Annotated in this window: 49 protein-coding genes and 2 pseudogenes (1 of these 51 running past the window's edge); 31 read left to right on the forward strand and 20 right to left on the reverse strand. The window is 62.8% G+C overall.

The window, feature by feature from the left end:
* Nucleotides 1-702: 702 nt before the first annotated feature.
* The gene (locus F758_RS0126500; RefSeq protein ID WP_024510712.1) at nucleotides 703-1,767 is read right to left on the reverse strand and encodes a tyrosine-type recombinase/integrase; all 1,065 of its coding nucleotides are present in this window, start codon (nucleotides 1,765-1,767) and stop codon (nucleotides 703-705) included.
* 124 nt (nucleotides 1,768-1,891) lie between these two features.
* Here F758_RS0126500 and dusA point away from each other — a divergent pair, with 124 nt between their 5' ends.
* On the forward strand, nucleotides 1,892-2,890 hold the full coding sequence (gene dusA / locus F758_RS0126505; protein WP_024510713.1) for a tRNA dihydrouridine(20/20a) synthase DusA: 999 nt from the start codon (nucleotides 1,892-1,894) through the stop codon (nucleotides 2,888-2,890).
* A 66-nt stretch (nucleotides 2,891-2,956) separates the two neighbouring features.
* On the opposite strand, the gene F758_RS0126510 is transcribed toward dusA, so the two are convergent.
* The 4 genes from F758_RS0126510 to F758_RS0126525 form a co-directional block, all read right to left on the reverse strand.
* Nucleotides 2,957-3,460 (reverse strand): TIGR02281 family clan AA aspartic protease, encoded by a 504-nt coding sequence (locus tag F758_RS0126510; protein WP_157450177.1) that lies wholly within the window; start codon nucleotides 3,458-3,460, stop codon nucleotides 2,957-2,959.
* A gap of 34 nt (nucleotides 3,461-3,494) precedes the next feature.
* Nucleotides 3,495-3,698, reverse strand: coding sequence for a DUF1289 domain-containing protein (locus F758_RS0126515; protein ID WP_024510715.1), 204 nt, complete (start codon nucleotides 3,696-3,698; stop codon nucleotides 3,495-3,497).
* 164 nt (nucleotides 3,699-3,862) lie between these two features.
* The gene (locus F758_RS0126520; protein WP_024510716.1) at nucleotides 3,863-5,479 is read right to left on the reverse strand and encodes a sensor histidine kinase; all 1,617 of its coding nucleotides are present in this window, start codon (nucleotides 5,477-5,479) and stop codon (nucleotides 3,863-3,865) included.
* A gap of 348 nt (nucleotides 5,480-5,827) precedes the next feature.
* Nucleotides 5,828-6,697, reverse strand: a complete 870-nt coding sequence (locus F758_RS0126525) for an NAD(P)-dependent oxidoreductase (protein ID WP_024510717.1) — start codon at nucleotides 6,695-6,697, stop codon at nucleotides 5,828-5,830.
* A gap of 272 nt (nucleotides 6,698-6,969) precedes the next feature.
* On the opposite strand from F758_RS0126525, the gene F758_RS0126530 reads away from it, so the two are divergent.
* The 4 genes from F758_RS0126530 to F758_RS0126545 all read left to right on the forward strand — a co-directional run bounded on the left by F758_RS0126530 (nucleotide 6,970) and on the right by F758_RS0126545 (nucleotide 11,287).
* Nucleotides 6,970-7,413, forward strand: a complete 444-nt coding sequence (locus F758_RS0126530) for a VOC family protein (RefSeq protein WP_024510718.1) — start codon at nucleotides 6,970-6,972, stop codon at nucleotides 7,411-7,413.
* Between the two features lie 241 nt (nucleotides 7,414-7,654).
* A complete protein-coding gene (gene apbC / locus F758_RS0126535; RefSeq protein WP_024510719.1) occupies nucleotides 7,655-8,779 on the forward strand; it encodes an iron-sulfur cluster carrier protein ApbC in 1,125 nt (374 codons plus the stop codon).
* Between the two features lie 188 nt (nucleotides 8,780-8,967).
* Nucleotides 8,968-10,056 (forward strand): TRAP transporter substrate-binding protein, encoded by a 1,089-nt coding sequence (locus tag F758_RS0126540; RefSeq protein WP_024510720.1) that lies wholly within the window; start codon nucleotides 8,968-8,970, stop codon nucleotides 10,054-10,056.
* A 142-nt stretch (nucleotides 10,057-10,198) separates the two neighbouring features.
* Entirely contained in the window at nucleotides 10,199-11,287 is a 1,089-nt protein-coding gene (locus F758_RS0126545) for a TRAP transporter substrate-binding protein (protein WP_024510721.1), read from the forward strand.
* Between the two features lie 131 nt (nucleotides 11,288-11,418).
* On the opposite strand, the gene F758_RS0126550 is transcribed toward F758_RS0126545, so the two are convergent.
* The 5 genes from F758_RS0126550 to F758_RS0126570 form a co-directional block, all read right to left on the reverse strand.
* Nucleotides 11,419-13,020, reverse strand: coding sequence for a TRAP transporter large permease (locus tag F758_RS0126550; protein WP_024510722.1), 1,602 nt, complete (start codon nucleotides 13,018-13,020; stop codon nucleotides 11,419-11,421).
* Entirely contained in the window at nucleotides 13,017-13,556 is a 540-nt protein-coding gene (locus F758_RS0126555; RefSeq protein ID WP_024510723.1) for a TRAP transporter small permease subunit, read from the reverse strand. The genes F758_RS0126550 and F758_RS0126555 overlap by 4 nt, the downstream gene beginning before the upstream one ends.
* A gap of 464 nt (nucleotides 13,557-14,020) precedes the next feature.
* Nucleotides 14,021-15,055, reverse strand: coding sequence for a GTP 3',8-cyclase MoaA (gene moaA / locus F758_RS0126560; protein ID WP_024510724.1), 1,035 nt, complete (start codon nucleotides 15,053-15,055; stop codon nucleotides 14,021-14,023).
* A gap of 143 nt (nucleotides 15,056-15,198) precedes the next feature.
* The gene (locus F758_RS0126565) at nucleotides 15,199-15,663 is read right to left on the reverse strand and encodes a hypothetical protein (protein WP_024510725.1); all 465 of its coding nucleotides are present in this window, start codon (nucleotides 15,661-15,663) and stop codon (nucleotides 15,199-15,201) included.
* A 144-nt stretch (nucleotides 15,664-15,807) separates the two neighbouring features.
* Complete coding sequence (locus F758_RS0126570) at nucleotides 15,808-16,503, reverse strand: HAD family hydrolase (protein ID WP_024510726.1); 696 nt, start codon at nucleotides 16,501-16,503, stop codon at nucleotides 15,808-15,810.
* 205 nt (nucleotides 16,504-16,708) lie between these two features.
* Here F758_RS0126570 and rpiA point away from each other — a divergent pair, with 205 nt between their 5' ends.
* The 5 genes and pseudogenes from rpiA to F758_RS0126600 all read left to right on the forward strand — a co-directional run bounded on the left by rpiA (nucleotide 16,709) and on the right by F758_RS0126600 (nucleotide 21,349).
* Nucleotides 16,709-17,407, forward strand: coding sequence for a ribose-5-phosphate isomerase RpiA (gene rpiA, locus F758_RS0126575; protein WP_024510727.1), 699 nt, complete (start codon nucleotides 16,709-16,711; stop codon nucleotides 17,405-17,407).
* 27 nt (nucleotides 17,408-17,434) lie between these two features.
* Nucleotides 17,435-17,968 (forward strand): DUF2059 domain-containing protein, encoded by a 534-nt coding sequence (locus F758_RS0126580; protein ID WP_024510728.1) that lies wholly within the window; start codon nucleotides 17,435-17,437, stop codon nucleotides 17,966-17,968.
* 29 nt (nucleotides 17,969-17,997) lie between these two features.
* Nucleotides 17,998-19,383: a glutathione-disulfide reductase gene (gene gor / locus F758_RS0126585; protein ID WP_024510729.1), complete on the forward strand. Its 1,386-nt coding sequence runs from the start codon at nucleotides 17,998-18,000 to the stop codon at nucleotides 19,381-19,383.
* Nucleotides 19,384-19,543: 160 nt separating this feature from the next.
* Nucleotides 19,544-20,232: pseudogene (locus F758_RS44620) on the forward strand (amidase family protein); the annotation flags it as partial.
* Between the two features lie 184 nt (nucleotides 20,233-20,416).
* Nucleotides 20,417-21,349 carry a hypothetical protein gene (locus tag F758_RS0126600; RefSeq protein WP_024510732.1) on the forward strand — a complete coding sequence of 311 codons (933 nt, stop codon included), beginning with the start codon at nucleotides 20,417-20,419 and terminating at the stop codon, nucleotides 21,347-21,349.
* 269 nt (nucleotides 21,350-21,618) lie between these two features.
* Here F758_RS0126600 and F758_RS0126605 read toward each other — a convergent pair whose 3' ends face one another.
* Entirely contained in the window at nucleotides 21,619-22,797 is a 1,179-nt protein-coding gene (locus F758_RS0126605; protein ID WP_024510733.1) for a serine hydrolase domain-containing protein, read from the reverse strand.
* 121 nt (nucleotides 22,798-22,918) lie between these two features.
* Between F758_RS0126605 and F758_RS0126610 the strand changes: the two genes are divergently transcribed.
* Both F758_RS0126610 and F758_RS0126615 read left to right on the forward strand, forming a co-directional pair.
* Nucleotides 22,919-23,698, forward strand: coding sequence for an alpha/beta fold hydrolase (locus tag F758_RS0126610; RefSeq protein WP_024510734.1), 780 nt, complete (start codon nucleotides 22,919-22,921; stop codon nucleotides 23,696-23,698).
* A 26-nt stretch (nucleotides 23,699-23,724) separates the two neighbouring features.
* On the forward strand, nucleotides 23,725-24,150 hold the full coding sequence (locus F758_RS0126615; RefSeq protein ID WP_024510735.1) for an OsmC family protein: 426 nt from the start codon (nucleotides 23,725-23,727) through the stop codon (nucleotides 24,148-24,150).
* A 264-nt stretch (nucleotides 24,151-24,414) separates the two neighbouring features.
* Here F758_RS0126615 and F758_RS0126620 read toward each other — a convergent pair whose 3' ends face one another.
* Nucleotides 24,415-25,089 carry a hypothetical protein gene (locus tag F758_RS0126620; protein ID WP_157450175.1) on the reverse strand — a complete coding sequence of 225 codons (675 nt, stop codon included), beginning with the start codon at nucleotides 25,087-25,089 and terminating at the stop codon, nucleotides 24,415-24,417.
* A 1,244-nt stretch (nucleotides 25,090-26,333) separates the two neighbouring features.
* Here F758_RS0126620 and F758_RS0126630 point away from each other — a divergent pair.
* The 3 genes from F758_RS0126630 to F758_RS0126640 are packed head-to-tail and all read left to right on the forward strand — an operon-like array spanning nucleotide 26,334 to nucleotide 29,881.
* A complete protein-coding gene (locus F758_RS0126630; protein ID WP_024510737.1) occupies nucleotides 26,334-27,722 on the forward strand; it encodes a class II 3-deoxy-7-phosphoheptulonate synthase in 1,389 nt (462 codons plus the stop codon).
* A gap of 4 nt (nucleotides 27,723-27,726) precedes the next feature.
* Nucleotides 27,727-28,080 (forward strand): diacylglycerol kinase, encoded by a 354-nt coding sequence (locus F758_RS0126635; RefSeq protein ID WP_024510738.1) that lies wholly within the window; start codon nucleotides 27,727-27,729, stop codon nucleotides 28,078-28,080.
* 43 nt (nucleotides 28,081-28,123) lie between these two features.
* Nucleotides 28,124-29,881 (forward strand): NAD+ synthase, encoded by a 1,758-nt coding sequence (locus F758_RS0126640; protein WP_024510739.1) that lies wholly within the window; start codon nucleotides 28,124-28,126, stop codon nucleotides 29,879-29,881.
* Between the two features lie 18 nt (nucleotides 29,882-29,899).
* Here the strand turns inward: F758_RS0126640 and F758_RS44625 are convergent, their stop codons facing one another.
* Complete coding sequence (locus F758_RS44625; RefSeq protein ID WP_035723156.1) at nucleotides 29,900-31,096, reverse strand: DUF2865 domain-containing protein; 1,197 nt, start codon at nucleotides 31,094-31,096, stop codon at nucleotides 29,900-29,902.
* 149 nt (nucleotides 31,097-31,245) lie between these two features.
* The gene (locus F758_RS0126650; protein ID WP_024510740.1) at nucleotides 31,246-31,551 is read right to left on the reverse strand and encodes a hypothetical protein; all 306 of its coding nucleotides are present in this window, start codon (nucleotides 31,549-31,551) and stop codon (nucleotides 31,246-31,248) included.
* Nucleotides 31,552-31,827: 276 nt separating this feature from the next.
* Between F758_RS0126650 and cysS the strand changes: the two genes are divergently transcribed.
* The 4 genes from cysS to F758_RS0126670 all read left to right on the forward strand — a co-directional run bounded on the left by cysS (nucleotide 31,828) and on the right by F758_RS0126670 (nucleotide 35,839).
* On the forward strand, nucleotides 31,828-33,243 hold the full coding sequence (gene cysS, locus F758_RS0126655; RefSeq protein WP_024510741.1) for a cysteine--tRNA ligase: 1,416 nt from the start codon (nucleotides 31,828-31,830) through the stop codon (nucleotides 33,241-33,243).
* The gene (locus F758_RS0126660) at nucleotides 33,240-33,752 is read left to right on the forward strand and encodes a GNAT family N-acetyltransferase (protein WP_024510742.1); all 513 of its coding nucleotides are present in this window, start codon (nucleotides 33,240-33,242) and stop codon (nucleotides 33,750-33,752) included. The genes cysS and F758_RS0126660 overlap by 4 nt, the downstream gene beginning before the upstream one ends.
* Nucleotides 33,749-35,347 (forward strand): citramalate synthase, encoded by a 1,599-nt coding sequence (gene cimA / locus F758_RS0126665; protein WP_024510743.1) that lies wholly within the window; start codon nucleotides 33,749-33,751, stop codon nucleotides 35,345-35,347. The genes F758_RS0126660 and cimA overlap by 4 nt, the downstream gene beginning before the upstream one ends.
* Nucleotides 35,348-35,461: 114 nt before the next feature.
* Nucleotides 35,462-35,839 (forward strand): VOC family protein, encoded by a 378-nt coding sequence (locus F758_RS0126670; protein ID WP_024510744.1) that lies wholly within the window; start codon nucleotides 35,462-35,464, stop codon nucleotides 35,837-35,839.
* A gap of 2 nt (nucleotides 35,840-35,841) precedes the next feature.
* On the opposite strand, the gene F758_RS0126675 is transcribed toward F758_RS0126670, so the two are convergent.
* Entirely contained in the window at nucleotides 35,842-36,447 is a 606-nt protein-coding gene (locus F758_RS0126675; RefSeq protein ID WP_024510745.1) for an LOG family protein, read from the reverse strand.
* A 206-nt stretch (nucleotides 36,448-36,653) separates the two neighbouring features.
* Here F758_RS0126675 and F758_RS0126680 point away from each other — a divergent pair, with 206 nt between their 5' ends.
* From F758_RS0126680 to F758_RS0126700, 5 genes are all read left to right on the forward strand, one after another.
* Entirely contained in the window at nucleotides 36,654-38,606 is a 1,953-nt protein-coding gene (locus tag F758_RS0126680; protein ID WP_024510746.1) for an ABCB family ABC transporter ATP-binding protein/permease, read from the forward strand.
* Complete coding sequence (locus tag F758_RS0126685; RefSeq protein WP_283805879.1) at nucleotides 38,603-39,334, forward strand: phosphatidylserine decarboxylase; 732 nt, start codon at nucleotides 38,603-38,605, stop codon at nucleotides 39,332-39,334. Before F758_RS0126680 ends, F758_RS0126685 begins: the two co-directional genes overlap by 4 nt.
* Nucleotides 39,335-39,488: 154 nt before the next feature.
* Complete coding sequence (locus F758_RS0126690) at nucleotides 39,489-40,361, forward strand: CDP-alcohol phosphatidyltransferase family protein (RefSeq protein ID WP_024510748.1); 873 nt, start codon at nucleotides 39,489-39,491, stop codon at nucleotides 40,359-40,361.
* A gap of 134 nt (nucleotides 40,362-40,495) precedes the next feature.
* Nucleotides 40,496-41,215, forward strand: coding sequence for an RraA family protein (locus F758_RS0126695; protein ID WP_024510749.1), 720 nt, complete (start codon nucleotides 40,496-40,498; stop codon nucleotides 41,213-41,215).
* An 18-nt stretch (nucleotides 41,216-41,233) separates the two neighbouring features.
* A complete protein-coding gene (locus F758_RS0126700) occupies nucleotides 41,234-42,058 on the forward strand; it encodes an SDR family NAD(P)-dependent oxidoreductase (RefSeq protein ID WP_024510750.1) in 825 nt (274 codons plus the stop codon).
* An 83-nt stretch (nucleotides 42,059-42,141) separates the two neighbouring features.
* Here the strand turns inward: F758_RS0126700 and lon are convergent, their stop codons facing one another.
* Both lon and F758_RS0126710 read right to left on the reverse strand, forming a co-directional pair.
* Complete coding sequence (lon, locus tag F758_RS0126705) at nucleotides 42,142-44,535, reverse strand: endopeptidase La (protein WP_024510751.1); 2,394 nt, start codon at nucleotides 44,533-44,535, stop codon at nucleotides 42,142-42,144.
* 9 nt (nucleotides 44,536-44,544) lie between these two features.
* On the reverse strand, nucleotides 44,545-44,946 hold the full coding sequence (locus tag F758_RS0126710; RefSeq protein ID WP_024510752.1) for an Hsp20/alpha crystallin family protein: 402 nt from the start codon (nucleotides 44,944-44,946) through the stop codon (nucleotides 44,545-44,547).
* Between the two features lie 300 nt (nucleotides 44,947-45,246).
* On the opposite strand from F758_RS0126710, the gene F758_RS0126715 reads away from it, so the two are divergent.
* The 7 genes and pseudogenes from F758_RS0126715 to F758_RS0126745 all read left to right on the forward strand — a co-directional run bounded on the left by F758_RS0126715 (nucleotide 45,247) and on the right by F758_RS0126745 (nucleotide 53,738).
* Entirely contained in the window at nucleotides 45,247-46,020 is a 774-nt protein-coding gene (locus F758_RS0126715; RefSeq protein WP_024510753.1) for a motility protein A, read from the forward strand.
* Between the two features lie 36 nt (nucleotides 46,021-46,056).
* Nucleotides 46,057-46,884, forward strand: coding sequence for an OmpA/MotB family protein (locus F758_RS0126720; protein ID WP_024510754.1), 828 nt, complete (start codon nucleotides 46,057-46,059; stop codon nucleotides 46,882-46,884).
* A 159-nt stretch (nucleotides 46,885-47,043) separates the two neighbouring features.
* A pseudogene (locus F758_RS44630) lies at nucleotides 47,044-48,941 on the forward strand (potassium transporter Kup).
* Between the two features lie 132 nt (nucleotides 48,942-49,073).
* A complete protein-coding gene (locus F758_RS0126730) occupies nucleotides 49,074-50,996 on the forward strand; it encodes a potassium transporter Kup (RefSeq protein ID WP_024510755.1) in 1,923 nt (640 codons plus the stop codon).
* A 164-nt stretch (nucleotides 50,997-51,160) separates the two neighbouring features.
* The gene (locus tag F758_RS0126735) at nucleotides 51,161-51,439 is read left to right on the forward strand and encodes a rhodanese-like domain-containing protein (protein ID WP_051387053.1); all 279 of its coding nucleotides are present in this window, start codon (nucleotides 51,161-51,163) and stop codon (nucleotides 51,437-51,439) included.
* An 8-nt stretch (nucleotides 51,440-51,447) separates the two neighbouring features.
* Nucleotides 51,448-52,626: an aminotransferase gene (locus F758_RS0126740; protein ID WP_024510757.1), complete on the forward strand. Its 1,179-nt coding sequence runs from the start codon at nucleotides 51,448-51,450 to the stop codon at nucleotides 52,624-52,626.
* Nucleotides 52,626-53,738 (forward strand): polyamine ABC transporter substrate-binding protein, encoded by a 1,113-nt coding sequence (locus F758_RS0126745; protein WP_035723181.1) that lies wholly within the window; start codon nucleotides 52,626-52,628, stop codon nucleotides 53,736-53,738. Before F758_RS0126740 ends, F758_RS0126745 begins: the two co-directional genes overlap by 1 nt.
* A 98-nt stretch (nucleotides 53,739-53,836) precedes the next feature.
* Here the strand turns inward: F758_RS0126745 and F758_RS0126750 are convergent, their stop codons facing one another.
* From F758_RS0126750 to F758_RS0126760, 3 genes are all read right to left on the reverse strand, one after another.
* Nucleotides 53,837-54,769, reverse strand: a complete 933-nt coding sequence (locus tag F758_RS0126750; protein WP_024510759.1) for a lipid A biosynthesis lauroyl acyltransferase — start codon at nucleotides 54,767-54,769, stop codon at nucleotides 53,837-53,839.
* A 10-nt stretch (nucleotides 54,770-54,779) separates the two neighbouring features.
* Nucleotides 54,780-56,057 carry a beta-ketoacyl-ACP synthase gene (locus F758_RS0126755; protein WP_024510760.1) on the reverse strand — a complete coding sequence of 426 codons (1,278 nt, stop codon included), beginning with the start codon at nucleotides 56,055-56,057 and terminating at the stop codon, nucleotides 54,780-54,782.
* Nucleotides 56,058-56,125: 68 nt separating this feature from the next.
* Nucleotides 56,126-56,738, reverse strand: the 3' portion of a protein-coding gene (locus F758_RS0126760; protein ID WP_024510761.1) for a beta-ketoacyl-ACP synthase. 596 nt of this gene lie beyond the right edge of the window; only the last 613 of its 1,209 coding nucleotides appear in the window; its start codon lies off the right edge, out of view; its stop codon occupies nucleotides 56,126-56,128.

Below are 56,738 nucleotides of genomic sequence, written 5' to 3' on the forward strand. Positions count from 1 at the left end.
GGCGCGCCGATAACTCCGCCTCCGCAGATCGCAACGCGCATGATGTCTCCTGAGGACTTCAGAACGAATGCAGAAAGCTCGTGTTGCGTCCGTGTTGCGCGGACCAGTCGGTACGAGATGGGAATGCCTGAAATTAAAGGGTTTTTAGAAGTACAGAGCGCAACACGCTCTGCTCAGACGAAAATCGCGTAACTGCTTGAAATTATTGGCGATCCCAGCAGGACTCGAACCTGCAACCCGCGGAGTAGAAATCCGCTACTCGAATCTTGTTCAAGATTCCGCGACCGATGGTCCCAACGACTTTGCGTGGATTGGGAGTCAGATCCGGCGCNNTGGTGACAATCGCCTGAATGCCCGGATTCTCGTCGTAGGAGAGGATGGCCACAGGACGTTAGGCGTCAGGCAGCGCCAGCACATCTCGGCCTCACGACGCAGCTTGAGCCGGCCGCCGCGGTCATGCGAAGCGTTACAGATTCAGCAGCTCCATCGACCAAAATCCGGGATACAAACTGAGATGCGAACTGGGATACGTTGACTTCATCGAAGCCAGAAAAGATGAGTAATTTTAACGTCATGGGGAGTGGTTGTTGGCGCTCCGAGGTACCCAAATTCTGCTGAATGTTTAGGAACGCTGCGATGTTAACCTCGACTCGTTGTTAAGTGTTTTCGGTACACACAGGTGGTTGGAGGTGAACCAGATGTTCATGTGATCTCCTCGAGCCACTTCCAGCCCGCGTACTTGTCGCCGGTCTGCCGGAGGTGGGTGTAGCGTTTCAGCGATTGCCAGGAGCGGTGGCCGGAGACCGCGGACACCTTGGGGATGTTCCAGCCCATCTCAAAGAGGCGGGAGATGCCGTCATGCCGAAGGTCATGGAAATGAAGGTCCTCGATATTCAGAAACTGGCAGGCGCGTGTGAAGGATGCCGAGACAGCATCGCTCGTCACCGGAAAGATCTCCGGCGCCACTTTCGGCATCGAGGCGATCACCTTCTCGGCCTCTGGCACGAGGTCGCACCATGTGTCGTTGCCAACCTTGTCGCCCGGATGCTTCATGTCTCTTACCAAGACCCGGCCGGGTTCAAGGTCGCTCCATAGGATGCGGGTGATCTCCTCTTGCCGGCGGGTAGAGAAGATGGCGAAGGCGACGATCTTCTGCATCGGCACGGTTCCGATCCGCCTGGCCTCGACGACACCGAAACGCGTGAGGATCTTGTCGAGTTCGTCCAGGGTCGGCCGGCGATCCCGCATCTTCGATTTGCTCGTAATCCCAAGCCGGCGGCAGACCGCGTGGGCGCCCTTGATCGCATTAAGATCAAGCTCCATGCCCCAGGCCGGCTTTGCGACCGCGAACACCGCCTGAAGATGCGACATGTAGTTGGCGACCGTCTGCGGCTGCCGGCTCTTCAAAAGATCCTCGGCTAGTTCGATCAGCATCTCACTAGTGATGATGCGGCATTGCTTCTCGGCGATGTCCATACCCTTGATCGCCTCGAGGACGTGCGCCTTGGTCTTGCCGATCTTCTTGCGGCTGGTGGCGACGTATTTGTCGATCGCGTCTCCGAGCGTCTCCTTGCCGGTCTTGGCGGCCTCCAAACCGCCGGGCTTGTCGAGCTCCCGCTCGCGCCGCTCGATCCAGCTCTTGGCCATAGCGCGGTCGTTGAAGGTGCGGGATTCCCGGTGGACAATCTGCCCGGAGCGCATCAATAGGATCTGGGCAGAATAGGCTATGGTGCCGTCCTTGCGACGGCGTGCGTTGATCGTTCCCACTACGACTTGCCCTTTCGATTTACGACTCTGTCGTAAATTAGCACCAAAATGGTGTGAAAAGGCAGGCAAAGAGGTGAAATCAGACGGTAGATTGTTCGGTATAAGTCATTGATAAGACTGAAGCATGAGTGATTCCAATAAATTCAAGTTCTGCGTGGCGCCCATGCTCGACTGGACCGACCGGCATTGCCGCGTCTTCCATCGTTTGCTGACGCGGCGGGCGCGGCTTTACACGGAGATGCTGACGAGCGCCGCCATCGTCCATGGCGACCGCGCGCGGCTGCTGTCCTTTGATGCGAGCGAGCATCCGGTCGCGCTTCAGCTCGGCGGGTCGGATCCGCGTGAGCTCGCCGCGGCGTCGAAGATCGGCGCGGACTTTGGCTACGACGAGATCAATCTCAATGTCGGCTGCCCGTCGGACCGGGTGAAGGAGGGCCGCTTCGGCGCCTGCCTGATGGCCGAGCCCGAGCTGGTGGCCGCCTGTGTGGATGCGATGAAGCGCGCGGTCGACGTTCCGGTGACGGTGAAATGCCGGATCGGCATCGACGATCAGGACCCGGAACAAGCGCTGGATCGGCTGGCGCACGGCGTCGTTGCCGCAGGGGCCGACGCATTGATCGTACATGCGCGCAAGGCCTGGCTGCAGGGACTGTCGCCAAAGGAAAACCGCGATATTCCGCCGCTCGACTATCAGCGGGTGTACCGTCTGAAAGCAGAGATGCCCCACGTGCCCATCATCATCAATGGCGGCATCGCGAGCCTGGCCGAAGCAAAGGCGCATCTTGCCCATGTCGATGGCGTGATGCTGGGGCGCGCCGCCTATCAGGAGCCCTGGCGTCTGCTCGAAGTCGATCCCGAACTGTTCGGCGAGGCGGCGCCGCACACGACGATGAAGGACACGTTCGAGGCAATGATGCCTTACATCGCGCGCGAGCTTGCCAGGGGCACGCGGCTGCACGCCATCACGCGGCATTTCGTCGGTGCCTATCATGGGGTGCCGGGCGCACGCGCGTTCCGCCGTTACCTCGCCGAGCACGGCGTCAAGCCGGATGCCGGACTCGATGTCGTGCGTGAAGCGATTGCGCAGGTCGAAGAGCGCAAAGCTGCGGCGATGGCCGCTTGATCTCTCATCTCTTTGTTTGAGCATGATCTTTTCGGCAAACCGGTTTCCACTTTTCCGGATCGTGCTCTAGGGATATCCGCGCAGCATCAGGTGGTCCGAGCGCACCTCCCAGCTTTCCAGCCGGTCGAGAAAGCTCATCCCGAGCAGGTTGGTCTTCATCTGTCCATGCTGCACCACCAGCGCCGGGACCGAGCGCTCGACCAGCCTGCCGATCGCGAGCCGGTCCAGCGTGAGCCGCGCCGCCTTGGTGTGGCCGCCTGCCGTTTCGACGTCGACGTTATAGTCCAACAGCTCCAGAGGCAGCCCGGCGGCTTTGGCGGTCTCATAGGTCAGCACCACCGAGGTCGCGCCGGTGTCGACCACCATCGGCGCGGTGACGCCGTTGATCTTGGCGCGCAGTGCGAACTCGCCGTTGCGGCCGCGCGGGATCTGCACGGCACGGGGTGAGGAGGCAAGCGCGCGTTCGCGCATGAACTCCGAGACGGTATCGCTGGCGCGCGCGACCGCTTCGGGATCCTTGTAGGCGACGAAGCCCGCGGTCGCCGCCAGCACCAGCGCAGCGAACAGCATCCGGCTCACGGGACGGCTCCCGTGTGCCGATGATTCACACCGAGGGCGGCTGGCTGCCCGGCGGCGCGAGGCCGGCATCCGCCATGCGCTGCGGAAGCCGCGCCATCAGTGTCCGACGTTCGGCGCTGTCCAGGCGATGCCAGCTCGCGATTTCCGGCAGCGTCCGGCCGCAGCCAAGACAGAGGCGGGTCGTGGGGTCGATCATGCAAACTGCGATGCACGGCGTTTCTTTGCTCATCTAATACACAATGAAAGGCATTCCAGTGCCGGCGCAAGCGCTAAAGCGCGATGGGACGGTTGAAACGGCATCGCGCTTTAGCTCCTTCGGTTGAGCATGATCTCCGCGCAAACGCCTGCGTCTGTCGCGAGGAAAAACCGCTGCACACTTTTCCGGATCATGCTCTAAAGCCCGGTGCCGGCGCTCATGATCGGCTTCTGTCGCACCCGCCATCGCTGGTCCGTCACCCCCGTGCTGGGAGTCTCCGGCTGCAGCGGCGGCGCCTCATCTGCGATGGATTCCTCGGCCATCGGCGCAAGCGCCGACATCACCCGCTCCGGCGGGAAGGTGACGATCACTTCCGTGCCGATGCGCAGCTTGGATTTCAGCGTGAACGTGCCGCCGTGCATGTCGACCAGGCTCTTGGCGATCGGCAGCCCCAGGCCGGCGCCCTGTTCGGCGGACTTGATCGAATTGGAGCCCTGGCCGAACGAGGCCAGCACGATCGGGATCTCGTCTTCAGGGATGCCGGAGCCGGTGTCTTTGACGCTCAGATATTGCCCGCCGGAGGCTGTCCAGCCGACCTTCAGCCAGATCTCGCCGCCTTGCGGGGTGAACTTGATCGCGTTGGACAGCAGATTGAGCACGATCTGCCGGATCGCGCGCTCGTCGCCCCAGATCTTCGGCATGCCCTGCTCGAATACCTCGTGAATGCTGATGCCGCGGCTCGAGGCACGCAGCTTCAACAGGTGGTGACAGTCGGCGACGACATTGACCAGCGCCACCGCTTCCTCGTTGAGCTCGTAGCGGCCGGCTTCGATGCGCGAGAGGTCGAGGATCTCGTTGATCAGGTTGAGCAGATGCACGCCGGAATTGTGAATGTCCGCCGAATATTCCTTATACACCGCCACGGCGTGAGCGCCGAAGATCTCGCTCTTCATCACTTCCGAAAAGCCAAGGATGGCATTGAGCGGTGTTCTCAGCTCGTGGCTCATCTGCGCGAGAAAGCGCGATTTCGCGACATTGGCGGCCTCCGCGCGGTAGCGCGCCTCGTCCGAGATCGCCTTGGCCTGTTCGAGCTCGCCGATCAGCGCGTCCTTCTCCGCGCGCGCTTCCAACGTCGCGAGCGTCGTCGAATGCAGGCGATAGGCGAGCAGGGCAAAATAGCCTTCCGCGGCAAGCGAGAGCGCGGCGAGGACATATTTGTCGAACGTGCCGCTGAGCGCGAAATCGAGCGCGATCGTGATCGTCACCGGCACGGTGGCCGCGAGCGCCGCGATCGGCAGGTTGGCGGCGAGCATGCTGGAGACCGCCACGACCAGCAGCATCAGGAACATCATCACCGTGTCGGAGACCGCGTCGAGCGCCGGATGGACCAGGATCGCCATCCAGCACAGCCCGTAGAGCAGGTCGAGCAGCACGAAGCGCGTGCGCCAGCGGCGCGTTGCCCCCGGCGATGACGGCTCGGCGAGGAAAACGAAACAGTTGCGCATGATCGCGGCATGGACACAGAGAATGCCGCAGGTCCAGGCCGCCGCCGAAATCGGCGGCATCCAGATGCCGAACAGAAGGCCCGTCGCGACCACCAGCAGCATCACCACATAGGATGCCGATATCCGGGTCTGCGCGTATTGCCGCAGCAGTTCCTGGTCGAAGGCGGGGCGTGTGCCGCTGGTCGACGTTAACCTATCGCGCGCCTCGCGAACACGCTGTTGAGCGGCCCGCCGGTTGCTGACGGGAGCCGCCGCATGCGGCTCAGCCGGAAGCTGCACGACTTCGGGCTTATCGGCGGGAACGCTCATGAAACAACACAAATCCTGCCCACGAACTGCGCGGGCTTTTTGCATTGTCTATCTCTCGCTCCAAATCATTAAGAGCTGGCTTAAGAAGCTAAAAATTCTCCTTAACGGAAGGTTAAATTAACTCTTTGAAGCATGATCCCGATGGGAGCGGATCATCCTCCATGTCCGTCACCCCTGCGCAAACGGCGTTGCCGTTTGTCGCTGGAGGCGCCGTCGCGAAGCGGCGGCCTCGAAGGGCGACGGCCCGGCTCTCGCAGCGAGGCCGCTCATCCTTCGAGGCGCGCAGGAGCGCGCACCTCGGAATGACGGGTCGAGATGGGGCTGCTCTGACACGCGGCAATGGCGCGTTTACTTCTCCAGCCGCGCGAGGAGGCTTGACGTGTCCCAGCGCTTGCCGCCCAGCTTCTCGACTTCCGCATAGAACTGATCGACCAGCGCGGTCACCGGCAACGTCGCACCGTTGCGGCGGGCTTCGGCGATGCAGATCGACAGGTCCTTGCGCATCCATTCCACGGCAAAGCCGAAATCGTATTTGCCCTCGTTCATGGTCTTGTAGCGGTTTTCCATCTGCCATGACTGGGCGGCGCCCTTGGAGATCGTGTCGATCACGGCATGGACATCGAGCCCGGACTTCTTGGCGAAGTGAATGCCCTCGGAGAGCCCCTGGACCAGGCCCGCGATGCAGATCTGATTGACCATCTTGGTGAGCTGGCCGGAGCCGGCGGGCCCTAACAGCTTGCACATCCGCGCGTAGGCGGAAATGATCGGCTCGGCGCCGGCATAGGCGGCTCCATCGCCGCCGCACATCACCGTCAGCACGCCGTTCTCCGCGCCGGCCTGGCCGCCCGAGACGGGCGCGTCGACGAAGTTGAAGCCGCGCTTCTTGGCTTCCGCGTCGAGCTCGCGAGCAACCTCGGCGGACGCCGTGGTGTGGTCGACGAATGTCGCGCCTTTCTTGATCCCGGAAAAGGCACCATCGGGGCCGATGGTGACCGCGCGCAGGTCGTTGTCGTTGCCGACGCAGCACATCACGAAATCCTGGCCTTCGGCAGCGGCCTTGGGTGTCGGCGCGGTGCGCCCGCCGAACTTCTCCGCCCATTGCTGGGCTTTGGCAGATGTCCGGTTGTAGACCGTCACCTCGTGACCGCCCTTTTTCACGAGGTGTCCTGCCATCGGAAATCCCATGATGCCGAGACCGATAAAAGCGACTTTAGCCATATGTGCTACCTTGGGTTCTTGCCGGCGATTGACCTCGCCGGACGGGCTATCGAGCATGATCCGGAAAAGTGGGTACCGGTTTTCCGAATAGATCATGCTCAATCGAAAACCTGGAGCGCGACGGCGGTCAACTCGATCCCGGTCGCGCTCCAGGAAGAGGGGGCAACATAACCCCTGGCGCGTCAAGGGCAACGGCTTCGTGTGCTGCGGAGAGCCGGTTTTGTGTTAGGATCGACCGTCAACGAGCTTCACAAAAAAGGGAGTGTTTCGCTATGGGCGTGAGCGTGGGCGTGCTCGATCATTTCAATATCCGGACCCGGAAACTCGCCGATACGGTCCGCTTCTATGAGGATGTCCTGGGGCTGGAAAAGGGCGCCCGCCCGAATTTCGCCTTTCCAGGCGCCTGGATGTACAGCGAAGGCAAACCCGTGGTTCACCTCGTCGATATTTCGCCGACGGACGAGGCACAAAAGCCCGATTCCGGCTGCGTCCATCACGTCGCTTTTGTCAGCCGGGGCTTTGAGGCCATGAAGCAGCGCCTGCAGTCCAAAGGCATGCGGTTCGAGGCCCGCCAGGTTCCCGGGGGCGATCTCTGGCAGATCTTCGTCCATGATCCCAACGGCGTCATGATCGAGCTCAACTACGAGGCCGCTAAGGAAAGCGCCATATCCGCACCGGCGGAGGCCACCGACGACATCGGGACGAAGGTGGTGTGATGATGCGCGAGGCGCATTAGCGCACAGGTCCCGCCGTAGCTCGGAGCGCGAAGGCGGAAGCGCAATGCGCCGCCCGCAAAGAACGGCGGGTTACGCCTTCGGCTAGCCCGGCCTGCGCTGGCGGCCGATCACGCAAACGCTCTATTGGTTGCTCCGGCGCAAATCGGGCCCCGGAACCGCTGTTCTTTTCCGCCGATACGTCCTATCTGTCGCGTGAGGCTAGATCGGCAGGAGAAGCGCTTTGAGCGTGACGCAGCAACAGGTTCTCGATGCACTCGCCAGGGTCAAGACGCCGCGCGGGGTCGCCTTGACCAACGCGAACGTGCTGTCGCCGGTCGCAGTCAATGATGGCAAGGTGTTCTTCTCCATCAATGTCGATGCGGCGGAGGCGCGTGCCTGGGAGAGCGTGCGCGCGCAGGCCGAAAGCGCGGTGCGTGCGATCCCCGGCGTTGCCACTGCGATGATCGCGCTCACCGCCGAGCGCAAGCCGGGCTCCGCACCGGCCTCGCGTGGTGCGCCCGGCGTCGCGCCGGTTTCCTCACACCGGCCGCCGCACAGCCCCGCCGGCTCGCCGATGGCGCGGCAGGCGGAGATTCCGGGCATTGCCGCCATCATCGCGGTCGCCTCGGGCAAGGGCGGCGTCGGCAAGTCGACCACCGCGCTCAACCTCGCGCTGGGACTGCGCGATTTGGGCCTGCGCGTCGGGCTGCTTGATGCCGACATCTATGGCCCCTCGGTGCCGCGGCTGACGGGCATTCGCGAAAAGCCCGAACTCAATGACGAGCGGAAGATGATTCCGATCGAGCGTTTCGGGCTTGCCATCATGTCCATCGGCTTTCTGGTCGAGGAGGACACCGCGATGATCTGGCGCGGTCCGATGGTGATGTCGGCGATCACGCAGATGCTGCGCGATGTCGCCTGGGGCACGCTGGACGTGCTGGTGGTCGACATGCCGCCGGGCACCGGCGACGCGCAGCTCACGCTCGCGCAGAATGTGCCGCTGAAAGGTGCCATCATCATCTCGACGCCGCAGGACCTTTCGCTGATCGACGCGCGGCGGGGCCTTGCGATGTTCAAGAAGGTGAACGTCCCTGTGCTCGGCATCGTCGAGAACATGAGCTATTTCCAATGCCCGCATTGCGGCACGCGCTCGGATATTTTCGGCCATGGCGGCGCGCACCATGAGGCGGAGCGGCTGGGGGTGCCATTCCTGGGCGAGATTCCGCTGCATATTGCGATTCGCGAGACGTCGGATGCCGGCAATCCCGTGGTCGTCAGCGACCCCAATGGGCCGCATGCGGCGATCTATCGCGCCATCGCCGGCGAAATCCGCGAGCAGCTCAAGGGTGTGATTGCGGCGGCCTGAACGGGGCTTCGGCCCTCTATGCGACTTTCGTTTAATCGCCGCAGTCATGCGATTGTCGCGTTTTCGTGGGCCCGGTTTCCGTGTAAAAGGCGCCCCCGGAAGCGCTTCGGTTTGACCGCAAGCCATCGTGTCACCGGAAGATTGCTGCAGGAATTGGGAAAACGCGCCAACAAGGAGAAGGCCTTAAAATGAAGCGTCGTGATTTTTTGAAGGTTTCGGCGACCGGGGCGGCGGTCGCGGCGGTTGCATCGCCCGCGATCGCGCAGTCCTCGCCCGAAATCAAGTGGCGCCTGACCTCGAGCTTTCCGAAGTCGCTTGACACGATCTATGGCGGCGCGACGGAGTTCGCCAAATACGTCGCGGAGATGACCGACAACAAGTTTCAGATCCAGGTCTTCTCTGCTGGCGAGATCGTGCCGGGCCTGCAGGCCCTGGACGCGACGTCCAACGGCACCGTGGAGATGAGCCACACCGTCTCGTATTACTACGTCGGCAAGGACCCGACCTTTGCGATCTATGCTTCGGTGCCGTTCGGGCTGAACGCGCGCATGCAGAACTCCTGGTGGTACCAGGGCGGTGGACAGGAGCTCGGCAACGAGTTCTTCAAGAAGTTCGGCGTGATCGCGTTCCCGTGCGGCAATACCGGCACCCAGATGGGCGGCTGGTTCCGCAAGGAGATCAAGACGGTCGCCGATCTCTCGGGGCTGAAATTCCGCATCGGTGGCATCGCAGGACAGGTGCTGCAGAAGGTCGGCGTCGTGCCGCAGCAGCTTGCCGGCGGCGACATCTATCCCGCGCTGGAAAAGGGCACGATCGACGCCGCCGAATGGGTCGGGCCTTATGACGACGAGAAGCTCGGCTTCCAGAAGGTGGCGAAGTACTACTATTATCCGGGTTTCTGGGAGGGCGGACCGACCGTCCACGCCTTCTGCAATCTCGACAAATGGAATTCGCTGCCGAAGAGCTACCAGGTCGTTCTCACCAACGCGGCGGCCAACGCCAATAGCTGGATGGCCGCGCGCTACGACATGCAGAACCCGGCTGCGTTGAAGCGGCTGGTGGCCGGCGGCACCCAGCTCCGTCCCTTCACCAACGAAGTGCTGGAAGCCTGCCTCAAGGCCACTAACGAATTGTGGTCGGAAATCTCCGCCAAGAATCCCGACTTCAAGAAATCCATCGAGGCGATGCAGGCCTATCGCTCCGATCAATATCTCTGGTGGCAGGTTGCCGAATACACCTTCGACAGCTTCATGATCCGCTCGCGCACCCGCGGCTGATCCTATCCTTAAGTCTTAGACGACACAGCCCGGCCTCGGCATGAGGCCGGGCTTTTTTGCGTGGCAACAGGCCAGGCGATGTTCCATGCTTGCTCCCAAGCCTCGGCAAGAAGGCTCCACAAGCACACCAGAGGGAGAGAACATGAAACGTCGAGACTTTATCAAGGTCACCGGCTTGGGCGTCGCAGGCGCCGCAACCGTGGCGGCTCCGGCGATCGCGCAAGGCATGCCGGAGATCAAGTGGCGCATGACCACGAGTTGGCCGAAATCGCTCGACACGCTGCACGGCGGCGCCGAGATGATGGCCAAGTTGGTCGGCGAGGCCACCGACAACAAATTCCAGATCCAGACCTTTGCCGCCGGCGAGATCGTGCCCGGCCTGCAGGTGCTCGACGCGGTGCAAAGCGCCACCGTCGAGATGGGGCACACCGCGTCCTATTACTATTTCGGCAAGGACCCGACCTTCACCTTCGGCTCGTCCGTGCCGTTCGGCCCCGACATGCGCATCAACCAAGCCTGGTACATGCTGGGCGGGGGCAGGGAGGTTCTGAACAACTTCTACAAAAACTACAACGTGATCTCATTGCTCGCGGGCAACACCGGCTGTCAGATGGGCGGCTGGTTCCGCAAGGAGATCAACACGGTCGATGACCTGAAGGGCCTCAAATTCCGCATAGGCGGGTTCGCCGGCCGCGTCATGCAGAAGCTCGGCTGCGTGCCGCAGCAGCTTGCCGGCGGCGACATCTATCCGGCGCTGGAAAAAGGCACGATCGATGCGGCCGAGTGGGTCGGCCCCTATGATGACGAGAAGCTCGGCCTCTACAAGATCGCGCCCCACTACTACTATCCCGGCTGGTGGGAGGGCGGCCCGATGCTGCTTGCATTCATCAATCTCGATAAGTGGAACGCGCTGCCGAAATTCTATCAGGGCGTTCTCGAGCTGGCCGGTCACTACGCCAACAACTGGATGATGGCGAAATACGACTCGACCAATCCAATGGCGCTGCGCAAGCTGCTCGCCGGCGGCGCCAAGCTGCATGCGTTCTCGCCGGCCATCATGGAGGCCTCGTTCAAGGCAGCGAAAGAGCTGCACAACGAGGTGTCGGCGACGAACGCGAACTTCAAGAAGGTCTATGAATCGCTGACCAACTATTCCAACAACAGCTACGCCTGGTTCCAGGTCGCCGAAGTCGGCTACGACAATTTCATGGCCCGGCATTCGCAGAGCTGACGAGGGCGTGTCATTGCGGAAACAAAGACCCCGGAGCGAAAGCTCCGGGGTTTTGTTTGCACACTGAAAGCGGACTCCAATCTATAACCGCTACCCTGAGGTGCCAGATTGGAGTCCGTGAGATCACCCCACTACTTGCTCGGCGGCCCCAGATCCAGCGGCGGCAGATCGATCTGCGGCACCTCGATCTTGATTTTGTTGAGGTCGACATCGGTCGGCTTGTCGAGCAGGCCCGTCACCGTCACCGGGAACGCGATCACCAGCGCCACCATCAGGGCCTGCAGCCCGATCCAGGGCATGGCGCCCCAATAGATGTCGGAGCTCTTGACCTCCTTCGGCGCGACGCCGCGCAGGTAGAACAGGGCGAAGCCGAATGGTGGATGCAGGAACGAGGTCTGCATGTTCACGCAAAGCATCACGCCGAACCAGATCAGCGCCGCGTCGGCCCCAACGACGGGGGCGAGAACCTTCTGTGCGATCGGCGCGATCATCGGCAAGATGATGAAGGCGATCTCGAAGAAGTCGAGGAAGAACGCCAGGAAGAAAATGAAGATGTTGATGAAGGCGAGGAAGCCCCAGGCGCCGCCGGGCAGCGAGGTCAGCATATGCTCGAGCCACTCGCCTCCGGACACGCCGAGGAACACCACCGAGAAGCAGGTCGAGCCGATCAGGATGAAGGTGACCATGCAGGTGATGCGCATGGTGGTCTGATAGCCCTGCTTGATCAGGTCGCGCAGCTCGGGGATGCGCGCGGCCTCGATGCAGATCCAGGCCACGGCGAAATAGGTGATCGCAAAGGCGATCTTGAAGACGATGTTCTCGGTGTAGAACATCGCGATGATCGTGCCGACGCCGGCCGCGATCACGCCGACGATCAGGATCTTGCTGCCGATCCGGCTGAAATCCTTGTGGTGGATCGCGGCCAGCACGATAGCGCCGACCGCGCCCATGGCGCCGGCTTCCGTCGGCGTCGCAAGACCCATCATCATGGTGCCGAGCACGACGAAGATCAGCACCGCGGAAGGGATGATGCCGAGCAGGCATTTCTTCCACAGGGCCCAGCCGGTCAGCGTGCGCGCTTCCTTCGGCACCGCCGGCACGTGATGCGGCTTGAAGATGCCGAGCAGGAAGGTGTAGCCGGCGAACAGCACGATCTGGAAGATCGACGGTCCCCAGGCGCCGAGATACATGTCGCCGACCGATTTGCCGAGCTGGTCGGCGAGTACGATCAATACCAGCGAGGGCGGCACAAGCTGCGTAATGGTGCCGGAGGCCGCGAGCACACCGGTGATGTAGCGCATGTTGTAGCCGTAGCGGATCATCACCGGCATCGAGATCAGCGCCATGGCGATGACCTGCGCCGCGACCGTGCCGGTGATGGCGCCAAGGATGAAGCCGACGATGATGACGGAGTAGCCGAGACCGCCGCGGATCGGGCCAAACAACTGGCCCATCGAATCCAGCATGTCCTCGGCGAGCCCGCACCGCTCGAGCACTGCGCCCATGAAGGTGAAGAAGGGGATCGCGAGCAGAAGCTCGTTGGACAGCACGCTGCCGAATATGCGGCCGGGAATCGCCTGCAGGAAGTTCAGGTCGAAGAAGCCTTGATGAATGGCGAGGAATCCGAACGACAATCCTACGGCTGCGAGCGTGAACGCGACCGGGAAGCCGATCAGCATCGCCAGAACCAGGCCGCCGAACATCAAAGGCGGCATCATTTCCAGCGTGATCATTGGGTCGGCCTCTCATATTTCGCGTCGATCGTCACTTCGCCCTTGAGCGCTGCCATGCGCTTGATCACTTCGGAGACGCCCTGCAAGGCCAGCATGACGAAGCCGGAGGGGATAACGAATTTGATCGGCCAGCGCAGCAGGCCGCCGGCATTGCCCGACATTTCGCCGACGTTGTAGGACTGCATGAAGAACGGCCAGGACAGATAGGCGAGCAGCAGGCAGGACGGGATCAGGAAGAACAGCGTGCCAATCAGGTCGAGCCAGAGCTGGCCCCGCTCGGACAGGAAGAGGTAGAAGATCTCGACCCGAACGTGCTCGTTGCGCTTGAAGGTGTAGGAGGCGCCGAACATCACGATGATCGCGAACATGTACCATTGCGCCTCGAGCCAGCCGTTGGAGCTGTAGTCGAAGGCGTAACGGATCATCGCGTTACCGGCGCTGAGCAGGCAGGAAAAGAGCACCAAGAGGTTACAGACGTAGCCGATCTTTTCGTTGAGCTGGTCGATGGCGGTGCTGACTGCCAACAATGGGCGCATCTCGTTCTCCGCGGCCGCGCGTCAATGCGCGCCGATAACTGCCAAAGGCATTGCTTCGCCGTCACGCGGGGAATGCGCGCGGCCACGGCTCACCTTGCGGAGCGATTGCAATGCCAGTCCCTCCCCACATCTCGCTTTCGCCGTCTTGGCTGCGCAAGCGGCGCAGCGGCCCATCTGGGCGGGCCGGCATCGAAAGCAACCGCACGTAAATCAGCGCGTTTTCGCCCCGTCAATCGGAAAATGGACAAATTGACGCGGTGCCAAGCATCTGCCGGGGTTTGGTAAATCCGGCGACGCGCGCTGGCTTCTCCGTGTTCTTACGGGGAGACGGGTGGGTACGAGACTGTCGCCTCGCGTTGAGCTCGCCGAGAATCCTGCGCGAAATTCCCGGATTTCGACCTCCCACAAAGGGGATGAGGTGAAGCTGATCGGCCGTCGGCTCGGGCGAAGCAAAGACCTGCCGCCTAGCCCCCCGTCACGCTCATATGCCGGGAAACGCTCGGACGGTTATGCCGGCGATCGATGATGAAGTCGTGGCCTTTCGGCTTCAGGCCGATGGCGCGGTCGATCGCGGCCGAGAGCAGCTCGTCATCGCTTGATGCGCGCAGCGGCTTGCGCAGGTCGGCGGCATCCTCATGACCCAGGCAGGTGTGCAGGGTGCCGGTGCAGGTCACGCGCACGCGGTTGCACAGCTCGCAGAAATTATGCGTCATCGGCGTGATGAAGCCGAGCTTGCCGCCGGTTTCGCTGATGCGGACGTAGCGCGCAGGTCCCCCGGTGCTCTCATCGAGATCGGTCATCGTATAGTGCTTGGCAAGCCGCGCGCGCACGAGTGACAGCGGCACATACTGGTCGATGCGGCCTTCGCCGATTTCGCCCATCGGCATGACCTCGATCAGGGTCATGTCCATGCCCTTGCCATGCGCCCATTCGATCAGGGCGGGGATTTCGTCCTCGTTCAGGTTCTTCAGCGCCACTGCGTTGATCTTCACCGCAAGCCCCGCCGCGCGCGCCGCCTCGATGCCGGCCAGCACCTTGTCGAGCTCGCCCCAGCGCGTGATGCTCCGGAATTTGAGCGGGTCGAGCGTGTCGAGCGAGACATTGATGCGGCGCATGCCGCAGTCACGCAAGTCGGCGGCATAGCGCGCGAGCTGGGTGCCGTTGGTGGTCATGGTCAGTTCGCGCAGCGCACCGGTCGCAAGATGACGCGACAATGAGCGCACCAGCGACATCACGTTGCGCCGGACCAGCGGCTCGCCGCCGGTGAGGCGGAGCTTGCGAACGCCCTTGGCGATGAAGGCCGAACAGAGCCGGTCGAGCTCTTCCAAGGTCAACAGGTCGGCCTTGGGCAGGAAGGTCATGTCTTCCGACATGCAATAGAAGCAGCGCAGATCGCAGCGGTCGGTGACCGACACCCGCAAATAGCTGATCGTCCGACCGAACGGATCGGTCATCGGACGCGAGGTATGGGGCAGACTATCGAACGGAGCATCGGTCATGCGAAAAAGCACTCAAACCAGCTTGCGGCCGTAACAGGCGCGGCACAGGACATATGGGTGCAATCTAAGCATGGCGCGGCGCCTCGACAATCGGCGATGCCGATATGAGGCGCTACGGGCCGTGCGATGCTGCAACGAGGGGATCAGCGGGTCGCAGGCGGTGCGTTCGGATCGGGGAACGCCGAATCCGTCGCAGCGGTAGGGGCGGCAGCGGCCTTCGGTTTCCTGCTTCTCGGATGCATTTTGTGCGCCTTGGGCGGGGGACCCGAAGGCTGCAGTTCCGCGAACACCGGATTGGGGTCGGTCACCGTGGTGGCGGGTGTGGTGAGATCGCCGGGGTTGCGGATCACCTTCACCTGCACGGTGGCGGGCTCGTACTTGGCGAGCGAGTAGGCGACGGAGAAGCCGGCGTCGGGGGCAGCCACTGAGACAGAGCAGGGGGTTTTGCAACCCGGTCCCAGCGAGGTCGTGGCATCGGCGCCGGACGGCTGGGACTCGAGCTGGACCTGAATAGTCGGTGGGGTGGACTTGAAGTAGTCGCTCAGCGAGGACGACGAGCAGCCGCCCAGGCTCGCCCCGGCTAAGGCAATCGCGAGAACACGACGCATGATCAATCCGTCACTCTACTGCGGCAGGGCGCCGCAATCCCCGCCGCGACCATAGGAGCCTCGGGACGGCGGCGCAACCGGATGCGGCCTTAAGTTAATTGATGGTTAACAGAATCCTGCAAGAGTCGAAATTAAAGCGATGTCTCAGCGGCTTACGCGAAGCTTTGATGGAACCGAGAGATCTTCCACCGCAGGGGGCAGATCCCGCATGTGGTGGATCACCCGATCGGGCTTCAACTCGGCAATGGGAACATCGGTATAACCGAAGCTGACACCGATCACGGGAACCGAGGCGCGGCGGGCGACGCCGACATCGGTTCCGGAGTCGCCGACCATGATGGTTGAGGAGACCTCGCCGCCGGCCCGCGCCACGGTTTGACGCAAGATCGCCGGGTCCGGCTTTGATACCCCGAACGTGTCGGCGCCGCAGATGGCCGCAAATCGCCCGCTTAGCCCGAGCTGGTCCAAGAGCCGCTTGGACAGCCATTCGAGCTTGTTGGTGCAGACCGCGAGCAGATGGCCGCGGGCAGCGAGGTCATCCAGTGCCTCCTCCAGACCCTCGAACGGGCGCGAGGCGTCGGCGATGTGGTCGGCATAATGATCGATGAAATCGGCCGTCAGGCGGGTGACGTCTTCGGGGCTGGTGAAGCGCCCTTCCACCTCAAGGCCACGTTCGATCAGCTTGCGGGCGCCGGCGCCGATCATCTTGCGGGCGGAGGCCAGCGGGACGGCCGGTAAACCCTCGCGCTCCAGCACGAAGTTCAAGGCGCTGATCAGGTCGGGCGCCGTATCCACCAGCGTTCCGTCCAGGTCGAAGACAATGAGGGGGAGAGCGGCCATCCCGAAAACCGCTAGCGGTCCTGATCCGATCCTGCAAGGGCAGGGAATCAGGCTGTGGACAGCGATCGTGGCGAGATTTCGCCCGTGCCCGCGTCAATTGCGCTATTCCGCCGCACCAAACGAGGCTAGATATGCGCGCGCCGGGCGTCTGGACCTGGCAGGACCGGCGTCATGCCGAGAGCTGCAAGCCGAGGGGCTTAAAATTGTGTCGATGGACGAATTGAAACGGCGGGCAGCGGCGCGCGCGCTGGAACAGGTGCGCGACGGCATGCGGCTTGGCCTCGGTACCGGTTCGACCGCCAGGCATTTCGTGGAACTGCTCGGCGAGCGCGTTCGCGCCGGGCTTGGCGTCGTGGGCGTACCGACCTCGGAGGCGACCAGGGCCGATGCTTTGGCTGCCGGCGTTCCCTTGACCACGTTGGATGAGATCGACCGGCTCGACCTGACGGTTGACGGCGCCGACGAGATCAATCCCGAACTCGACCTGATCAAGGGCGGGGGCGGTGCATTGTTGCGGGAAAAAATCGTCGCCAGCGCCTCCGATCGCATGATCGTGATCGCTGATGATTCGAAATGGGTCGATGCGCTGGGCCGCTTTCCGCTGCCGGTCGAGGTGATCCCGTTCGGCATTGCCGCGACCCAGCGGGCCATGGCCAATGCTTTCAGGGAAAGCGGCGTCCCCGGCCAAATGATGCTCCGCACGGCCAAGGATGGCCACGTTTTTGTCACCGATGGCGGACACTGGATTGTCGACGCCCATCTCGGTCGCATACAAGACGCCCGCCGCCTGGCAGCGCTGCTCAGCGCGATCCCGGGTGTGGTCGAGCATGGGCTGTTCGTGGGGTTAGCCAGTACGGCGATATTGGCAGGCGCGCAGGGAATACGCGTTGTTGATCGGCCTTAAGCCGCAATCCATCAAGGAGAGACCGGAATGAAGAGCGTTTTCAGAATGTTGCCGGCTGCCGGCATTGTACTGGCCGTTGCGTTGGCCGGTCTGCCGGCCGGGGCACAGCCACAGCAGCAGGCGGCGCCCGCGCTGAAGCCGGGCTCGCCGGCGGCGATCGCCGCGGCCAAGGAAATCCTGGCCATGAAGAACGCCAGCGCCATGTACGCCAACGCCGTTCCGAACATCGTGCAGCAGACCAAGGACACGCTGCTGCAGACCAACCTCAACTACCAGAAGGACCTCAACGAGGTCGCCGTCATCGTCGCGCAGAAGCTCGCCGGCCGCGAGAAGGAGATCGGCGACGGCATGGCGCAGATCTATGCCAATGAATTTACCGAGCAGGAATTGAAGGACCTGGTGACGTTCTATAAGTCCCCGCTTGGTCAAAAGTTGTTGGCGAGTGAGCCGCGCGCGATCCAGTTCAGCATGTCCTACATGAACCAGTGGGCGCAGCAGTTTGCCGAAATCGTCAACGGCGAATTCCGCGCCGAGATGCGCAAGCGCGGCAAGCAGATCTAGCAACGGTCTGCAACAGGTCGAGGTGAGAGATGGCTGAATTCGACGTCGACCTGTTTGTCATCGGAGGCGGTTCGGGCGGGGTTCGCGCCGCCCGGATCGCGGCGGGTTACGGCGCCCGCGTCATGGTCGCCGAGGAATACCGGATGGGCGGCACCTGCGTAATCCGCGGCTGCGTGCCCAAGAAGCTGTTCGTGCTGGGCTCGCATATCAGGCACGAGATCGAGGACGCCGCCGGCTTCGGCTGGACCATTCCGCAAGCGACCTTCGACTGGCCGACGCTGATCGCCAACAAGGACAAGGAGATCGCGCGGCTGGAGGCGGCCTACACCGCCAATGTCGAAAAATCCGGCGCCCGCATCGTCAAGACGCGCGCGGTGTTCGAGGATGCGCATACGTTGCGGCTTGCGACCGGCGAGAAGGTCACCGCAAAGCACGTGCTGATCGCGACTGGCGGTGCGCCCAATCATGGCCGCATGATCGAGGGCATCGAGCATGTGATCTCCTCCAACGAGGCGTTTCATCTGCCGGAGCTGCCCAGGCGCATCGTGATCCAGGGCGGCGGCTACATCGCGCTGGAGTTTGCCTGCATCTTCGCCGGCTTCGGCTCGGACGTGACGGTGATCTACCGCGGCGACAACATCTTGCGCGGCTTCGACGACGACGTGCGTGCGCATGTGCGCAGCGAGATGGAGAAGGAAGGCATCACCATCCTGACCGGCTGCACGATCGAGAAGGTCGACCGCTATGGCGACGAATACGTCTCTCACCTCTCGAGCGGATCGAGCGTCGCCTCGGAAAAGGTGATGTTCGCGATCGGGCGGCATCCGAATGTCGCCAATCTCGGCCTGGAGAAGGCTAGCGTCGCCATCAATCCGAGCAATGGCGGCATCGCGGTCAACGCGTATTCGCAGACCAATGTGCCGCATATCTACGCTATCGGCGACGTCACCCATCGCCTCAACCTGACGCCGGTCGCGATCCGTGAAGGCCACGCCTTTGCCGACACCGTCTTCGGCAAGCGCGACGTCAAGGTCGATCACGCGGACATTCCGACCGCGGTGTTCTCGCAGCCCGAAGTCGGCACGGTGGGGCTGACCGAAACCCAGGCGCGCGCGCAGTTCAGCCGCGTCGACATTTACAAGACGACGTTCCGGCCGCTCAAAGCCACGCTGTCGGGCCGCGATACCCGCGTCTTGATGAAGCTCGTGGTCGACGGGGTGAGCGATCGCGTGGTGGGCTGCCATATCGTTGGCGATTATGCCGCCGAGATCATTCAGGCGGTGGCGATCGCGGTGAAGATGAAGGCGACGAAAGCCGATTTCGACGCCACGCTCGCGCTCCATCCGACCGCTGCGGAAGAGCTCGTGACCATGCGCACGCCGACCGCACGTCATGTGCGGCAGGCGGCGGAGTAGGGCTCGGCCTCTCCGTCATTGCAAGGAGCAATCCAGACTGCATCCGCGGAGAAGTCTGAATTGCTCCGCTAGTGTTGTGTCTCTGATATCTGATTCACTCGGTGTCATTCCGGGGCTCGCGAAGCGAGAACCCGGAATCTCGCGCCACAACCTCTAGATTCCGCGTCCGCTGAAAATCGCGCTCTCGCATCAATGGGGCGACTATCGCGCCACGGCGCAGATCGCGGCAGAGCTCGAACGGGTCGGCCGCTTCCTCGAAAGCCTCGGTCATCGCGTGGATTATGCACTTCCGGCCGTCGATTATCGCGCTGCCTTTGATGCCCAGACGACCTGCTACATCAGCAATATCGGCAATCTGCTTGCCGTTCGCGGTCTGGACAGGCCGCCAGCGGATCTTGTGGAGCCCATGAATATCAGGATTTGGGAAGCCGGTCGGCATACAACATTCGCCGAGCGAGCACGGATGCAGGCGGTCTTCAACACTACGTCCCGCGGCTTCGGTGCATTTTGCGAGGACTGGGACATCATCCTGACGCCGATCACCGCGCTGCCGACACCGAAAGTCGGCACAACCGAATTCCTGACCATCAGCGACAACCCTCGGTCCTCGACTGGTTCAGCAATCTCTGGCGCAACTTCGCCTTCACGCCGCTTGCCAATCTGTGCGGCATCGGCGCGATTTCGCTGCCGCTGGCGACCCACGAAAACGGGCTGCCGCTCGGCATTCAAGCGCAGGCGAAGCAGGCCAATGACGGCTTGCTGCTGCAGCTCGCCGCGTAGATCGAACGGGCCATCGGCGGTCGCTGGAGCGCCGGACAAAAGCCGCCCGTGCATGTGACAAGCGCTTAGTCGCGTTCCATTCAAGGCTCTCTAGCGGGCAGGCTCCACTCCCTAGGACCAGCCCCTGCGCGTGTCGCAATGCGCCCACAAGCGCGATCAAACCGGCCCACACATATTTTTGTCACGCGGAACCGTCATTTTGTGACAGAATTGCTACATTGAAGTGTCAGTTCGATTAAATCCGGAGCGGGCAATGAGTCTGTGGCGGGCGCGGTCAAATCCCCTGGCCTGGTGGTGGGGTTTGTTGACCCTGGTGAGCGGCGCAAATATCGCGTTCTGGTTTCTGCTCTACCGCGAATTCCGCGAGGCCCCGACCGCCAGCCTGGGCCGCACCTCCGACCTCCAGCTCATGCTTCTGCTTTGCGCGGCTTATGTGTTCGGTTGCGCCTTCCGGTCGATTCTGCCGCGTGCGGATGTTCAGCGCATCTGCCTTTTCGATACCTGGCTGTCCAGCGTTCTGGTTGGCCGGTCGGTTGCGACCGTGGCCGAGGTCTGTTTCGCGGGGCAATGGGCGATCATTCTGAGCCAGCTCGGCGGAATGACGGGAGCGGACACCACCTTGAACCTCGCATGGGTGATCGTGCCGCTGATCCTGATCGCGGAGTGCTTCTCATGGTATGCGGTGCTGACCACCAATTATCTTGGCAACGCCATCGAGAATTCGATCTGGGCCGTCACCTTCCTCATTGTGGGAGTCGGTCTTGGTCGGCTGCTGCCTGAGTTCGAGGGGCCGCTTCGCTGGGCCCTCGTGATCGCGATCATCGGCATCGCTGGCTATCTGGCTTTTCTGGTGACGATCGACGTTCCCATGTATCTGAAGCGGTGGAAGGCGGGGCATGTCGAGGGCAGCAAGCTTCTGGGCCTGTTGGAGGGACTTTACGACGCAGCCACGCGGTGGGTCGTCACGCACGATATCGCCTACTGGAAGGACGAGATTGCCTGGATGTCGCTCTATTTCAGCGCTGCGGTCTGGGCGAGCCTAGCGCTTTGCGTGATCTACTCGCTTGACGGTCATCTTCCGCAGTACCGCACCGAGGCTGCGGCGGTGAGCTTTGGCCCGGCGACCGCGCAGGGTCTGGTGACCGTGCGTGCGCCAATCACGTATCTGCAGCAGGCGGCGGAGTAGATTATTCGCCGCGCGAGTTGCGGCGCGTGGGCTCGCGGGCCAGGCCTGCACGGAACAGAAGCGCATGCCGGGAACGGGTTAGGCGTTAGCGCGTACCGATGCGTTGGTGTCGCAGCCAGAAACCGGCAAAATCAGCCACGTCCGCCATCCCCGTTGTGGCCGGTTGTCACCCGGCATGCCCCTGGTCAACGCAATGGGGCGCTCTTCGGTTCGGTGCTCTTCGCGTTCCGTCATTTCGCGGAACCGACCGGTCCGACACCGTGCACAGCCTAACCTCGGCCGATCGTCTCGTAGACGGCGCGCTCGAATTTCTCGAACGCCGCAAGCACGACGGGATCAGCGAACGGCAGGATCTGCGTCATGAACACGCCCGCGACCTTCGCGCTCGGATCGAGCCAGAAATAGGTGTTGTTAAGGCCCGCCCAGGCTAGGCTGCCGGCGCGCCGCGCCCCCGGCACCGCTTCGGTATTGATCAGGAAGCTCAGGCCCCATTTCTTGGGCATGCCGGGCATGAGGTCGACATGGGCGGACAGTTGCGGGTTCTGGCTCGGCAGCGGCTGCACATCGAGCGCACCCATGTGGTTCTCGCCCATCAGCGCCACCGTCTCTGCCTTGAGGATGCGCGCGCCGTCGAGTTCGCCGCCATTCATGAGCGCGCGCAGAAAGCGCAAATAGTCTGATGCGGTCGAGTATAGGCCGCCGCCGCCCGGGAAGAATTCGCGGCGAGCTTCATCTATGGGGGGACTGGCGATCACCTCCAGCGTGCCGTTCTCTTTGCGGCCATGAAGTGCGGTGAGGCGGCCCTCCCATTCGCCGCGCGCGATGTAGCTGGTGTCGCGCATGCCGAGCGGGCCGAGAATGTGCCTCTGCAGATAGGTTTCGAGATCGAGGCCGCTCGCCGCTTCGACCATGCGACCCGCCATCTCGATGTTCACGCCATACTCCCAGCGCTCGCCGGGATCGCGGACGAGCGGCACGGCGAATGCTGCGAGCCTCGCGGTGCGCATCGGAGGAATCTCGCTCTCCTTCATGTAGCGCGCCATGTTCGCGTTCCACATGTCGTAGGCAAAGCCCGCGGTGTGGGTGAGCAGGTTTCGCAAGGTAATTTCCGAACGCGGGGCCCGCAGGATCGGCCCGTTGGCATCAAAGCCAAGAAGGACCTTGGTCTCGCCGAGGAGGGGCAGGATTTCCCGCGCCGGCTGATCCAGCGCGAGCCTGCCTTGCTCGACGAGCTGCATCGCCGCCGCCGCCGTGATCGCCTTGGTCATCGAGGCGATGCGGAAAACGGAGTCCGCCGTCATCGGCTCGGGGCGCTGAATGCTCCTGCGTCCGACCGCACCTTCGAAGATCACCCCGTCAGCGCTCGCGACTGCTGCCGCAACGCCCGCAATCCGCGCGCCCTCGACCGCTGCCTCGAGCGCCTGACGGATCGGTTCGATGCTCCGCATCAGAGTCCTCCCAAACGTGTGAATGCACGTCGGTAACAGCGTGCCCCGTGCGATCGTAGAATCCTTCGGCCCCAAGGTGAACTATCTTTACGGCCAGGCAGGGCTCTAACAAAGAGAAGCCATCATGATGAACAGACGCGTGTTTTCGGCCGCTTTGATCGCGGGTGCGGCAACTTCACTGATCTCCACACGCGGCATGGCCGCCAATACGGCTCCAAGCAAGGCACGCAACATCGTGCTGGTGCACGGACTGTTCGCCGACGGCTCCTGCTGGTCCGAAGTGATTCCGCGCTTGCAGGCGGCGGGACTGAACGTCACCTCCGTGCAGAACCCGCTGACGACGCTGCCTGAAGCCGTGGCCTCCGCCGAGCGCGTGCTCGCGCGCCAGGATGGTCCGACAGTCCTGGTGGGGCACTCCTTTTCCGGCATGATCGTCACCGAAGCCGGTGTGCATCCGAATGTCTCGGCGCTGGTCTACGTGGCGGCGCGCGCGCCGGATGCCGGCGAGGATTACACGGCCCTGGCCAAGACATATCCGACGCCGCCTGCGTCGGCCGGTATCGTTTTCGACGGCGACGAGGGGCGCCTCTCGGAAGAGGCCTTCCTGCACGATTTCGCCGGCGACCTGCCGGAAGCCAGGGCAAAAGTGCTCTATGCGGTCCAGGAGCCGTTCCACAAGGCGCTGCTCACCGGCAAGACCACGCATGCGGCATGGCGATCCAAGCCCAGCTACTACGCCGTTTCAACGGAAGACCGCACGATCAACCCGGACCTCGAGCGCTTCATGGCCAAGCGAATGGGCGCCACGACCATCGAGGTCAAGGCGAGCCACCTTTCGATGATCTCGCACCCCGAGGAAATCACGCGCCTGATCCTCGAAGCCGCCGGACAGCAAGCCTGACCGTTGCATGCAAAGGGAGCAACGCCATGAAACGCTTCGGATCGACTAGGTGGAACGGCAATCTGCGCGAAGGCAAGGGGGCGGTCTCAACCCAGAGCCGCGCGTTGGAAGACTATCCCTATAGTTTCTTTACCCGCTACGGCGACAAGCCGGGCACAAACCCGGAAGAACTGATCGGCGCGGCTCACGCCGCATGTTTCACCATGTCGTTTGTCAGAATGCTCGGCATGGCGAACTTCGTGCCGGAGCAGGTGGAGAGCAAATCGGAAGTTGTGATCGACAAAGATGGAGACGGTTTTTCCATCACCTCGGTTCATCTTACTGTCACCGCGAAGATACCGGGCATTGACCAGGACGCGTTCCAGTCAATTGCGACGAAAGCAAAGGCGTGGTGCCCCGTTTCCAAGCTGATGAAGGTCGAGGTTGGTTTCGACGCCACGCTGGTATCGTAACATTAAAGCAGGCCGGCGATCAGTTTTTGCACATGGGTTCGTCCTCTCCGCAGCGGGGAAGGTGCACCACTCCGCAAGGCGCGATGGATTGGCCCAATCTCATCGCGCTCAGGTCGTCGCAAAACGTATCTTCACCGCCCGCGGCGATCCCCGCCGATCCGCGATCTGTGCTATCGCCCTAGCAGTTCGGGAAAGGGCCGAACACCTTTGCCCGACCCCGGCGCTCAGTCTGCAACCGGCATCGCGCGGGAATGGACTGCCCTCTCATTGTTGCCCGATGACGACGAATCCGACCCGAGCGCCGATCTTTGCTTGAGCTTGCCCCGGGGACAGGAACGAGTCCCCGGCGGCATCGCAGGAACCGAAGCACCAGATTGCTGCGCGGTACAAACGATCTGGCCTGATGTTGAAGTACGGCGCCTCGTTGCCGTAGATGTAAGCGTAGCTGTTGTCCTCGGCCGGGGCGCTCGGAGAGTGGTTGTCGTCGTGAATACCGCTCGTGCTCTCGCTCCATGTCGAGTAGCGGAAATCCTGTTCGACCGTTTGATCACCTCCGGCGAAATCCCAGCTCAGCACGAAAATGCCGAAGCCCGCATCGTTATGGGTCGTCGAGATCCAAGATTCGTCGCGGTAAATGTAATCGTAAGGCGTGTAGGCCCGCACCTGGGCTTGGCCCATTGGGTTCGGCACGAAGTCCACCCACACCGCACCGGCGCTGTCGGCCCATCCTCCTTCGCCGCCGACCCAGTGCAGGAAGCCGAAGCTTCCATCCTGCTTGTTGCCCCAGGCCATTTGCTGCGCATGAGGGGACGGATTTCCGCTCGTGCTCGTCCATTGATCGGCGTAGGGCGGACCCACGACATCGACGATCTGATCTTCGAAGATGAATCCTTCGATCTTTCCGCCGCCGGTGGGCCGCAAGGTCAGCGCTTCGATCAATGGTGATCCGGCGCGAACCACGCTTTGCTCGGCAATGTCGCTTTGGAAAATGTCGAAATCGCCGCCGCGGCGCCCGTCTCCCACAAGCAGTTTCGCGAGACGGTCAGCCATCGGCCTCTCATATTCAGCGCGACGCCGACGAGCGGTCTCCTTCTCCTTGACGAAAGCCGCGAACCTGTCCGTCAACGCCTTATCGGCGGCCCGAGCGAAGCTCCTGAATGTGTCCGCATGGCGTGCCTTGCGCGCGTCGTGCTTTCGCGACAGTTCCTGCAAGTAATCCGTCCGCATGGCCTCATCTCCGTTGGCGAGGCCCCCCTGAGGACAAAGTGTATGCCGGAACGACGGCTGTGGATGTGAGTGATCTCACAGCCGGAGAGATCCAACCACAACGACACTGATTTGCGCGCGTCCTCAAAGCGCCGAAAATCGGCTGCGCGCAAAAACGAATTTCGCAAGCCGCATCAAGCTGATTTGGGTCGTCCAGATGTTTCGCAAAAAATAAATCGCTTTGCGATGACCCCAAATCAGTCGCATCCTCTTCGCGTCCCGCCTCGATGAGGGGCGTACGCGTCGTCACGGACGTTGAGTGCGGGATGCGGTGGACGCGTGAGCGCTGACTGACGAGCGGCACAAGCGCGGACGGCCAAGTCGTGTGGTCCTGGCGCGCCCATGCAGGCGTCAAGTTGGCAAACGATGCTTACGCATCGCGCCGGCGACGGTGGCAATCAAGCTCGGTTCACCGAGGAGAGCACGAAGTAAGCCGTAAACCACTGCACAGGGAAGGCCGGAGTGATTCCGCCTACCTGTGGTTACCACCCGTGTGCGCTTTTGCGCAATTTTTTGCACACGGGGCCATGGGTGCGGCGGGCACCCGGTCTTCCCTGCGCCCTCTGTATTCTCGGAGAGCGTGATGGAGAGCAAAACTCGGGCGCCGATCGCGCCGCGAGAATGGGACCGTGTATCTGATGAGAGCATGCCCCACAACCTTCGCCGTTATCGCCCGCGAAAGCGGGCGATCGGGCGGCGCTTAGCGCCGACCCAGTGGCCGGGCATGACGGCGGAGGAGGGGTACCTCAACTTCCGCGCGCCATTCTCGTTTGGCTGGAGCAAGGGTAGATTCGGCTGTCACAGCAAGGGCTTATCGTGGAATCCGAATTCGATGGTGGCGGCTCCGCAACAGCCCGTATATAAGGCAGCACGCAGAATTGCCGATAAGTTACGGTTTTTGCTCAGGAGTTGATTTGATGTCCGAGCGGTGGACCCCCGATAGCTGGCGTTCCAGGCCCGTGGTGCAGATCCCCGACTATCCCGATGCCAAGGCGTTGGCCGACGTCGAGGCGCAGCTCGCGACGTTTCCGCCGCTGGTTTTCGCCGGCGAGGCACGGAACCTGAAAAAGGCGCTCGCCCGCGTGGCATCAGGCGAAGCCTTCCTGCTCCAGGGCGGCGACTGCGCCGAGAGTTTTGCCGAGCATGGTGCCAACAACATTCGCGACTTCTTCCGCGTCTTTCTCCAGATGGCGGTGGTCTTGACCTATGCCGGCGCGGTGCCGGTGGTGAAACTGGGCCGCATCGCCGGCCAGTTTGCCAAACCGCGCTCCTCGCCGACTGAAAAGGTGAAAGGCGTCGAACTCCCAAGCTACCGCGGCGACATCGTCAACGACATCGCCTTTACCCCTCAAGCCCGCACGCCGGATCCGCAGCGGCAACTCGATGCTTACAGGCAGTCGGCGGCGACGCTGAACCTGCTGCGCGCCTTCGCGACCGGCGGCTTCGCCAATTTGGGCAGCGTTCACCAGTGGATGCTGGGCTTTCTTAAGGATTCACCGCAGTCTCGCCGCTACAAGGAGCTGGCCGATCGCATCTCGGAGGCGCTGAATTTCATGCGCGCCTGCGGTCTCGACCTGGAAAGCCACCCTGAGCTGCGCGCCACCGATTTCTACACCAGCCATGAGGCGCTGCTTCTCGGCTACGAGCAGGCCCTCACCCGCGTCGATTCCACGACCGGCGATTGGTATGCGACCTCGGGCCACTTCATCTGGATCGGCGATCGCACCCGTCAGCTCGACCATGGTCACGTCGAATATTTCCGCGGCATCAAGAATCCGATCGGCCTGAAATGCGGGCCCTCTTTGAAGGCCGACGATCTGCTCAGGCTGATCGACGTGCTCAATCCCGACAACGAGCCGGGCCGGCTGACCCTGGTCGGCCGCTTCGGTGCGGAGAAGGTCGGCGAGCACCTGCCGCAGCTCATCCGTGCGGTGAAGCGGGAGGGTCGCGTCGTGGTGTGGTCGTGCGATCCCATGCACGGCAACACCATCACCTCGACATCAGGTTACAAGACGCGTCCGTTCGACCGCATCCTATCGGAAGTTCGGAGCTTCTTCTCGATCCATGCGGCCGAGGGCACCTATCCCGGCGGCGTGCATCTGGAGATGACCGGCAAGGACGTGACCGAATGCATCGGAGGAGCGCGCGCCATCACCGATGAGGATCTCAACGACCGCTACCACACGGTCTGCGATCCCCGTCTGAACGCCGAACAGTCGATCGACATGGCGTTCCTGATCGCGGAGCTGCTCAAGCAGGAGCGCGTCGGGAAGGTGAAGCCGGTGCCGGCGGTCGCGGGATTTTAGAAATTTGCTGCGGTTCTGGCGGGCGACCATCAATTCCTGGAACGGGCTGATCTTTGCCATCCGCTCCGAGCAGGCGGTTCGCGAGGAGCTGGCAGCGCTGATCCTGGCGCTGCCCGCGGCCTGGCTGGTCGGCGCCACGGTGATGCGTGCCGTCGAACTGGTCGCTACCGTCGTGCTGGTGCTGGTGGTCGAGCTGCTCAACACCGCGATCGAAAAGCTTGCCGATCGGCTGACCATGGATCGCGATCCCAAGATCAAGCATGTCAAGGATATGGGGTCGGCCGCGGTCGGCGTCACGCTGATCATGGCCGGCCTGTTCTGGCTGTTCGCCATCGCCGAACGCCTGGGCCTGATCTGATCTGGCATTTGCCGATGATGCGACTTAAGTGCAGCATAATCCCATGACCGAGCGCACGGACCAGTTCGCGATCACCTTGGCCCAGATCAACCCGATCGTTGGGGATGTCGAGGGCAACGCCGCCAAGGCACGCGCGGCGCGGGCGCACGCAGCCGCCGACGGCGCGGATCTCGTGGTCTTTTCCGAATTGTTCATCGCCGGCTACCCGCCGGAAGACCTGGTGCTGAAGCCTGCCTTCCAGGCAGCCTGCCGCATGGCGATCGAAACGCTGGCGCGGGAAACCGCCGATGGCGGGCCCGCGATGCTGATCGGCACTCCCTGGGTCGAGGAGGGCAAGCTCTATAACGCCTGCGCACTGCTCGATGGCGGGCGTATCGCATCGCTCCGCTTCAAGGCGAATTTGCCGAATTACGGCGTGTTCGACGAAAAACGCGTGTTCGCGCGCGGACCCGCCTCCGGTCCGGTGACCGTCAAGGGTGTTCGCGTCGGCGTTCCCATTTGCGAGGACATCTGGCTGGACGAGTCAGAGGATTACGAGAACGTGGTCGAGTGTCTGGCGGAGACCGGGGCGGAAATTCTGGTGGTGCCGAACGGCTCGCCTTACGCCCGCGACAAGAACGATGTGCGGCTGTCGGTTGCGGTCGCGCGCGTCACCGAGAGCGGGCTGCCGCTGATCTATCTCAACGAGGTCGGCGGCCAGGACGAACTCGTGTTCGATGGCGCCTCCTTTGCGCTGAATGCGGATTTGTCGGTTGCGGCGCAACTTCCGGCCTTCGTCGAAAACATCACGACGCTGCGCTGGATGAGAGGCGACGATGGCTGGCATTGCAGCGGACCGGTGGCGCCGCTGCCCGAGGGCGACAAGGCCGATTATGCCGCCTGCGTGCTTGGCCTGCGCGACTATGTGCGCAAGAACGGCTTTCCCGGCGTGCTGCTCGGCATTTCCGGCGGCATCGATTCCGCGCTGTGCGCGGCGATCGCAGTCGACGCGCTCGGGTCGGAGCAGGTACGCGGCGTCATGTTGCCGTATCGGTTCACCGCGCAAACGTCGTTGGATGATGCCGCAAAGCTCGCGGGGCATCTGGGCATCCACTATGAGGTGCTGCCGATCGGAGCGGCGGTGGAAGGCTTCGAAGCGATCCTGTCGGATATGTTCGCGGGCCTGCCGCGCGACATCACCGAGGAGAACCTGCAAGCGCGCGCCCGTGGCACGCTGTTGATGGCGATCTCCAACAAGACCGGCGCCATGGTGGTGACGACCGGCAACAAATCGGAGATGTCGGTCGGCTACGCCACGCTTTACGGCGATATGAACGGCGGCTTCAATCCGCTCAAGGATATCTACAAGAGCGAGGTATTCCGCCTCGCTGGTCTTCGTAACGCCTGGAAACCGGAAGCAGCATTGGGGCCGTCGGGCCAGGTCATTCCGCCCGACATCATCACGCGTCCGCCGAGCGCGGAGCTGCGCGAAAACCAGACCGACCAGGATTCGTTGCCGCCCTATGATCTCCTGGATGCGATCCTGGAGCGGCTGATCGAGCGCGAGGAGCCGCTGGCCGCGATCGTAGCCGCAGGCTTCGATCGCGAACTGGTGGCGCGGATCGATCGGCTTGTGAACATCGCCGAGTACAAGCGGCGGCAGGCCGCGCCGGGCGTGAAGGTGACCAGCCGGAATTTCGGCCGCGACCGCCGTTATCCTATCACCAACCGCTTTCGCGATTCCGGCCAGCCGCTGCCCGAAGCCGACCAGGCCCTGGCCGCGCGCGGGAGCCGTGCCGCAGTGCAGGCCTTTGACGGATAATCTTGCCGAAGATCCGCTTTAGCGCGCCGGGATAAAGGTCGGTCCCACTGTGCGGATCTTGCCGTTGTCGGTTGCGCCGGAGCTGGTCGCGGACGAATTGGCGGGCCCCTGAGCCGCGGCATCGGAGCTCGCCGGCGGGGTCGTGGTGGGCGTTGCCGCCGTCGCGGGCGCGGCGCCCTTCTTGCTGCTGGCTGGCGAGGCCTTCGTGAGCTGCCGCTGCTGCATCTTCCTGGCGCTTTCTTCGGTAACGATGATGTCGCCCTGCTGTTCGGCCGCGGCCTTGTCGTCGATGCCCTTCAACGCCTCGGCCCAGGTCTGGCCTTGGGCTTTGCAGGAGCAGGTCGGGTTGTATTCGCTGCGGTAGCGGAACGCATTCGGCAGCGCGGTGTAGGGCGCACCATTGATGGAGACGGCCTGGTTGATGTCTTCGCCGGGATTGCGATAGGCGTACAGCGTGGCTTCGGTCGCCGGACACAGCGCCTTGCAGGTCTTCTCGTCGTCAGGGAAGCGCGCCGGCACGGTGGCAAACGAAATCGGGAAATAGCCGCCGTCACAGGTGCGCACGCAGACGGTGCGATAGGTGCCGGATTGCGGCCCCGCATCGATGCCGGGTGGAGGAGGCGGGCTGGCCGGGTTGTTGTTGCCGCCGCCGAACAGATTGTTGAAGAAGTTGCCGGGACCGGTCGCCGCGTTCGCAAACTGCGCATATTGCGGCCCGCAATTGTTCTGCCCGAGCGCGGTCAGCACCGAGCGGCGCTGACTGTCGCGCTCGCCGCCCATGCCGCCGGTCCGCAGCCGCTCCAGATTGCTCGTGATCTGATCCAGATTGGCGCGCATCTGCTGGATCTGGTTGTTGACCGGACCGCATTGCGCCGACTGGCCGGAAAACAGCGAGAAGAATCCCGAGCTGTCGCAGCCCATGTGCCGGGCCTGCGCGGTCATCCGATCGAGCTCGGCCTGCTGGCGCGTGGCCGCATCCTGATAGCGGCGGATCTGGTCGTCCCTGACAGGATCACTGCTGCCACCGCGATCGATCGAGGCAAGCTGGGCTTCCAGGCGCGGGCAGATCGGATTGACGCCGGGCGGGCCGCCTTGCGGCACCGGTTGCGGCGGGATGTTTGGATCCATCTGTTGCGCAAGAGCGATCGAACTCAGCGCAAGGCCACCGAGCAATGCCGCGCAGGCCAGGAGTCCGGGAATCGAGCGTCGGGACATGGATGCGGAGAAGAAATGAGGCATATCAGGCCGTCAGAGGGAATTCGCAGCCTTCAAGCCGCAACGGCCTCCCATAGCCGCTTCCTTCGGCAACGTCACGTCGTTTCCGGGGCACGGATATGGCGCGCAGCGCCGGGAAACGGCTGGCGTCAGCGCTGGCAGGTGATGGCGACGTACTCGTTACAGCCGCCGCGCGGGCATTTTGCGGCTCCTTTCGGCACCGACCCGGTAATCTCGTCAGGGTCGACGCGACGATAGGATGAGGCCTCTGCAAAATCGCGTGATCGGCAATAGGAGAGCGCAGCATGCGCGCCGCATTTCTCGCCCTTCGCCAGGCACTGGTCGACGCCGTAGCCGTCGCCTTCGTTGGCGATGATGAATACGCGGGTTTCGGCTTGCGCAGCTCCGCTGGCTGCAAGCGCCAAGAAGAACAGGCAGGCCGTGAGGGATCGCATGATACACCGATGAGCGAAGGAACCGCCTTCATCCGAATAGATCCGATTCGTTAAGAATGATTAACCATGGCGGCGGGCGGGAGCGGTTTTGGCGTCAAAAAAGGCTTTTTCGCGGCCCTTGACGCCATGGCCCCGCTTGCCCCATGGTGGGTCCATGAACGGTTTCCTCGCCATCATCTGCATTTGCAGCGAGATTATGAGCTAGCGATTCGCTGGCTGAGGCCGTCTTTTCTCACATCGAGATCATTGGACGCCCGGCCGGCAGGGACGGGATCCATGGAATTGCGCCTTTACGACACGTTTTCGCGGGAAAAGCGTCCCTTCGTGCCGCTCGATCCCACCCATGTCCGCATGTATGTCTGCGGACCGACGGTTTATGACTTTGCCCATATCGGCAATGCGCGGCCGGTCATCGTGTTCGACGTGCTGTTCCGCCTTTTGCGCCATCTCTACGGCGAACGGCACGTCACCTATGTCCGCAACATCACTGATGTCGACGACAAGATCAACGACCGTGCCGCGCGTGACTATCCCGGCGTGCCCCTGAACGAGGCGATCCGCAAAGTTACAGAAGTCACGGACAAGCAGTTCCATGAAGATGTCGATGCGCTCGGCGCCCTACGACCGACCGTCGAGCCGCGCGCGACGGAACACATTCCGGAGATGCGCACGCTCATCGAACGGCTGGTGGCGGGCGGCTTCGCCTATGTCGCGGAAGACCACGTCTTGTTCTCGCCGCAGGCGATGAATGCCGCCAATTCGGTGCTGCCGCGCTACGGCTCGCTCGCCAAGCGCTCGCTGGATGAGATGATCGCGGGCGCGCGTGTCGATATCGCGCCTTACAAGCGCGATGCGACCGATTTTGTGCTCTGGAAACCCTCAAAGCCCGGCGAGCCGTCCTGGCCCTCGCCGGCGGGTATCAAGGTCGAGGGCCGCCCCGGCTGGCATATCGAATGCTCTGCGATGTCCTGGAAACATCTCGGTGAGCAGTTCGATATCCATGGCGGCGGCATCGATCTCGTCTTTCCCCATCACGAGAACGAGCTGGCGCAAAGCTGCTGCGCGTTTCACTCCGGCCGCATGGCCAATGTCTGGATGCACAACGGCTTCCTGCAGGTCGAAGGCGAGAAGATGTCGAAGAGCCTCGGCAATTTCGTCACCATTCGCGACCTGTTGGTGGATTGGCCGGGAGAGGTGCTGCGCCTCAACATGCTGAAGACGCATTATCGTTCGCCGATCGACTGGACGTTGAAAGGACTGGAGGAGAGCGAAAAGACACTCGACGATTGGTATGGCGTTGCCGCAGATGTTCCGACCGGATCGCCGGCTGAAAGCGTGCTCGAGGCGCTGGCGGACGATCTCAACACACCGCAGATGATCGCCGCGCTTCATGGCCTGCGGCACAATGCTGGGCGCAATGATGCCGATCGCAGCGCGCTGGCCGCGTCCCTTCGTCTGCTCGGATTTTTGTCCGAGAGCGCGGCACAATGGCAAGGTCGAAAGCACCAGGCGAGCGGGATCGATGCGGCAAAAATCGAGGCTCTGATCGCCGAGCGCACCGCCGCCCGCGCGCGAAAGGACTTTAGGGAGTCCGATCGCATTCGCGACGAACTCGCGGCCGTGGGTGTTGTGCTCAAAGACGGCAAGGATGCCGAAGGCAAGCCGATGACGACGTGGGAGATCGCGCGATGAGTCAGTCTCAGTCAAAACCCGCGCTGCGGCCGTTTCTGCCGGCCGATACGCCCATGCTGGCGGCGATTTTTGTTGCCGCCGTTCAGGAATTGACCGGCGACGACTACAGCGAAGCGCAGCAGGAGGCCTGGGCCGCGGTCGCCGACGACGAGGTGGCATTCGGCAAGAAGCTTGCCGGGGAACTCACGCTGATCGCGACCATGCAAAACTCGCCGGTCGGTTTCGCGTCGCTGAAGGACAATAGCCAAATTGACATGCTCTATGTTCACCCGAGCGTGGCGGGGCAAGGAGTCGGCGCAATCTTGTGCGAGGCGCTGGAGAGACTTGCAGCCGGCCGCGGCACCAAGAGCCTCTCGGTCGACGCCAGCGACAATGCCTTGGATTTTTTCAGAAAGCGCGGCTACGTCGCCCAGCAGCGCAACAGCGTCACCATCAACGGCGAGTGGCTCGCCAACACCACGATGCAAAAGGCGCTCGCGAACGGGCAGGCGGGAGGAGCGCCACAATGAGCCGCGAACGCCTCTATCTCTTCGACACGACGCTGCGCGACGGCGCGCAGACCAATGGTGTCGACTTCACGCTCGCCGACAAGGCGGTCATTGCGCAGATGCTGGACGATCTCGGCCTCGACTATGTCGAGGGCGGTTATCCCGGTGCCAACCCGCTTGACACCGAGTTTTTCGCCGAGAAGCCGAAGCTCGCTCACGCCCGCTTCACGGCTTTCGGTATGACGCGGCGCGCGGGCCGCTCGGTCTCGAACGATCCAGGCCTTGCCGCGCTGCTCGAAGCCAAGGCGGACGCGATTTGCTTTGTCGCGAAGTCGTCGGCCTACCAAGTGCGGGTGGCGCTGGAGACGACGAACGAGGAAAACCTCGCCTCCATCCGCGACAGCGTCACTGCCGCAAGGAAAGCGGGCCGCGAGGTCATGCTCGACTGCGAGCATTTTTTCGACGGCTACAAGGAAAACCCGGAATTCGCCCTGGCCTGCGCGAAGACGGCTTATGATGCCGGTGCGCGCTGGGTGGTGCTTTGCGATACCAATGGCGGCACCATGCCGCATGAGGTCGAGACCATCGTCGGCGAAGTGACCAAGTATATCCCCGGCGATCACGTCGGAATTCACGCCCATAACGACACCGAGCAGGCTGTCGCCAATTCGCTCGCCGCGGTGCGCGCGGGCGCACGGCAGATCCAGGGCACGCTGAACGGGCTGGGCGAGCGCTGCGGCAACGCCAATCTCTGCTCGCTGATCCCGACGCTGAAGCTGAAACGGGAGTTTTCCGATCGCTTCGAAATCGGCGTCTCCGATGCAAAGCTGGCGAACCTAGTGCAGGTGTCGCGCACGCTCGACGACATGCTGAACCGGGCTCCGAACCGCCACGCGCCTTACGTTGGCGAAAGCGCCTTCGTCACCAAGACCGGCATTCATGCCTCTGCCGTGCTGAAAGATCCGCAGACGTACGAGCATGTGCGCCCAGAATCCGTCGGCAACCATCGCAAGGTGCTGGTCTCCGATCAGGCCGGTCGCTCCAACGTGATCGCCGCGCTCGAGCGCGCCGGCATTCCCTTTGACAGGAACGATCCCAAATTGGCCCGCCTGGTCGAGGAGCTGAAGGAGCGCGAGGCGGCGGGCTTCGCCTATGAATCCGCAAACGCGTCCTTCGAACTCCTGGCGCGCCGCACGCTCGGCAAGGTGCCTGGTTATTTCGATGTCGAGCAGTTCGATGTGAATGTCGAGCAGCGCTACAACGCCAACGGCCAGCGCGTGACTGTCGCGCTTGCGGTGGTAAAGGTCGATGTCGCCGGCGAGCGGCTGATTTCGGCGGGAGAAGGCAACGGCCCGGTCAATGCGCTCGATGTCGCGCTGCGCAAGGATCTCGGCAAATACCAGAAATACATCGAAGGGCTGAAGCTCATCGATTACCGCGTGCGTATCCTCAATGGCGGCACCGAAGCCGTGACGCGGGTTCTGATCGAAAGCGAGGATGAAGCGGGCGAGAGCTGGACCACGGTCGGCGTATCGCCGAACATCATCGATGCTTCGTTCCAGGCGCTGATGGATTCGGTGATTTACAAGCTCGTGAAATCCGGAGCGCCGGCGTGAGGCCATTGCAGTCATTCCGGGGCGGCTCGAAGTGCCGAACCCGGAATCTCGAGATTCCGGGTTCGATGCTTCGCATCGCCCCGGAATGACGACGTATATTTCGGCGAGGGCCTCATGATCGACCACATCTCTCTCGGCGTTAGTGATCTCGAACGCGCCGCCCGTTTCTACGAAGCGACGTTAGGCGCGCTCGGGCTGTCGCGCCTGGTGACGCGGCCGGCTACCGTCGGCTTCGGCAAGAGCTATCCGGAGTTCTGGATCAATCTGCGCGCCGGCATGGTCAAGGTGTCGCGTGAGAGTGGCACGCATATCTGCCTGCGCGCCAGGACGTCAGCCGAGGTCGACGCCTTCCACACAGCCGCATTGAATGCGGGAGGGATCTCCGACGGCGCGCCCGGGCTGCGCCCGCATGATCGCGTGAAATACTACGCCGCGTTCGTGCTCGATCCCGACGGCAACCGCATCGAGGCGGTCACGTTTCCGCAGGAATGAGGCTACAGCCGCCGCGCGACTTCCGGTGCCAATTCGGTGGCGCTTTCGGGAATGCGCGCCGCAGCCGCCTTCAGCTTGGGCAGGATGTCCTCGACCCGGTCGGCCTTCAGGATCTCGACGCTGAGGCCGGCGCGGATGAACTGGGTCTCTCGCATATGCGCAACCAGCGCGAACAGCGGCTCCCAGAAGCCGTCGATATTGGCGAGCAGCACGGGCTTCGAATGCCGTCCGAGCTGTTGCCAAGTGAGCTGCTCCACCAGCTCCTCCAGTGTGCCGAGGCCGCCAGGCAGCGCCACGAAGGCATCCGAGCGCTCGAACATTAGCCGTTTGCGTTCGTGCATGTCGGGCGTGACGATCATTTCCTGGACGCGGGTCAGCGCGTTCTCGCGCAGCGTCAGGAAGTCCGGGATGATCCCGGTCACCATGCCGCCATGGTCGAGCACGGCGGTCGCAACGGCTCCCATCATGCCGAGCGAGCCGCCGCCATAGACCAGGCGAACGCCGTTCTCGGCAAACGCCTTGCCGAGCGCCTTGGCTCCTTCGATGTATTTGGGGTTGGTGCCGGGGCCGGAGCCGCAGTAGACACAGACGGTTCTGATTTTGGTCATTTTCAGCATGTCGCACTGCAGCGTAAGAGCGTCAAGGCAGTAGTCAAGCGGGTATTGATTCGGCGGAACGATAAAACCTACCTGGGAATACCGGATCGAGGCGAAAGAATTGCTACGCCAATGGGGTGTACGCAGCCTCCAAACGCTTTATATGAGCTGCACATGAACAAGGCAGTGTGCTTTCCGTTCCCGCAGGCGTCCATTTGATGGCCCAACCCCTTTCGTCCCCGCGCGCCGGCCACGCCCTGCCTGCCAGCCGACAATCCGCCGAACAGGGGACCCTGTTCGGGACCTTGGTTCATCTTTGGCCCTATATCTGGCCGAGCGACCGCTTCGACCTGAAGATGCGGGTGGTCTGGTCGTTTGTGCTGCTCTTGATCGCCAAGCTGGCGACCCTGTCGGTGCCCTTCACCTTCAAATGGGCCACAGATGCGCTGACAGGGAAGGGTACCGCGCCGGTATTTGCCTCCGACTGGCTCGTCTGGTTAATTGCATCGCCGCTGATCATGACCGCGAGCTACGGCGGCGTGCGTATCTTGATGGCGGTGCTGACGCAGTGGCGCGACGGCATCTTCGCGCGGGTGGCGATGCATGCAGTGCGCAAGCTCGCCTATATTACTTTCGTCCACATGCACGAATTGTCGCTGCGCTTCCACCTGGAGCGCAAGACCGGCGGATTGACGCGCGTCCTGGAGCGCGGCCGCAACGGCATCGAGACGATCGTGCGCATGATCATCTTGCAGTTGATCCCGACCATCGTCGAAGTCTCGCTACTGATGGTGGTGCTGCTCTGGCAGTTCGACTGGCGCTACGTGCTCGCCACGCTGTGCATGGTCGTGGTCTACATGTACTACACTTACAAGGCCACCGAGTGGCGGATCAGCATCCGCCGCAAGATGAACGATTCCGATACGGACGCGAACACGAAGGCGATCGACTCGCTATTGAACTACGAGACCGTGAAGTATTTCGGTGCCGAGGCGCGCGAGGCCGCGCGCTACGACCGCTCGATGGAGCGCTACGAAGAGGCGAGCGTCAACACATACACCTCTCTCGCGCTGCTCAATGCGGGGCAGGCGGTGATCTTCACGCTGGGTCTTACGGCGACCATGCTGATGTGCGCCTATGGCGTGCGCAACGGGCGCAATACGGTCGGCGATTTCGTCATGATCAACAGCATGATGATCCAGCTCTACCAGCCCCTGAATTTCATGGGCATGGTCTATCGCGAGATCAAGCAGGCGATCATCGACATCGAGAACATGTTCAGCGTGCTGGCCCGCCCACCGGAGATCAAGGATGACCCGGGCGCCAAGCCGCTGCTCGTCACGGCGGGCGCGGTGCGGTTCGAGGATGTGCGCTTTGCCTATGAACCGGAACGCCTGATCCTGAAAGGACTGAGCTTCGAAGTTCCGGCCGGCAAGACGGTCGCGATCGTCGGACCCTCGGGCGCCGGCAAATCGACGATCTCGCGGCTGCTGTTCCGCCTCTATGACGTTTCCGGCGGCCGCATCCTGATCGACGGCCAGGACATTCGCGACGTCACGCAGACTTCGCTGCGGGCCCAGATCGGCATGGTGCCGCAGGACACCGTGCTGTTCAACGATACGATCCGCTACAATATCCGTTACGGCCGCTGGGATGCGACGGACGCCGAGGTCGAACAGGCCGCGCAGCTCGCGCAAATCGACACGCTGATCCGCATGGCGCCGAATGGTTATGAGACGCAAGTCGGCGAACGCGGGCTGAAGCTGTCCGGCGGCGAGAAGCAGCGGGTCGCGATCGCGCGCACGGTGCTGAAAGCGCCCCCGATCCTGGTGCTGGACGAGGCGACCTCCGCGCTCGACAGCCACACCGAGCACGAGATTCAGGGCGCGCTGGATCGCGTGTCGCGCAACCGCACCTCGCTGGTGATCGCACACCGGCTCTCCACCATCGTCGCCGCCGACGAGATCATCGTGCTCGACGGCGGCCGCATCGTCGAGCGCGGCACTCACGTGGCGCTTTTGGCAAAAGGCGGGCTCTATGCCAGTATGTGGAACAGGCAGCGTGAGGCCGAAGCCGCGCGCGAAAGGTTGGCGCAGATCGACGACGAGAACGATTCGCCTGATCGCACTCCGCCGCCGATCGATGATGCGATCGCGACTGCCGCAGAATAGTTTTTCTTCCACCCAGTGACCAGCAACCAATGTCGATTGCGAATTCCATCCGTGGGCAAATTCCGCCCATTCATCCCGAGGGCTATCCCTTCATCGGCGGCTTTGCGCTGGCGAGTCTGATCCTGTTCTGGCTATGGACGCCATTGGGATGGATCGGCACCTTGCTCACCATCTGGTGCGCGCTGTTCTTCCGCAACCCGCCGCGGGTCACGCCGCTGCGCGATGGGCTGGTGGTGGCGCCCGCCGATGGCCGCGTTTCGATGGTCACTCATGCGCTGCCGCCCGCCGAGCTCGGGCTTGGCGACCGGCCGCTGCCGCGTGTCTCCATCTTCATGAGCGTGTTCAACTGCCACGTTAATCGCAGCCCCGCGGCCGGCCGGATCGAGCGCATCGCCTACCGGCCGGGTGCGTTCATCAATGCCGAGCTCGATAAGGCGAGCGAGGACAATGAGCGCAATTCGCTTGTCATTTCCACGCCTAACGGGCGCATCGGGGTGATTCAGATCGCCGGGCTGGTGGCGCGCCGGATCGTTTGCTTTGTGCGGGAAGGGCAATCGATCGGCGCCGGTGAACGGTTCGGCCTGATCCGCTTCGGCTCTCGGCTCGATGTGTTCCTGCCGGAAGGGACCAAGCCGCTGGTGGCCGAAGGCCAGACCGCGATCGCTGGCGAAACCGTCTTGGCCGATTTCAGGCTTGCCGATCCGGGCCGCAGTTATCGGGCCGATTAACCAATTGGCCCGCCTGCACGTACGTTCTGTCGCAATGGCGCAGGCTCAGCCGGATTGCTATATGAGACAGTGACGCAGGTTTGTTCCCCTCTCTCCGAAGGCGGGGAGAGATAAGCCGCACGCGCAGAGAAACAAAGGATCGCGCCGTCATCCCATGTCCTTCGATCCTACCCAAGCCGAATTGCGCCGCCGCCGGTTTCGCCCGATTCCGGTGCGAATGCTGGTGCCCAACGTCATCACCCTGCTTGCGATCTGCGCGGGTCTGACCGCCATTCGCCTCTCCACGGAAGGGCGGATGGAGCTTGCAGTGGGCGCGATCGTATTTGCCGCGGCGCTTGACGGCATCGACGGCCGTATCGCGCGCCTGATCAAGGGGCAATCCAAATTCGGCGCCGAACTCGACAGCCTTGCGGATTTTGTCAATTTCGGTGTGGCTCCCGGGCTGATCCTCTATTTCTGGCAACTGCATGAACTTCACAATGGCGGCTGGATCGCGGCGATGGTGTTCGCGATCAGCGGCGGTTTGCGGCTCGCGCGCTTCAACGCCAGCATGGACGATCCGAACAAGCCGGCCTTTGCCGCGAACTATTTTACCGGCGTTCCGGCGCCGGCCGGCGCCATCACCGTGCTCTTGCCGATCTACGTCGCCTTTCTCGGCATTGGGCAGCCGCCGGCGGCGCTCACGGCGTTTTATACGCTGCTGGTTGCCTTCCTGATGGTGTCGCGCCTGCCGGTGTTCTCCGGCAAGACGGTGCGGATGCGCGTGCCGCCGGAATTGGTGCTGCCGGTGTTCGTCTCCGTGATCTTCTTCATCGCGCTCTTGATCAGCTATCCCTGGTACATCCTCTCGGCGGGCTCGGTGCTTTATCTCGTCAGCCTGCCGATGGGATGGAAGTCCTATCGCGATCAGGCGCGCGCTTTCGCGGCAGCAGGGGCGGGAAAGGCCCAAGACGTTGGACCGGGCGCTGCGCCGGCGTTTCCGCCCGTGGTCTCTGATCACGACGAGCGGCCCGAACGGCTGCACTGACACGGGCGCGGGCCTTTCTCATCCCGCAATATCTGCCATGACAAGCACCGAGTTGGGTTCGCTCCCATTCTCGGCTATAGGGCGAGCCGAGGGGCGGTGCGCAACGGCCGTCCTCAACCCTGGAGAAGACGCCCGTGAACAAGCCCGTCACCGCCCAGCTGCCCGCATCCGTCCTCGAGGCGCTCGCGCGTTACGACACGCCGACCATCTGCAACGCCATGGAGATCGTGGCGCCGGAGCGGCGGCTGATCGGCTTTACCACCAAGCCGCTGGTCTGCCCGTTTCCCGATCTGCCGCCGATCGTCGGCTACGCCCGCACGGTGACCATCCGCTCTGTGGTGCAGTCCAGCCTGCCGGCTGCCGAGCAGGCCAGGCGCCGCATCGAATATTATGAATATGTCGGCACCGGATTCGGCCCGCGCATCGCCGTGATCCAGGACATCGATGGGCCCGACATAGGCTACGGCGCGTTCTGGGGCGAGGTGCAGAGCAACGTGCATAAGGCGCTCGGGTGCCTCGGTGTCGTCACCGACGGCTCGATCCGCGATGTCCCGGCATGGGCGCCGGGCTTCCAGGCGCTGGCCGGCTCGATCGGCCCCTCGCATGCTTGGGTGCATGCCGAGAGCTTCGGCGGCGAAGTGCGCGTTGCCGGCATGACCGTGCGGTCCGATGACCTGATCCATGCCGACCGCCACGGCGCCATCGTGATCCCGAAGGATCTCGCGGCGCAATTGCCGGCCGCAGCCGAACTCTGCGGCCGTCGCGAGCAGCCGATCCTGGAGATCGCGCGTTCGCCGGACTTCTCGCTGGAGAAGCTGAAGGAGGCGCTTAAGCGCTCGGCGGAGATCCACTAAGCGCAAGATGAGGCCGCCATGGACATGAACGGCAAGACGGTCCTGATCACGGGGTCGACCGACGGGGTCGGCCGCTACGTCGCCAAGCGGCTCGCCGTCGAGGGCGCCAAGGTCCTGGTCCATGGTCGCGACCAGGCGCGCGCCAAGACGCTGATCAAGGAGGTTGTGCGCGACGGCCACGCCGCGCCCAGCTTTTATCCGGCTGATCTGTCGTCGCTGGCGGGCGCACGCCGGCTTGCCGATGCTATCAAAGCCGAACACAAACGGCTCGACGTCTTCGTCAGCAATGCCGGGATTGGTTCGCAGACAGAAGGCGCGGGCCGGCGCGAAAGCGCCGACGGCCACGAGCTGCGCTTTGCCGTCAACTATCTCAGCGGATTTCTGCTTGCTTATCTCCTGTTGCCGCTGCTGAAAGCCGCCGCTCCGTCACGCATCCTCAATGTCGCCTCGCTCGGCCAGCATCCCATCGATTTCGATGACGTGATGATCACGAAGAACTACAGCGGCGCACGCGCCTATGCCCAGAGCAAGCTGGCGCAGATCATGTTCACCATCGATCTCGCCGAGGAGCTGAACGGCTCGGGCGTAACGGTGAACTGCCTGCATCCGGCGACCTATATGGACACCAGCATGGTGCGCGCCGGCGGTATCACGCCGGTGTCCACGGTCGAGGAGGGCGGGGAGGCGATCCTGCATCTCGTCAAGGGCGATGACGTCGCCGACAAGAGCGGACTGTTCTTCAACGGGATGCGGGAGGCGCGAGCCAATCCGCAGGCCTATGATGCGGAAGCGCGAAGACGCCTGCGCGAGCTCAGCCTCGAACTCACGGGGCTGGCGGATTAATCGTAACGCGGTGCGTGCGTGTATTGTCGCGCAACCCAAATACAAATGCGCAGTTCACCGCAAGTGGCCGCGCGCGGTCCCGATCACTCGGCGGCCGCGGCCGGCTGCGTCGTCTCCGACAAGGCGTTGGCAATAGCCTCGTCGACCTGCTCGAGCCAGATGAACTCCAGCCTGTCCCGTGCGCTCTTGGGGATGTCGTCGAAGTCGCGGCGATTGCGCGCCGGCAGCATCACCCGGGTGAGGCCCGCCGCCGCCGCGGCGACGACCTTCTCCTTGATGCCGCCGACCGGCAGCACCAGGCCGCGCAGGGAGATTTCGCCTGTCATCGCAGTGTCGTTTCTCACCGTGCGGTTGGTGAGCAGCGAAACCAGGGCCGTGAACATGGCGACGCCCGCGCTGGGCCCGTCCTTCGGGGTCGCGCCGGCGGGGACGTGAACGTGGATGTCGCTCTTCTCGAACAATGATGGGTCGATGCCGAGTTGGGAGGCGCGGCTTTTCACCAAAGTCAGCGCGGCCTGCACACTCTCGCGCATGACATCGCCGAGCTGGCCGGTGAGGATCAGGCCGCCCCTGCCGGGGACGCGTGTGGCCTCAATGAACAGGATGTCGCCGCCGACCGGTGTCCAGGCAAGTCCGGTGGCGACGCCGGGAATGCTGGTGCGCAGCGCGATCTCGCCCTCGAAGCGTGGGGCGCCGAGAATGGCGGTGAGGTCCTTGGGCGTGATGCTGACCTTCCGAGTGCTTCCTTCCGCGATCTGCACCGCGGCGTAGCGCAGCGCCCGGCCGATCTCGCGCTCCAGCGAGCGTACGCCAGCCTCGCGGGTGTAGCCTTTGATGATCTGCCGCAAGGCATCCGGATCGATCTCGGCCTGGTCGGCCTTCAGCCCGTTCGCCTCGAGCTGGCGGCGCACCAGATAACGCTTGGCGATCTCGAGCTTCTCCTCCTCGGTGTAGCCGGCGAGGCTGATGATCTCCATGCGGTCCAGGAGCGGGCCTGGGATCGTGTCCAGCATGTTGGCGGTTGCGATGAACACGACCCGCGAGAGATCGAACGGCACGCCGAGATAATTGTCGCGGAAGGTCGCGTTCTGCTCGGGATCGAGCACCTCCAGCATTGCCGCCGACGGGTCGCCCTGAATGCCGCGTCCCATCTTGTCGATCTCGTCGAGCATCATGATGCAATTGCGCGCGCCGGCCTTCTTGATCCCTTGAATGATGTTGCCGGGCAGGGCGCCGATATAGGTGCGCCGATGGCCGCGGATTTCCGCTTCATCATGCACGCCACCGAGGCTGACCCGGACGAACGGCCGGCTCATCGCGCGCGCGATCGATTGCCCAAGCGAGGTCTTGCCGACGCCGGGCGGGCCGACGAAGCATAGGATCGGCGCCTTGCCGTGCGGCGCGAGCTTGCGGACCGCCAGATATTCGATGATCCGGGCCTTGATCTTCTCCAGCCCGAAATGATCCTCGTCAAGGATGCGCCGCGCCTCCGCGATATCGATCGGCTTCTCTTCCGGCAGCGCCCATGGCAAGTCGATCAGCCAATCGAGATAGCTGCGCACCATGCCTGCTTCGGCGGCTGCTTCGGGCATGCGCTCGTAGCGACGGAGCTCGTTGCGCGCCTGATTCTCGGCTTCCGGCGGCATCTTGGCCTTGGCGATCGCCTCGGTCAGTTGGGCGACTTCCTGCGCTTTGCCGTCGCCTTCGCCGAGTTGGCGCTGGATGGTCGCCATCTGCTCGCGCAGGATCGCCTCGCGCTGGCGCTCGTCAAAGGCTGCCTTGGTCTTTTGGCCGATCTCATTGGTGATCCGCAGCACTTCGAGCCGCTCGGCGAGATGGGCCGAGACTCGCTCCATTCGCTTGGAGAGATCGACCGTCTCCAGGACCTCCTGCTTGTCCTGCGGCTTGATGTCCATGTAGGACGTCGCCAGGTCAGCCAGCGCACCGGGAGAGGTGGTCGACTGGAAGGCGGCCAACAGCTCGGGCGGCGCCTGCGGCAGCAATTGCACCGCCTCGATGGCCTGTCGCTGCAAGTTTAGAAAGCGTGCCTCGATCTCCGGCGACGTTCCGGTAGGCTCAGGAATTTGCAGAAAACGCGCCACCAGGAATGGCGTGCCGGGTAGAAAATCGAGAATGCGAGCGCGCCGCACGCCCTGGCAGATGACATGATGCGTCTCATCGGGTGCGGTGACGTAGCGCACGATGTTGGCGATCGTGCAGACCCGGTAGAGATCATCGGCGGTCGGATCATCCGTTTCGGGATTTCGTTGCAGCAGAATGCCGATCGGACGCTGCTCGCGCAGCGCCTGTTGAGCCGCGGCAATCGATTTCGGTCGACCAACCGTGATCGGCGCGACCACGCCCGGAAACAGCACGATGTTGCGCACCGGGACAATGATCAGGGCATCGTCCGGAATCCGAACCTGATTGGCATCTTGATCGGCGGCAGGAGTCGCTGGTCCATTTGCGGGAGGCATGACGGTCCCTCAAGATTTCGCAAGGCGGACTGCGATGCAGCCGTTCACCGCGAAGCGGCTCACGGCATACCGCCCCACTGGCAATGCAATGCGCCGCTCAAATTGGCCTTGCGGCAGCTCAAGCCGATGGATCCGGGCATTGCGTAACTCCGCCGGCAGTGTTCGGTGCCCGCTGATCACGAGCACTCCGTCCTGGATGACAGCTTCGACCTGTTCGGGGTCGACGCCGGGCAGAGCCACGAGGATCAGCAACTCCTTGTCGGTCTCCAGCACATCGATCGGCGGTTCCCAGCAGGTCTCCCGCGGGCCGGCCGACTGCAGCACAAAGAACTGCTGGCGTAGCCGCTCGGCACGCGCCAGCGAACCGATGGCTTCCGACAGCATCCAGTTGAGGGGATCCTTGTTTGACATTGGCTGCCTCGCTACCGCCGCTGGCTGGTTTGAAAACTCATCCGGAAACAGCGGGTTGCTAATCCGCCAGGAGATACCGACCCTTATATGGTTAGCAGAACCTCTAAGTCACGCCCATGTATCCCGACTGGGCTCCATTCGCTGCGACCTATGCGCCAGATAGCCATACGCTGCGATCTCGCCTCGGTTTAACCTTTACGCGTCTTTAATGGCGGCCGTTTTAGGGTCTCCAAGCGCGGCTCAAAACGGGCTGCGGGCCGTCCAGGATGGCGGCTGTTCGCGTACGCGTTGGAGTGTCCTATGGATATCATGACAGGCGCAGGCCTGGTAGCCGGCACCATTGTCATCGCAACGTTGATGTTGCTGGGCGGCGACCTCGGCATTTTCGTCAGCGACCACGCGGTCATCATCATCTTCGGCGGCTCGATCTCGGCGACAATGATCCGCTTTCCGCTCGGCGTGATCCTGCACGGCCTGCCGCTTGGCTTGAAGTACGCGTTCACGATGAGCCGGCTCTCGGCCCGCGACCTCGTTGACGAGCTAGCGCGCATCGCGGAGATCGCGCGCAAGCAGGGGCCGGTCGGCCTGGAGAAGGTCGAGACCGACGAGCCGTTCCTCGCCAAAGGCATCCGCTACGTCGCCGACGGTTATGACCTCGAATTCATCCGCGACAATCTCGAGCGCGATCGCGACAATTTTCTGATGCATCTGGACGAGGGCAGCAAGATCTACCGCGCGATCGGCGACTGTGCGCCGGCCTTCGGGATGGTCGGCACGCTCATCGGCATGGTGCAGATGTTTGCCAACATGACCGATCCTTCCAAGCTCGGCCCCTATATGGCGACGGCGCTGCTGGCGACGCTGTACGGCGCGGTGCTCGCAAACCTGATCTGTCTGCCGATCGCCGACAAGCTGCATGGCAAGCTGCTCGACGAAGAAACCAACCGCACCCTGATCATCGACGGCATCCTGATGATCCGCGATTCCAAGAGCCCGGCCTTGGTGCGCGAGATGCTGCTCGCCTATCTGCCGGAGAAACTTCGCCATGAGGAAGGCGAGCCGGTGCCGGCCTAAAGCACCGATCCGAGAGCTTGAGGCGGAGCTGGAGGCATGGCCAAGAAGAAACGCGGCGAAGCGCATGGTGGCGGCCACGGCTGGTTCGTGACCTTTGCCGACCTCATGGGCTTGATGATGAGCTTCTTCGTGATGCTCGTCGCCTTCTCCACCCAGGACGCGGCAAAGCTCAAGATCGTCGCGGGTTCGATGCGTGATGCCTTCGGCGTGCAGACGCAGTCGCGTTATTCGGGCATGATCGAATCCGACGGCCTGCCGACGCGCCCCAAGGCGAAGAACCTCGATCATATCCCGCCGGAGGAGGCTTCCAACAACCCGGCCCCGGAGGATGAGAACAAGCGGGCGGTCGGTGCGAAGACCAAGATCGACCGCGAATTTGCGCTCGCCTCGGCCTCTCTTCGTCAGGCCCTGCAGGACATGCCGGAGCTCACCGAAATCTCCAAACACGTCATGTTCGAGGAAACCAAGCAGGGCCTGAACCTGGAGATCGTGGACCAGGATGGCCGGTCGATGTTCGCCGACGGTTCCAAGGAGCCGTACGAGCGCACCCGGCGGCTGATCGAAAAGCTTGCCATTCCGCTCAAGCAGACGCCGTTGCGCATTTCCATCGTCGGCCACACCGCGGCCGGACTCGTTCCCTCGCGCGGCGACTACGGCCCCTTCGATCTATCGGCCGATCGCGCCAACGCCGTGCGCCAGATCCTGGAGCACGAGGGGCTGCCCGTCTCTCACATTTATTCGGTGGCCGGTAAGGCTGATACCCAGCCGCTCTTTCCTGACGATCCCTCGCTTGCGGCCAACCGTCGCGTCACCATCACGCTGATGCGCGAGGATCCAGCCCTGCCGCCCGATCTGAAGCCGTAACCGCCTTACATTACCAATACTATTTTACCTCTGCCCTTCGGCCTGGAGTCGCGTAAGGACGCACGCGGCGTCGCTCGATTCCGTTACGTCTCTGTCCGCTCTGAGTTCTCGATAGCCTGTTCGGATCAAATCTGCCGTCCAAGGTGTTTCTGCCGGATCATGGCCGTCAGCGTCACATCCACCGAAGCTCATGAAGGTCCGGCCACATCGAGCTTTTGGGCCCTGATGCTAGGGAGCGTCGGCGTCGTATTCGGCGATATCGGCACATCGCCGCTCTACGCTTTCCGCGAGGCCGTCGCCGGTGCAGCTCAAGGGCAGCCGGTAAGCCGTGTCATCGTGCTTGGCGTGCTGTCGCTGATCCTTTGGGCGCTTCTGATTGTCGTGACCGCAAAATATGTGCTGCTGTTGCTGCGGGCCGACAATAACGGAGAAGGCGGCACGCTTTCGCTGATGGCACTCGGGCAGCGCGCGTTGGGAAAACCCAGCCTGTTTCTGCTGTCGCTCGGTGTCATCGGAGCATCGATGTTCATCGGCGATTCCATGATCACGCCGGCCATCTCGGTGCTCTCGGCCGTCGAAGGTCTCAAGCTCGCCGCTCCGGCGCTCGAGCATTACGTGGTGCCGCTGACCGTCTTCATTCTGTTCGTGCTGTTTTCTGTCCAGAGCAGCGGGACTTCGCGCGTCGCCTCCGCCTTCGGCCCGGTCATGATCGCGTGGTTCTTGAGCTTGGCGGCCATAGGCCTCATCCACATCAGCGATGATCCGTCCGTGCTGACCGTGATCAATCCGTTATACGGCATCCGATTTCTGTTGACCCACGGAACCGTTGGGCTGGTCACGTTGGGTGCCGTGTTCCTGGCAGTGACCGGAGGCGAAGCTCTCTATGCCGACCTGGGCCATTTTGGCCGCAGGCCGATTCAATCCGCATGGCTCTATCTCGTGCTGCCCGCGCTTCTCATCAACTATTTCGGGCAGGGCGCGCTTGTCCTTTCCAATCCTGCGGCAGTCGAGAATTCCTTCTACCTCATGGTTCCCGAGATATTGCTGCTGCCACTCATCGTCCTGGCGACCGCCGCGACGGTGATTGCGAGCCAGGCGGTGATTACCGGAGCCTATTCGCTCATGCGCCAAGCGGTGCAACTGGGCCTGTTGCCGCGGTTCGAGGTTCGCTACACGTCCGAGACGCATGCCGGACAGATCTACCTTCCGCGCGTGAACAGGCTGCTTCTGATTGGGGTGATGCTGCTTGTCCTGATGTTTCGGACCTCGAGCGGACTGGCATCCGCATACGGCATTGCTGTTTCCACGACGATGGTCGCGGACGGCATTATGGGGTTCGTGGTGATCTGGCAGTTGTGGAACTGGCGCGCCGCGGTCGCCGGCGCTGTCATCATTCCCTTCGTGACGGTGGATACGACTTTTTTCGCTGCCAATCTCTTGAAGCTGTTCGAGGGCGCCTGGGTGCCGCTATTGTTCGGCAGCACGATGGCCGTGATGATCTGGACTTGGCGCCGCGGCACGGCCATCCTCATCGTCAAGACCCGGCGCATCGAAGTGCCGCTCGACGACCTGATCAAGAGCCTTGAAAAACGGCCACCTCACGTGGTGAAGGGTACCGCAGTGTTTCTCACCAGCGATCCGAATTTCGTCCCGACGGCACTGCTGCACAATCTCAAGCACAACAAAGTCCTGCATGAGCACAATGTGATCCTCACGATCGAGACAGCGCAGACGCCGCGTGTCGATCCCTCCGAGCGTGTCTCGATCGAGACGGTCAGCAGCAAGTTTACAAAGGTGCGCTTGCGCTTCGGCTTTATGGAATCGCCAACGTGCCCAGGGCGCTTGCGATCGCGCGCAAGCTCGGGTGGCAATTCGACATCATGTCGACTTCGTTTTTCGTCTCGCGGCGCGCGTTGAAGGCGTCCAGCCAGTCGGGAATGCCGCGTTGGCAAGATCACCTTTTCATTGCCATGAGCCGGTCGGCCAACGATGCTACCGATTACTTCCAGATTCCGACGGGACGGGTGGTTGAAGTTGGCACCCAAGTCTCCATCTAGGGCAGAGCAGAAGGTATGCATTTTTGCATGGTGTAGCCTGCAAAATCGCCCTAGGCTATGCTCCCAACGCAAGACTATATGCCGGCCGCTTTGCATTGTGCGCAGTGAAGCATTTTTGAGGCACAACATTTCATGACAACCGATGCTGCAGCTCGGGCCCCGGAAACGGTGGCGGTGACCGGGCATGGCGATACCCATTCGACGGCTGGCTTCGCCGCGTTGACGCTGGGTAGCATTGGTGTCGTCTATGGCGACATCGGTACCAGCCCGCTGTACGCGTTGCGCGAGGCGGTCGTTGCCGCGAGCAACGGCGGTACCGCGACCACGCAAGCCGTGATGGGCGTCATCTCGCTCATCCTCTGGGCGTTGATTATCGTGGTGACCCTCAAATACGTGGTGATTCTGCTGCGCGCGGATAACCACGGCGAGGGCGGCACGCTCGCGCTGATGGCGCTGGCGCAGCGCGGGGTCGCCAAGACGGTCGGTACGATCGTCCTGCTCGGTATCATCAGCGGCGCGCTGTTTTACGGCGACGCGGTGATCACGCCAGCGCTGTCGGTCTTGTCGGCGATCGAAGGTATCAAGCTCGTCACCTCGTCGCTCGACCCCTACGTGGTTCCGATCACGGTCGTGATCCTGATGGCGCTGTTTGCCGTACAGTCGCGCGGCACCGCGCGGGTGGCGGCGTTCTTCGGACCGATCATGCTGGTTTGGTTCGCCGTCATCGGAATTGGTGGCATCGTGGCGATCACGCGGTACCCAGAGGTGCTGTACGCGCTCAATCCGCTCTATGCCGTCTCCTTCATGCTGCATCATGGCATGATCGGGTTTGTCACCTTGGGCGCGGTATTCCTCGCGGTGACCGGCGCGGAAGCGCTCTATGCCGACCTCGGCCATTTCGGCAAGCGGCCGATCCAGACCGCCTGGCTGTTCATTGTGCTGCCGTCGCTGGCAGCCAATTATCTGGGACAGGGCGCGCTTGTGATCGTCGATCCCAAGGCGGTCGAGAACCCGTTCTTCCTGATGTTTCCGGATTGGGCGCTGCTGCCGATGGTCGCGCTTGCGACGGTCGCGACCGTGATCGCGAGCCAGGCGGTCATCACGGGGGCCTATTCGCTGACGCGCCAGGCGATTCAACTTGGCCTGTTGCCGCGCTTTGAAATCCGCCACACCTCGGAATCTCAGTCCGGTCAGATCTTCATGCCGCGCGTCAACACGCTTCTGTTCGTGCTGGTGATGCTGCTCGTGCTGATGTTCAAATCATCGAGCGCCCTGGCGTCCGCCTACGGCATCTCGGTGACGGGGACCATGGTGGTCACCGCGATGATGGGCTTTGTGGTGATTTGGCGGGTGTGGCGCTGGTCGATCGTGGCCGCTGCCGCGCTGATCGCGCCGTTCCTGTTCCTGGATCTCACCTTCCTGGCCGCGAATTTGCTCAAGGTGTTTGAAGGCGGGTGGGTGCCGCTTGCGCTCGGCGGCACGGTAATGCTGCTGATGTATACATGGCGCCGCGGCAGCCGGCTGTTGTTCGAGAAGTCGCGCAAGCTGGAATTCCCGCTCGCCGATCTCGTTGCCATGCTGGAAAAGAAGCCCCCGCAGCGCGTACCCGGCACCGCCGTGTTCCTCACCAGCGATCCCGTCAGCGCGCCGACCGCGCTCATGCACAGCTTGAAGCATTATAAGGTGCTGCATGAAAAGAACGTCATTCTCACCATCGAGTCCGCGCAGAGGCCGCGGGTCGACCCGGCCGAACGGGTCCGGCTGGAGCAGATCAGTCCGACCTTCTCGAAGGTAACGCTGCGCTTCGGTTTCATGGAAACGCCCAACGTGCCCAAGGCGCTCGCGATCGCGCGCAAGCTCGGCTGGCAGTTCGACATCATGTCGACCTCGTTCTTCTTGTCTCGCCGCGCGTTGAAACCAGCCGCGCATTCCGGCATGCCGCGCTGGCAGGACCATTTGTTCATCGCGCTGAGCCGCACGGCGAACGACGCCACCGACTACTTTCAGATCCCCAGCGGGCGCGTGGTCGAGGTTGGCACCCAGATCACGATCTAGGTTTCGGTCGTCCCCCTAAGCGCTTGTGGCGCTTGATTTTTGTCCCGTTAGGGGCGAGGTTGCGACGCGCGTGAGGCTCGTTCGCGCGTGGATGAAGTTGTCGGAGGAAGTGCGTGGCGGACCACAGGGTACAGGATTTGACGCCGCAAGAGGTGTCGCAGGGTATGGCGGACGGGCGTTACCTGCTCGTCGACGTCCGTGAGCCCAATGAGGTGGCTGTGGAGGCCTATCCCGGTGGTGTGGTGGTTCCGCTCTCGACCTTCGATCCGCAAGAGATTCCCGATCCGCAGGGCAAGCAGGTGGTTTTCGCCTGTCGTTCCGGCAAACGCTCAGTAACCGCATCGCTTGCGGCGCAGGCCGCCGGGCTTCCTTACGATAAGCATCTGGCCGGCGGAATCCTCGGCTGGAAAGCGGCAGGGCTGCCGACCAAGACCGCCGGCTGAGCCCTGCCATGACGTCCATGAACAAGGTCTTTGCGGATCTTCCCGTCACGATTTTCGAGGCCATGTCGCAGCTTGCGCGCGACAACAACGCCATCAATCTCGGCCAGGGCTTTCCGGACGATCCGGGCCCGGAGGACATCCGCCGCGCCGCTGCTGACGCTGTCGTCAACGGCTATAATCAATACCCGTCGATGATGGGGATCCCGGAGCTGCGTCAGGCGATCGCCAGCCATTACGGGCACTGGCATGGCCTCAAGCTCGATCCGATGACCGAAGTGATGGTCACATCGGGCGGCACCGAGGCGCTGACCTCGGCGATCCTCGCCGTGGTCGAGCCCGGGGATGAGGTCATCGTCTTCCAGCCGGTCTATGATTCCTACCTGCCGATCATTCGCCAGGCCGGCGGCATCCCGCGGCTGCTTAGGCTCGAACCGCCGCATTGGCGGCTCTCGGAGGAGATGCTGCGCGGCGCGTTTAACCGCAAGACCAAGGCGGTGCTGCTCAACAATCCGCTCAACCCGGCCGCCGTGGTCTATCCGCGCGAGGACCTCGAGCTTCTCGCACGCTTCTGCCAGGAGTTCGACACCATCGCGATCTGCGACGAGGTCTGGGAGCACGTCATCTTCGACGGCCGCGAGCACATTCCGCTGATCACGATTCCCGGCATGCGCGACCGCACCATCAAGGTCGGCTCGGCGGGCAAGATCTTCTCGCTCACGGGCTGGAAGATCGGCTTTGTCTGCGCCGCGCCGCCGCTCTTGCGCGTCGCCGCCAAAGTCCACCAGTTTCTCACCTTCACCACCGCGCCCAATCTGCAGGTCGCGGTGGCCTACGGCCTCTCCAAGCCGGACGAATATTTCTTCGACATGCGGAAAGACTTGGCGCGCAGCCGCGACCGGCTCACAGAAGGATTGAAGAGCCTAGGCTTCCCCGTCTTACGCTCGCAAGGCACCTATTTCCTCACCGTCGACCTCTCGCCTCTGGGCCTCAACGAGACCGACGAAGCATTCTGCCGGCGCATCGTCACCGACTACAAGGTGGCGGCTATCCCGGTCTCGGCCTTCTACGAACAGGATGCGGTGACGTCGGTGGTGCGGTTCTGTTTCGCCAAGAAGGACGCAACGCTGGATACCGCGCTGGAGCGTCTTGCGGACGCGGTGCGTCGCCGGAAACATGTGAGCGCATGATGAAAGGCTCGGGCCGGTTTCGTATCAACTGCGCGGTTGCGATTCTCATCGCAGCCGCGTTTGTGTCTCCATCGGCCAAAGCAGAGGAGCGCACGGTCAATTTCTACAATTGGTCGAACTATATGGCGCCGGACGTCCTGGAGAATTTTACCAAGGAGACCGGTATCAAGGTCGTCTACGACACGTTCGACGCCAACGAGACCTTGGAGACGCGGCTGCTTGCGGGCAAGTCGGGTTACGATGTCGTTGTGCCCACCGCCTATTTCCTGCAGCGGCAGATCAAGGCGAATGTGTTCCAGAAGCTCGACAAGTCGAAGCTGCCGAACCTCGCTAATGCGTGGCCCTTCGTGACGCAGCATCTGGCGACTTACGATCCAGGCAATGTCTATGCCGTCAACTACATGTGGGGCACCACCGGCATCGGCTACAATGTCCAGAAGGCGAAGGAGATCCTTGGCCCCGACGGCAACATCGATAGCTGGGACATAGTGTTCAAGCCCGAGAATCTCGCCAAGTTCAGGGATTGCGGCGTGCACATGCTGGACTCGGCGGACGATATTTTTCCCGCTGCGCTCGGTTATCTCGGCCTCGATCCGAACTCGACCAAGCAGGCGGACCTGGAGAAGGCTGCCGAGCTTGTCAGCAAGGTCCGGCCCTATGTCCGCAAGTTTCATTCATCGGAATATTTGAGCGCGCTCGCGACGGGAGAAATCTGCCTGGTCGTGGGCTGGTCGGGCGACATCATGCAGGCGCGCAGCCGCGCCGCGGAATCAAAGAACGGCATCGAGATCGGCTATTCCATCCCGAAAGAGGGCGCGCAGATGTTCTTCGACAACCTCGCGATCCCTGCCGACGCACAACACGTGGCCGAAGCCTATGAGCTGATCAACTATCTCTACCGGCCCGACGTCGCCGCCAAGAATTCGAATTTCCTGTCCTATGCCAACGGCAATCTGGCCAGCCAGAAGCTGATCGATCCGAAGATTTTCGACGACAAGAACATCTATCCGGACGAGGCGACGCTCTCGAAGCTGTTCGTCATTACGGCCCGCGATCCGGCGGCACAGCGGATCATCAACCGGCTGTGGACACGGGTGAAGACAGGGCGGTGAAGCAAGCCGTCATTCCGGGCGATACGGAGCATCGAACCCGGAATCTCGAGGTTCCGGTTTCGCGCTTTCGCGCGCCACGGAATGACTCCGCAAAACAGCTACCGCCATCTCCGGTGCAGCCACAACCACTGCTCTGGATGCTCGCGGATCCAGCCTTCGACCACGGAGGTGACAGCCTGCATCGTGCCCTGGATGTCGATCTGGCCCTTTTCGTCGCGCACCGGTTTGACTTCCTCTGACAGTTCGGCGCGGAAGCGATAGTTGGGCAGGCGGATGATGCGCACGCCGTGGACGGGGCATTCGACCTGCCGCAGCAGACGCGCGAGCGTTGGATTGGCGCGGGTCTTGCGACCGAAAAAGGTGACTTCGACACCGCTGCCAAGATACTGGTCGACCAGCATTGCGACATGCTGGCCGCGCTTGAGCGCTTCGGCCAGTCGTAGCGGCGCATCGCGCCCGGCAGGGATCAGCGTCCCCATTTTTACTTGCCGGATCTCCTGAATGATACGGTCCGCGGAGGCGATGTTGGGCTTGCGGTAGAGGATCGCGGCATCGAGGCCATGAGCCACGGCGGCGAGCGCCGGCAACTCCCAATTGGCGAGGTGGCTTGCGAAGATCAACGCCGGCTTGCCGTCGAGTCTGAGCTGATGGAACAGCGTACGCGTGCCCGGTGCAAGCTCGATGCGGCCGTTTTCGGGGTATTCTTCCTCGAAATCCCAGATGTGATCGAGGTGGGCGAACTCGGCTCCGATCCGCCCGAGGTTGTCCCAGACGCCGGCGAGGATTTCCTCTATCTCCTGTGGCGATTTTTCCGGGAAGGCTGCGGTGAGATTGGCGCGGCCGATGCGCTGCTCGCGCAGCAGAGGCCCGATCAGGCAGGCGATGCGGCCGAAGGCGTCAGCCGTCTTGTCCGGATCGAAATAGCGGGTGGTCCGCAGCAGGGCGACGGTGAGTGCACCGACAACGGCTTCGCCGAGCGGTTTGGCTGCGCGGCCAAGCCCGGCCTTGGTGCGAACGAGCAGTGAAGGCATCAGGTCCGGGTCAGGCCGGTTCGCGCGTCAGGATCAGCGAGGCGTTCTGGCCACCAAAGCCGAAGGAGTTCGACATCACCGCGGTGACCTTCGCGTCGCGCGCCTTGTTCGGCACCACGTCGAAGGGGATGGCCGGGTCCGGAACCTCGTAATTGATCGTCGGCGGGATCCGCTGATGCTCCAGCGTCAGGATCGAGAAGATGGCTTCCACAGCGCCGGCCGCCGAAATGGTGTGGCCGACCATCGACTTGTTGGACGAGATCGGAATCTGTTTGGCGCGCTCGCCGAACACGGTCGAGATGCCGATATACTCCATCTTGTCGTTTTCCGGAGTCGCGGTGCCGTGGGCGTTGATGTGGTCGATCTGTTCGGGCTCCATGCCCGCATCGGCCAGCGCCTTGCGCACGCAGCCGATGATCGGCTTGCCGTCGGGGCTCGAGCGTGTGCGATGGAAGGAATCGGTCAGCTCGCCGCAGCCGGCGATGACGCCGAGGATCTTCGCGCCGCGCGCGGTGGCCGCCTCGTAGCTCTCGAGCACCAGCGCGCCGGCGCCTTCGGCCATGACAAAACCATCACGGTTCTTCGAGAATGGCTTTGAAGCGGCCTGTGGTGGATTGTTCTGGGTGGACAGGGCCGAGAGCAGCGAAAAGCGGATCAGCGCTTCCGGATTGACCGAGCCTTCGGTGGCAACACAGAGCGCAGCATCGGTTTCGCCGCGGCGGATCGCCTCGACGCCAAGCTGAATCGCGGTCGCGCCTGATGCGCAGGCGGTCGAGAGCGAGATCGGCGAGCCCTTGGTGCCAAAGCGTTCCGCGAGGTGATCGGACACCGATCCGAACAGGAAACGGCGATGCCACGGCGTGAATTTTCCGCCGCCGCTGACCCGCAGCATATCGCTGTAGGTGATTTCGCTCTTGCCGATAACGCGTGCGATCTCATCGCGCTGCGGCCATTCGAGTTCGATCGGCGCGTTCGCCAGAAACAGCGGACCGGGAAAATCGCCGGTATTTCCGATTCTGGCCTGGGCGATGGCTTCTTCGGCGGCGAGGTCGGCCAGGCGTTCGGAAAGATCGGTCGATGAAAACGGCTCGACCGGCACGAAATCGACCGTCCCGGCCATCGTCGTCCGCAAGCCGTCGATCGGAAAGCGCGAAATGGTGCGAATGCCGGATTCACCGCCGGTGAGCTTTTTCCAATTGTCGGTTTTGCCCGCGCCCAGCGAGGTCACCACGCCCATGCCGGTGACGACAACGATCGGCCTTCCGAATTTATCGCGTGGTGCTGTCATCGTATCCCCCGCCAGCGCCGTGTGATCGATCTTCTCGGAGAACTGCCACCCAGGTCTCCGAGTCCGCTCTAGCTGATCGCTTCGACCAGGGCCATGCCTTCGCCTCGCCAGTGGCCGGTCCCAACCACTACAATCTGGGTCGGCGGCGTCGACATTTCAATCTCAAAGCCGCTGGAATCGTTAGGTGGAAACAGCGTCCCGCGCGAGATCGACAGCGCCGCCAGTGCAAGCCCGATCGGGAATTGCGCCTCCATCGTGTGGCCAAACGCCGTTCCGGTCGCCCGAATGGCGTGGCCGGAATGCGCGGCGAGGAACGCGCGTTCCTCGGAGGTCGCGGGCTCGGCGCCGGTCGCGCCGGTAATGACGGCGACCTTGTCGCTGGTCACGTTCAGCTTTGACCACAGCGCTTCGAGCGAGTGGGTGATCTGGCCGGGCTCCTTGCGGCGCGCATGATCACCGACGACGCCGGTCAGGCGGGCAAAGGGCCTTGCACCGCGCGCCTGTGCATGCGCCTTGGACTCCAGAACCACGAACGCCCCGGCAGAGCCCAGCGCGAATCCGGGATGCCCCGTGCGTGTCCAGATCGGCGCAAACTGCTCCTTCAGATTAAAGCCGCCGAACTCGTACAGGACGAGCAGGTCCTTGCGTTCGCCGTTCTGCGCGCCGCCGATCAGCGCGATG

The organism is Bradyrhizobium sp. ARR65, assembly GCF_000472385.1.
Taxonomy (GTDB): Bacteria; Pseudomonadota; Alphaproteobacteria; order Rhizobiales; family Xanthobacteraceae; genus Bradyrhizobium.

What these genes read in the sequence shown, in the direction of transcription:
- dusA (WP_024510713.1), top strand. Translation starts at nt 1,892, where the DNA reads ATGAGTGATTCCAATAAATTCAAGTTCTGCGTGGCGCCCATGCTCGAC.
- F758_RS0126510 (WP_157450177.1), bottom strand. Translation starts at nt 3,460, where the DNA reads ATGCTGTTCGCTGCGCTGGTGCTGGCGGCGACCGCGGGCTTCGTCGCC.
- F758_RS0126515 (WP_024510715.1), bottom strand. Translation starts at nt 3,698, where the DNA reads ATGAGCAAAGAAACGCCGTGCATCGCAGTTTGCATGATCGACCCCACG.
- F758_RS0126520 (WP_024510716.1), bottom strand. Translation starts at nt 5,479, where the DNA reads ATGAGCGTTCCCGCCGATAAGCCCGAAGTCGTGCAGCTTCCGGCTGAG.
- F758_RS0126525 (WP_024510717.1), bottom strand. Translation starts at nt 6,697, where the DNA reads ATGGCTAAAGTCGCTTTTATCGGTCTCGGCATCATGGGATTTCCGATG.
- F758_RS0126530 (WP_024510718.1), top strand. Translation starts at nt 6,970, where the DNA reads ATGGGCGTGAGCGTGGGCGTGCTCGATCATTTCAATATCCGGACCCGG.
- F758_RS0126540 (WP_024510720.1), top strand. Translation starts at nt 8,968, where the DNA reads ATGAAGCGTCGTGATTTTTTGAAGGTTTCGGCGACCGGGGCGGCGGTC.
- F758_RS0126545 (WP_024510721.1), top strand. Translation starts at nt 10,199, where the DNA reads ATGAAACGTCGAGACTTTATCAAGGTCACCGGCTTGGGCGTCGCAGGC.
- F758_RS0126550 (WP_024510722.1), bottom strand. Translation starts at nt 13,020, where the DNA reads ATGATCACGCTGGAAATGATGCCGCCTTTGATGTTCGGCGGCCTGGTT.
- F758_RS0126555 (WP_024510723.1), bottom strand. Translation starts at nt 13,556, where the DNA reads ATGCGCCCATTGTTGGCAGTCAGCACCGCCATCGACCAGCTCAACGAA.
- moaA (WP_024510724.1), bottom strand. Translation starts at nt 15,055, where the DNA reads ATGACCGATGCTCCGTTCGATAGTCTGCCCCATACCTCGCGTCCGATG.
- F758_RS0126565 (WP_024510725.1), bottom strand. Translation starts at nt 15,663, where the DNA reads ATGCGTCGTGTTCTCGCGATTGCCTTAGCCGGGGCGAGCCTGGGCGGC.
- F758_RS0126570 (WP_024510726.1), bottom strand. Translation starts at nt 16,503, where the DNA reads ATGGCCGCTCTCCCCCTCATTGTCTTCGACCTGGACGGAACGCTGGTG.
- F758_RS0126580 (WP_024510728.1), top strand. Translation starts at nt 17,435, where the DNA reads ATGAAGAGCGTTTTCAGAATGTTGCCGGCTGCCGGCATTGTACTGGCC.
- gor (WP_024510729.1), top strand. Translation starts at nt 17,998, where the DNA reads ATGGCTGAATTCGACGTCGACCTGTTTGTCATCGGAGGCGGTTCGGGC.
- F758_RS0126600 (WP_024510732.1), top strand. Translation starts at nt 20,417, where the DNA reads ATGAGTCTGTGGCGGGCGCGGTCAAATCCCCTGGCCTGGTGGTGGGGT.
- F758_RS0126605 (WP_024510733.1), bottom strand. Translation starts at nt 22,797, where the DNA reads ATGCGGAGCATCGAACCGATCCGTCAGGCGCTCGAGGCAGCGGTCGAG.
- F758_RS0126615 (WP_024510735.1), top strand. Translation starts at nt 23,725, where the DNA reads ATGAAACGCTTCGGATCGACTAGGTGGAACGGCAATCTGCGCGAAGGC.
- F758_RS0126630 (WP_024510737.1), top strand. Translation starts at nt 26,334, where the DNA reads ATGTCCGAGCGGTGGACCCCCGATAGCTGGCGTTCCAGGCCCGTGGTG.
- F758_RS0126640 (WP_024510739.1), top strand. Translation starts at nt 28,124, where the DNA reads ATGACCGAGCGCACGGACCAGTTCGCGATCACCTTGGCCCAGATCAAC.
- F758_RS44625 (WP_035723156.1), bottom strand. Translation starts at nt 31,096, where the DNA reads ATGTCCCGACGCTCGATTCCCGGACTCCTGGCCTGCGCGGCATTGCTC.
- F758_RS0126650 (WP_024510740.1), bottom strand. Translation starts at nt 31,551, where the DNA reads ATGCGATCCCTCACGGCCTGCCTGTTCTTCTTGGCGCTTGCAGCCAGC.
- cysS (WP_024510741.1), top strand. Translation starts at nt 31,828, where the DNA reads ATGGAATTGCGCCTTTACGACACGTTTTCGCGGGAAAAGCGTCCCTTC.
- F758_RS0126660 (WP_024510742.1), top strand. Translation starts at nt 33,240, where the DNA reads ATGAGTCAGTCTCAGTCAAAACCCGCGCTGCGGCCGTTTCTGCCGGCC.
- cimA (WP_024510743.1), top strand. Translation starts at nt 33,749, where the DNA reads ATGAGCCGCGAACGCCTCTATCTCTTCGACACGACGCTGCGCGACGGC.
- F758_RS0126670 (WP_024510744.1), top strand. Translation starts at nt 35,462, where the DNA reads ATGATCGACCACATCTCTCTCGGCGTTAGTGATCTCGAACGCGCCGCC.
- F758_RS0126675 (WP_024510745.1), bottom strand. Translation starts at nt 36,447, where the DNA reads ATGACCAAAATCAGAACCGTCTGTGTCTACTGCGGCTCCGGCCCCGGC.
- F758_RS0126680 (WP_024510746.1), top strand. Translation starts at nt 36,654, where the DNA reads ATGGCCCAACCCCTTTCGTCCCCGCGCGCCGGCCACGCCCTGCCTGCC.
- F758_RS0126690 (WP_024510748.1), top strand. Translation starts at nt 39,489, where the DNA reads ATGTCCTTCGATCCTACCCAAGCCGAATTGCGCCGCCGCCGGTTTCGC.
- F758_RS0126700 (WP_024510750.1), top strand. Translation starts at nt 41,234, where the DNA reads ATGGACATGAACGGCAAGACGGTCCTGATCACGGGGTCGACCGACGGG.
- lon (WP_024510751.1), bottom strand. Translation starts at nt 44,535, where the DNA reads ATGCCTCCCGCAAATGGACCAGCGACTCCTGCCGCCGATCAAGATGCC.
- F758_RS0126710 (WP_024510752.1), bottom strand. Translation starts at nt 44,946, where the DNA reads ATGTCAAACAAGGATCCCCTCAACTGGATGCTGTCGGAAGCCATCGGT.
- F758_RS0126715 (WP_024510753.1), top strand. Translation starts at nt 45,247, where the DNA reads ATGGATATCATGACAGGCGCAGGCCTGGTAGCCGGCACCATTGTCATC.
- F758_RS0126720 (WP_024510754.1), top strand. Translation starts at nt 46,057, where the DNA reads ATGGCCAAGAAGAAACGCGGCGAAGCGCATGGTGGCGGCCACGGCTGG.
- F758_RS0126730 (WP_024510755.1), top strand. Translation starts at nt 49,074, where the DNA reads ATGACAACCGATGCTGCAGCTCGGGCCCCGGAAACGGTGGCGGTGACC.
- F758_RS0126735 (WP_051387053.1), top strand. Translation starts at nt 51,161, where the DNA reads ATGGCGGACGGGCGTTACCTGCTCGTCGACGTCCGTGAGCCCAATGAG.
- F758_RS0126740 (WP_024510757.1), top strand. Translation starts at nt 51,448, where the DNA reads ATGACGTCCATGAACAAGGTCTTTGCGGATCTTCCCGTCACGATTTTC.
- F758_RS0126745 (WP_035723181.1), top strand. Translation starts at nt 52,626, where the DNA reads ATGAAAGGCTCGGGCCGGTTTCGTATCAACTGCGCGGTTGCGATTCTC.
- F758_RS0126750 (WP_024510759.1), bottom strand. Translation starts at nt 54,769, where the DNA reads ATGCCTTCACTGCTCGTTCGCACCAAGGCCGGGCTTGGCCGCGCAGCC.
- F758_RS0126755 (WP_024510760.1), bottom strand. Translation starts at nt 56,057, where the DNA reads ATGACAGCACCACGCGATAAATTCGGAAGGCCGATCGTTGTCGTCACC.